Below are 57,376 nucleotides of genomic sequence, written 5' to 3'. Positions count from 1 at the left end.
GTGCAGCGCGCTGCCGTCGAGCGCCGCCGGGTCGGGGAACTGGCGGGCGGCGAATCCGCGGTAGGTCTCGAGCAGTTCGGCGCGTTCGGCGCGCAGCGCGGCGATCTGCTCGCACAGCGCCGCCCGGTCGCCGTAGGCGGCGCCGCGGACCTTGACCGCGACGTCGCGGGTGCGGTTGTCGGCGACCGCGCTGCCCCGGCCGACCAGGGGCGCGGCGATCCAGCGGGCCAGCTCCGCGCGGCCCGGCCCCGCCACCGAGTACACCTTCTTGTCCGGGCGGCCCTGCTGGGCGACGGTGGTGGCCTGCACCCAGCCGTCGTTCTCCATGGTCCGCAGCGTCCGGTAGATCTGCTGGTGGCTCGCGGTCCAGAAGTAGCCGATCGAGCGGTCGAAGCGGCGGGCCAACTCGTACCCGGAGCCGGCCTGTTCGCACAGCGACACCAGGATCGCGTGAGGCAACGCCACCGGGGCAGCGTATGCCGCCACCAACCGACTATGCAACTGGTTGCACAGCAACCGGGTGCATAGCGTCGGTTTTTGCCGGTTTCGTTATGGGGTCGGACCTGCAGCCCGACCACCGCCATCCGCTAGGGTGATCTGCTGCACTGAGTTGCCGGATGGAGGAGAACCTCGTGACCTACACGATCGCCGAGCCGTGTGTCGACGTCAAAGACAAGTCGTGTGTCGAGGAATGCCCGGTCGACTGCATCTACGAGGGCGCTCGGATGCTCTACATCCACCCCGACGAGTGCGTCGACTGCGGCGCGTGCGAACCCGTCTGCCCGGTCGAGGCCATCTACTACGAGGACGACGTCCCCGACGAGTGGGAGCACTACACCCAGCTCAACGCCGACTTCTTCGACGAGCTCGGCTCGCCGGGCGGCGCCGCCAAGGTCGGGGTGACCGACAACGACCCGCAGCAGATCAAGGATCTGCCGCCGCAGGGCGAAGACGACTGAACTTGCCCACCCGACGTCGACCGGTGTCGGCGCTGTTGCCGGTGTTTCCCTGGGACACGCTGGCCGAAACCGCCGCGCAGGCCCGGGCGCACCCGGGCGGCATCGTCGACCTGTCGGTGGGGACCCCGGTCGACGAGGTCGCCCCGCTGATCCGGGCGGCCCTGGCCGACGCCAGCGGCGCACCGGGCTACCCGACCACCGCCGGCACCGCCCAGCTGCGCACCGCCATGACCACCGCGCTGTATCGGCGCTACGGCATCGCCGGGCTGACCGAGAGCGCGGTGCTGCCGGTCGTCGGCAGCAAGGAACTCATCGCCTGGCTGCCCACCCTGCTCAGCCTGAGCGCCGACGACGTCGTCGTGGTCCCCGAGCTGGCCTACCCGACCTACGAGGTGGGCGCCCGGCTCGCCGGCACCCAGGTGGTGCGCGCCGACACCCCGAGCACGCCGGCTGCGCTGGTCTACCTCAACTCACCGAGCAACCCCACCGGGCGGGTGTGGAGCGCCGCGGAACTGCGCGCGGTGGTCGACTGGGCCCGCGAGCACGACACGCTGGTGGTCTCCGACGAGTGCTACCTGGGGCTGGGCTGGGACGCCGCCCCGGTGTCGGTGCTGCACCCGTCGGTGTGCGACGGCGACCACACCGGGCTGCTGGCGGTGCACTCGCTGTCGAAGACGTCCTCGCTGGCCGGCTACCGGGCCGGGTTCGTCGCCGGTGACCCGGCCCTGGTCGCCGAGTTGCTGGCGGTACGCCGGCACGCCGGGATGATGGTGCCCACCCCGGTGCAGGCCGCCATGGTCGCCGCCCTCGACGACGACACCCACGAGCGCGACCAGCGGGAGCGCTACGCCCGGCGCCGGGACGCGCTGCTGCCCGCGCTGCGCCGAGCCGGTTTCACCGTCGACCACTCCGAAGCCGGGCTGTACCTGTGGGCCACCCGCGGCCAGTCCTGCCGTGACACCGTCGGCTGGCTGGCCGAGCGCGGCATCCTCGCCGCACCGGGGGAGTTCTACGGCCCGGCCGGCGCCCGCCACGTGCGGATCGCGTTGACCGCCACCGACGAGCGGATCGCGGCCGCCGTGGCCCGGCTGTACGGCGAGGAGAAATCTGTGCATGGGGCACCTCCTGCGGGCGCGTAGTGTTCGCTGATGAGTTGACACAAGTGGCAGGGGAGTAACGGCGTGGCTGGGGTCGGTTCGGTGATCGCGGGCTACCGTGTGGAACGAGTGCTGGGCACCGGCGGGATGGGGTCGGTCTACCTGGTCGCCAACCCCGAACTGCCGCGCCGCGACGCACTGAAAGTGCTCTCCGCCGGGCTGTCCCGCGACCCGAAGTTCCGGTCCCGGTTCATCCGCGAAGCCGATGTCGCCTCGCAGCTGGACCACCCCAACATCGTGTCGATCTACCGGCGCGGCGCGACCGCCGACGGATTGCTGTGGATCGCCATGCAGTTCGTCGACGGCGTCAACGCCGACGAGGCGGCCCGCGCCGCCGGGCGGATGGAACCGCAGCGCGCGGTCCACATCGTCGGCGAGGTCGGCAAGGCCCTCGACTACGCCCACCGCCGCGGGGTCATCCACCGCGACGTCAAACCCGCCAACGTGTTGCTGTCCGGTCCGGTCGGGCCCGAGGAACGGGTGCTGCTGGGCGATTTCGGGATCGCGCGCGCCCTCGACGATGTCGGGCTGACCGGCACCGGCGGGGTGCTGGCCACGGTGTCGTATGCGGCGCCGGAGGTGATCGCCGGTAACCGGGTCGACGGCCGCGCCGACCTGTATTCGTTGGGCTGCACGCTGTTTCGTCTGCTCACCGGCCGCTCACCGTTCGAGGGCCCGCAGACCACGGTGATGATGGCCCACCTGAACTCCGCACCGCCGCGGGTCAGTGCCGTCGCGCCCTGGCTGCCCCCGGCGCTGGACGCGGTGCTGGCCAAAGCCCTGGCCAAAGACCCCGCCCAGCGGTTCGCCAGCGGCGCGGAGCTGGCCGGCGCCGCCGCGGCCGCGCTGCAGCAGTCGGCCGCCATCGGGCCACCCACGGCGGTGCAACCCTGGCAGCACCAGATGCAGCCGTTCACCGGAGCGATGAGCGCCCCGCCGCGGCGCAACCGCGCCGGGCTGATCGTGGCGGCGCTCGCCGCGGTGGTGCTGCTCGTCGTCGCCGGGACCGCGGCGGTCGTGCTGGGGAAGGACTCCGACTCCCCGGACTCGGCGAAGCCGACCTCGCCGAGCGCCACCACGCCGGCCTCGCCGTCCACCACACCCACATCGACGAGCGCCTCGGAATCGCCCACCCCGGCCGGCACCCAGATGCCGGTGGCGGCCACGGCGCTGACCGGCCTGTTGCTCGACCCGGGCGCGTTGAGCGACTTGCTGAGCAGCCCGCCGCTGAGCGTGGTCAACGAGGAGAACCGGATGTGGTCGGACACCATCGTCGACAAGGACTGCGACAGCGTCGTCATCGTCAACGCGCAGGCCGACTACGCCGGCAGCGGCTACACCGCCATCCACTGGCAGGCCTTGAAGGACAACCCCGACGATTGGAGTTGGGACGTCGGCCAGACCGTGGTGTCCTTCCCGCGCGCCGACGACGCCGCCGACTACGTCGCCCGCGCCACCGACATCTGGAAGAAGTGCGCCAACCGAACCATCAACGCACGCCCCAGCCAGGACACCGCCGGACCGGACTCGCTGTGGAAGATCGGTCCGGTCTCCGACGGCGGCGGCATCTTGTCCACCACCCGCATCCCCGACGCCGGCGGCACCATGATGTGCCAGGAGGCGCTGTCGGCGCGCAACAACATCGCCATCCGGGTGTGGCTGTGCCACGGTGACGCCGACATGTTGCTGGTGCGCAAACTCGTCGAGGCGATCGGCGCCAAGGTGGACGCGCAGTCCTGACCCGCCGCGCGGCTACTCGCAGGCGACGCCGTCGCCGTCGCGGTCCAACTCGGGCCGGTAGCCGGGCTGGCCCAGCAGCAGCGGAGCCGCGCCGGCGGCGCGGGCGGCCGCGCAGTTGGGGAAGAACACCGCGACCCCGGGCTCCGGGGGCGGCGCCACCAGCGGCGCCGGCGCCGGCGCCGGCTCGGGTACCTCGGCGGGCGGTGCGCCCGGCGGGCAGCCGCCGGTCAGGATCCCGGCGATCGCGTCGTGCTCGGCGGCGGTCACCCACAGCCCGTAGGCCGCTTTGACCTGCACGATGCGCGACACGTAGGTGCAGCGGTAGCCCTTGTTCGGCGGCAGCCAGGTGGCGGCGTCACCGTCGCCCTTCTTTTCGTTGATCGGGCCGGAGGTGGCCTGCAGGTTGGCCGGGTCGTTGGCGAAGTTGCGCCGGGTCGTCTCGTCCCACTGCTGGGCGCCCTTCTGCCAGGCGTCCGACAGCGCGACGACGTGGTCGATCTGCACCTCCCGGGAGGTGGTGCGGCCGCGCTGGAAGGCGATGTCGGTGCCGGTGTAGGGGTCCGCGAGCACGCCGGTGAGCACGACGCAGCCGCCGGTGCCGGGCTTGAGGTCCACCGCGGTCAGGTCGCGGCGCAGGATGTCGTTGCGGGTGTCGCAGCCGTTGTGCCCGCCGGGCACCGTGACGTCGTCGCTCCAGGCTTGGCCGAACAGTGCCCGGTCGTAGCCGGTTTTGGGGGCGCGGCCCTTGACCGGCAGGGAATCGAGCAGGGCCAGCACCGGGCCGACGGCGTCGGCCTCGGTGGTGATCACCGGGTCGGCGGGTGCGCCGACGGCGGGGGAGTCGCTCAGCGATCCCAGGGTCAGGATGCCGCCGCACAGCGTTGCCACGGCAGCCAGCGTCACGATCCCGCGCTTCACCACGACACCTTCGCTCACCTCGGTTGACTCGGTGCCGTCACCATAGGGGAGGCATCCGACACGGGCGCGCGGATCAGCGCGGCGAGACCGCCAGGTCCAGGCCGAGCACCTCGACGATCGCGGCGACCAGTTCGAGTTTGACCGAGCCGGCGCCGTATTCGATCGCCTGCACGCTCGAGCGCGACACGCCGGCCAACTCGGCCAGGGCCTGCTGGGTCAACTGCAAGTCGATGCGCCGCGCCGCGATCCGTTCGGCGAGTTCGGCGATCACCGGAATGGACTCGTCACGGCAGGGACTGGTTCGCCGCGGACCGGTCACCGCACCCCCTAGAACGTCGAAGGTCTCACTGTGTCAACGGACCTGCCGGAGCGCTAATGGCCCGCCCCGGCTCGATTTAAAGTACTACAATCCGCTAATAGGAGCGCTCGGCGGTGGTGCCCCCGGATGGGTACGCTGGTGACAACGGCGCACGGCAATCGACGCAACGGGGCGACGACATGACCTCATTCGCAACTCGGCCGAGCACCTCGCTGGAACCGGCACGGCCCTACCCGGCACGCACCGGACCGAAGGGTTCCCTGCTCTACAAGGCGATCACCACGACCGACCCGAAACTGATCGGGATCATGTATCTGGTCACCACGTTCGCCTTCTTCCTGGCCGGCGGGCTGCTGGCGCTGCTGATGCGCCTGGAGTTGGCCGCGCCGGGGATGCAGTTCCTCTCCAACGAACAGTTCAACCAGCTGTTCACCATGCACGGCACGATCATGCTGCTGCTGTATGCCACCCCGGTGGTGTTCGGGTTCGCCAACGTGGTGCTGCCGCTGCAGATCGGCGCACCCGACGTGGCCTTCCCGCGGCTGAACGCGTTCTCCTACTGGCTGTACCTGTTCGGGGCGCTGATCACCGTCGCCGGCTTCATCACCCCCGGCGGCGCCGCCGAATTCGGTTGGACCGGTTACACACCGCTCAGCGACGCCGTGCACTCCCCGGGCGCCGGCGCCGATCTGTGGATCACCGGGCTGGTCGTGGCCGGTCTGGGCACCATCCTGGGCGGGGTTAACATGATCACCACCGTGGTGTGCATGCGCGCGCCGGGCATGACGATGTTCCGGCTGCCGATCTTCACCTGGAACATCCTGATCACGATGATCATGGTGCTGATCGTCTTCCCGCTGCTGACCGCCGCGCTACTCGGCCTGTCCTACGACCGTCACCTCGGCGGGCACATCTACGACCCGGCCAACGGCGGGGTGATCCTCTGGCAACACCTGTTCTGGTTCTTCGGTCACCCCGAGGTCTACATCGTGGCGCTGCCGTTCTTCGGCATCGTCACCGAGATCTTCCCGGTGTTCAGCCGCAAACCGGTGTTCGGTTATACCGCAATGGTGTTCGCCACCATGTCGATCGCGGCGCTGTCCACCGCGGTGTGGGCGCACCACATGTTCGCCACCGGCGCGGTGCTGCTGCCGTTCTTCTCCTTGATGAGCTACATGATCGCGGTGCCCACCGGGATCAAGTTCTTCAACTGGATCGGCACGATGTGGAAGGGCCAGCTGACCTTCGAGGCGCCCATGCTGTTCGCGCTGGGCTTCGCGGTGACCTTCCTCGCGGGCGGGCTGTCGGGGGTGATGCTGGCCAGCCCGCCGCTGGACTTCCACGTCACCGACACCTACTTCCTGGTGGCGCACTTCCACTACGTGCTGTTCGGCACGATCGTGTTCGCCACCTTCGCCGGCATCTACTTCTGGTTCCCCAAGATGACCGGGCGGCTGCTCGACGAGCGGCTGGCCAAGGTGCACTTCTGGTTGACCTTCATCGGGTTCCACACCACGTTCCTGGTGCAGCACTGGCTGGGCAACGAGGGCATGCCGCGCCGCTACGCCGACTACCTGCCCTCCGACGGCTACCAACCGCTGAACATCGTGTCCACGATCGGCGCCTGCACGCTGGCGATCTCAATGCTGCCGTTCGTGTGGAACGTGTTCAAGAGCTGGCGCTACGGCGAGGTCGTCACCGTCGACGACCCGTGGGGCTACGGGTGCTCGCTGGAGTGGGCGACCAGCTGCCCGCCGCCGCGGCACAACTTCTTCGAACTGCCCCGGATCCGTTCGGAGCGTCCGGCGTTCGAGCTGCACTACCCGCACATGGTGGAACGGATGCGCGCCGAGGCCCACATCGGCCGCAAGCCGCCCTACCACGACCCGGTCGAACCCGAGCGCACCTGAGTCAGAGCCGTGCGGTGGCTACGACGGCGTCGAGCTCGGGATTGTTGCCGCCGGTCAGCCGCCGGTGCATCGCCCACGCGAAGCGGGCGGCCTCGGTTTTGGCGCGATGGGAGACCGGGCCGGCGAACATCTCGTCGATGGTGGACACCCAGGTGGTCAGCCATCGGGCGAAATGCCGGCCCGCCAACGGGGTTCGGCCGTGGACACTCAGATGCGCCGGCAGTGGACTGCCCCGATACAGACCGGCCCGGAACAGCACGGTCTCCCAGAAGTCGGCCATCACCGGGATGTGCTGGTCGAGTCCGCTGACCTCGCGCACCTCGGTGAACGGGACCGCGAGCACCTCGTCGACGAGGACCCGGCCGTAGAAGCAGCGCAGCAGTTCCTCCAGATCGGCGCGGTCGCCGATGTCGGTGTAGTCCCGCGTCGGCGTGGCCGTCGCGTCAGTCATCGGCGAAAATCCTTGCGGTGCACAGCTCCGGGGTGATGAACGGCTCCAGGTCGACCTGCGAGCTCGAACCGGTGCCTGCCGTCAGGCCCCGCAGCAGTCCCAGATGGATCCCGCAGCTCACCTCCGGATAGGTCAGCGCCAAATCCTTGACCGGGCAGCTGCGCAACTGGATCGTGCGCTCCGGGCCGTCGGCCGCGCCGAGGGTGGGCGCGAAACCCATCTGCTCGAACACCGCGGCGGCGAAACCGGCCTGCACGTCGAGGGCGTCGGCGTCCTCGGCGGGTTCCGAGGCGTCGGCCTGCTCGGCCAGGATCCGTGTCGCCCAACGCCGGCCCGCCCGCTCGGCGCGCTGCCGCCGCTCCTCGACGGTGTCGCCCAACTCCATCGCGAGGACCTCGACCACGCTGCGGTAGTCCATCCGGCCCTGCACCGCCAGGTAGCCGGTGCGGGGCCGGCCCACCCCGGCGCGGTTGATGCGGGTGCGGGCCACCTGCCCCTCGTTGCACAGCGCGTCGAGGTGGAACCGCACGGTGGTCACGTGCAACCCGGTGAGGCCGGCCAGTGTGGCGGCGTCGACCACGCCGCGCTGCTCGCGCACCAGACCCAAGATGCGTTCCCGTTGTTTGGTGCGGGGCCACCGCGCGGAGCGGTCCTGCCGCGGGTCGGCGGCGTGTTGCCTGGAGTTGCCGGAATCGCTCACCACGGGCGTAGTTCCTCCCACCGCTATTTAACGGAGAACAGTCATCGATTTTAGCATCGCCAGAAGGGGCCGACCGCGTGCCGATCGCTGCCCACCTTAGCGAAGAACGCCCGGTAACCTCGCTGCCGTGCTGCTGACCTCGCTGAATCCCGCTGCCGGCGCCGATATCCCCGACGCGGTCCGGATCGACGGCGCCGTGCTCAGCCGCGCCGACCTGATCGGCGCGGCCACCGCGGCCGCCGAACGGGTGGCCGGGGCGCGCCGCGTCGCGGTGCTGGCCACCCCGACCGTGCCGACCGTGCTGGCCGTCGCCGGCTGTCTGATCGCCGGTGTGCCCGCGGTGCCGGTGCCCGCCGATGTCGGTGCGGCCGAACGCCGCCACATCCTCACCGACTCCGGGGCGCAGGCGTGGCTGGGCGACGCGCCGGCCGACACCGGCGGGCTGCCGCACATCCCGGTGCGCCGCCACGCCCGGTCCTATCACCGCCATCCCGAGCCGCCGCCGGAGGCCACCGCGCTGATCATCTACACCTCCGGCACCACCGGACCGCCCAAGGGGGTGCCGCTGAGCCGCCGGGCGATCGCCGCCGACCTCGACGCGCTGGCCACCGCCTGGCAGTGGAGCCCCGACGACGTGCTGGTGCACGGCCTGCCGTTGTTCCACGTCCACGGTCTGGTGCTGGGCCTGCTCGGCTCGCTGCGGGTGGGCAACCGGTTCGTGCACACCGGGCGACCCGGGCCCGCCGCCTACGCCGAGGCCGACGGCACGCTGTACTTCGGCGTGCCGACGGTGTGGTCGCGCATCGTCGCCGAACCCGCCGCCGCACGCGCGCTCGCCTCGGCGCGGCTGCTGGTCAGCGGCAGTGCGCCGCTGCCGGTCCCGGTCTTCGACCGGCTCGCCGACCTCAGCGGCCATCGGGCGATCGAACGCTACGGCAGCACCGAATCGCTGATCACGCTGTCCACCCGCGTCGACGGCGAGCGGCGGCCCGGCTGGGTGGGGCTGCCGCTCGACGAGGTGCAAACCCGGCTGGTCGACGAGGACGACCGGCCCGTCGCCCACGACGGGGAAACGATCGGGCGCCTGCAGGTGCGCGGGCCGATGGTCTTCGACGGCTACCTCAACCGCCCCGAGGCCACCGCGGAGGCGCTCGACGCCGACGGCTGGTACCGCACCGGCGACGTCGCCGTCATCGACGCCGACGGCATGCACCGCATCGTGGGCCGCGAATCGGTGGACCTGATCAAAACCGGCGGATTCCGGGTGGGCGCCGGGGAGATCGAGACCGCCCTGCTCGGCCACCCCGGGGTGCGGGAGGTCGCCGTCGTCGGCCTGCCCGACCCGGATCTCGGGCAGCGGATCGTGGCGTTCGTCGTGGGCTCGGCGGAGTTGGACACCGCGCAGTTGAGCGACTTCGTGGCCGGTGAACTGTCGGTCCACAAGCGGCCCCGCGAGGTGCGGATGGTGACCGAACTGCCGCGCAACGCCATGGGCAAGGTGCTCAAGAAGGAACTGCTGGCCGAGGGATGATCCGGGCTATGCCCACCGGCGGGCCGCCGCGGCGGTTAGTCTGACAGTCCGGCACGCCCGGACCGGCTGCTGTAAGCAGAACAGCGCCAACCCGGCTACAGCAGAACTAGAAGGGATACCGCAGCATGAATCGTCTCAGCGCCACCGCCCTCGGGGTGTTCGTCTCGGCGATGTTCGTCCTGACCGGATGTTCGGCGGGCATCGTCAACAAGGGTGGCGACACCACCTGCAAGGAATACCAGGACCTCGACAACGACAAGCAGCGTTCGGCCGTGGAGAAGATGGTCAACGACCGCAAGGGCGAAGAGGGCGCCAACCTGGAGGTCTCCGTGGTCCAGGCCGCCGTCGAGGCCTACTGCAAGACCGTCGGCACCAGCAGCAGCAAGATCAGCGAAGCCGACCTGTCCTGACCGACGCTGACGTGGGTGACGTCGCCGGGTGACCCCGGGGCGTCACCCACGCTCAGTTGGCGTGCAGATCCTCGTTGAGGACGATGCCGTGCCCGTCCCGGGAGACCGCCTCGACGGCCCCGGACACCGAGTTGCGCCGGAACAGCAGATTGTTCGACCCGGACAGCTCGCGGGCCTTGACCGTCGCCCCGTCGGGCAGCACCACCTTGGTCCCGGCGGTGACGTACAGCCCCGCCTCCACGACGCAGTCGTCGCCCAGCGAGATCCCCAGCCCGGCGTTGGCCCCCAGCAGGCAGCGCTGCCCGATCGAGATGACCTGGGTGCCGCCACCGGAGAGCGTGCCCATGATCGAGGCGCCGCCGCCGACGTCGGAGCCGTCGCCGACCACCACACCGGCGGAGATGCGGCCCTCGACCATCGAGGCGCCCAGCGTGCCGGCGTTGAAGTTGACGAACCCCTCGTGCATGACCGTGGTGCCGGCGGCCAGGTGCGCGCCCAGCCGGACCCGGTCGGCGTCGGCGACGCGCACCCCGGCCGGGACCACGTAGTCGACCATGCGCGGGAACTTGTCGACGCCGTAGACGGTGACCGGGCCGCGGCGGCGGAGCCGGGCGCGCACCGTCTCGAATCCCTCGACCGCGCACGGCCCGTGGTTGGTCCACACCACGTTGGTCAGCACACCGAACAGGCCGTCGGCGTTGAGCCCGTGCGGCGCCACCAACCGGTGCGACAGCAGGTGCAGCCGCAGGTAGGCGTCGTGCGCATCGGTGGCCTTGTCGGTCAGCGCGCCGATCACCGTGCGCACCGCGACCGTCTGGGTGCCGCGGTCCTCGTCGCGGCCGGTCAGCCCGACCAGCTCCGCCGGCACGTCGGCTCCGGTGAGCCGGGTGGAGCCGGGCTGCTCCGCCCCGCCGAGTTGCGGTGCGGGAAACCAGGTGTCGAGGACCGACCCGTCGTCGGCCAGTGTCGCCAAACCGATACCCCAAGCTGCAGTCACGCCGGTCAGGCTACTGTCTGTGCGCCGCGCGGGCGCAGCAGACCCTCGCCGGCAGAGCTGGAGAGCCGATCGCGGCGTCAGCGTTCGCCGGTTTCGGCGGGGTCGTCGGCGCCCTCGGCCTGGTCGGGTTGCGGGCGCAGCCGGTCGGGCGGCTGCAGCATCTCCGGGTCCGCGTCCGGATCCTGCGCGGGGTCGTAGTCGGCCCGGTCGTCCTGCCGGTCGCCGGGCGGGCTGGGTGTCACCGCGATCCCTCCTGTTATCGCCGGGTCTGCTGGGGACGTACCCGCCGGCCGTGCCGCCAAACCGGGACACGGCCAAACCGGGACAATGGACAGATGGCTGCGCTTCCCTCCGTCCGGGTGGCGGCCGTACAGGCCGCCCCGATCTTCCTGGACCTCGCCGCGACCCTGGACAAGCTCGACGGGCTGGCCGGAGCGGCCGCGGACGGCGGGGCGGAACTGGTGGTGTTCGGCGAGAGCTTCGTGGCCGGCTTCCCGATCTGGAACGGCGTGCTGGCGCCGATCGACCAACACGACTTCCACGAACGGCTGGTCGACACCGCGATCACCGTGCCCGGGCCGGAGTGCGAGCGCCTCGGCGGCATCGCCCGCGCCCACCGGGTGGTGCTGTCGGTCGGGGTCAACGAGCGCAACCCGGACAGCCTCGGCCAGGTGTGGAACACCAACCTGGTCTTCGACCGGTCCGGCCGGCTGGTCAACCACCGCCGCAAGCTCGTCGCCACCTGGTACGAGCGCCTGACCTGGTCGCCCGGCGACGCCTACGACCTGCGTCCGGTCGACCTGGGCGGCTGGCAGATGGGTGCGCTGATCTGCGGGGAGAACACCAACACCCTGGCCCGCTTCGCGCTGCTCGCCCAGGGCGAACGCCTCCACCTGGCCACCTACCCGCCGGCGTGGCCGTTCGACGGCCGCACCGACACCTACGACTACGACCTGCCGGCGAACATCCAACTGCGGGCGGCCGCGCACGCCTTCGAGGGCAAGGTGTTCGTCGTGGTCGCCGCCACCACCCTCGACGACGACGCGCTGCAGCAGGTGGCCCGCGGCGACGCCCGCATCGAGCAGGCGCTGCGCGCGACGGCCCCGGCGTCGATGGTCCTGGGTCCCGACGGCCGGCTGGTGGCCGGGCCGCTGGCCGAGGACGGCATTCTGCACGCCGAACTCGATCTGCAGCGTGAGGTCGTCGCCAAACAGGCGCACGACATCGTCGGCACCTACAACCGCTCGGACATCTTCTCGCTCTCGGTCGACATGCGCCGCCGGTCCATCCTCGACCCGCACGACGACGCGCCGGTGCCGGAGACCGGCTCCGAAGACCCCCGGCGTTAGCCCGCGGCGGCCCGCAGTTCGCTGCGCCACCGCTCGAAGCGCTGCGCCAGCGCTGCGTCGAGGGACTGCAACCGCCGGATGTGATCGTCGAGGTAGTCGGTGTAGAGCGCGACGAAGCCGCGGCGCAGCAATTCTTCGGCGTCCGCGTCGGTGGGCGGCTCGCTGCGCCACCGAAACGCCGCGGCCACCAGGTCGGCGGCCGGGCCCCGGTGGCGGTCCGCGTAGTGGTCGACGGCGGCGTGGTTGGTGCCCTCCAGGCCGGTGTCGGCGGTGAACAGGAACCGGACCGGGAACAGCACCAGTTTGGTCATCGCCCGGACGCCACCGGCGCTCAGCCGGGCCGGGTCGGCGGCGCAGTCCACCACCTGCTCGGCCAGCAGGTCGAGGGCGAAGCGGGCGCCGGCCACCGTCAACTCGGCGCGGCCCGGGGGAGTCAGCTCCGCGCGGATGTCGCGGCCGTGCAGCAGCCGGCCGTGCTCGAACAGGCAGAGCCGGTCGAGCGGGGGAAACCGGCCCTCGGTGCTGCCCGACCGCAGCGACGCCGGAGACCCCCAGAAAATCGAGACCCGGGCGTGCAGGTCGGAGCCGAGCGCGCGGACCGCGTCACCCAGGCCGTGCACCGCCGCCGCATCGGCGGGGGTGAGCGGATCGGTGAGGATCACCGCGGTGTCGACATCGCTGACCAGCGGGCTGAACCCGCCGTGCGCCAGGCTGCCGAGCGCATACACCGCGAGCAGCCGCCCGTCGGCGAACGTATCCCGTGCGCTCGCCACCACATCGGCCAGCACGGCCTCGCCGTCGTCTGCCACCACCAGGTTCCTTCCGGTCCGGACCGACCCACCCACCCGCGGCATACCCACTTCGGGTCGGGTCCCACCCGTTAGGCTGCCAGGCGTGCTGGACTTAGGCGGTGATCCGGTCGCGTTGACCGCGGCGTTGGTCGACATTCCCAGCGAGTCGCGCCACGAGGCCCGCATCGCCGACGAGGTCGAAGCCGCGCTGCGCGCGCAGACCCGCGGGTTCGAGATCGTTCGCAACGGCAACGCGGTGCTGGCCCGCACCGCGTCGGGGTGGCCCAGCCGGGTGCTGCTCGCCGGCCACCTCGACACCGTCCCGGCGGCCGACAACCTGCCCAGCCGCCGGGTCGGCGACCAGCTCTACGGCTGCGGCACCGCGGACATGAAATCCGGGGTCGCGGTTTTCCTGCACCTGGCCGCCACCCTCACCGCCCCGGCCCACGACCTGACCCTGGTGTTCTACGACTGCGAGGAGATCGAGGCCGCGGCCAACGGTCTGGGCCGCATCGAACGCGAACTGCCCGAATGGCTCGACGCCGACCTGGCCGTGCTCGGCGAACCGACCGCCGGCTACATCGAGGCGGGTTGTCAGGGCACCCTGCGGGTGGTGATCAGCGCGGCCGGCACCCGTGCGCACTCGGCGCGATCCTGGCTGGGCGACAACGCCATCCACCGGCTGGGCGCGGTGCTGGGGCGGCTGGCCGACTACCGGGCGCGCAGTGTCGACATCGACGGCTGCCGCTACCGGGAGGGACTGTCGGCGGTGCGCATCGACGGCGGGGTGGCCGGCAACGTCATCCCCGACGCCGCCTCGGTGACCGTCAACTACCGCTTCGCCCCGGACCGGTCCCCGGCCGAAGCGCTCACCCACGTCGAGGAGGTCTTCGCCGGACTCGACGTCACCATCGAACAGACCGACGCGGCGGCCGGGGCGCTGCCCGGACTGCACCGCCCGGCGGCCCGGGCGCTGGTCGAGGCGGCCGGACAGGTCCGCGCCAAGTACGGCTGGACCGACGTGTCGCGGTTCGCCGCCCGCGGCGTCCCGGCGGTCAACTACGGACCCGGTGACCCGAACCTGGCGCACACCCGCGACGAGCATGTGCCGGTCGCGCAGATCACCGCCGCCACCGACCTGCTGCGCCGTTACCTGAGCGGCTGACCCGCCGCCAGCGCGCGGGCCTCGGCGAGTGCCTGCGCGCCGACGGCGCAGCCGACCCGCGCATCCAGTCGCGCCAACGGATCCGCGGCGTGCCGGTCGCCCAACCGGACCGCCTCCCGCCACGCCCGCAGTGCCACCGCCCGCTGCCCTGCGCGCTCGGCCATCCGGGCGGCGTCGCGGGCGGCGAGGACCGCGCCGTGCCGGTCGTTCATGGCCGCCCGCTGCCAGGCGCGTGCCACCCCCAGCTCCGGGGTGAACAGCGCCGACTTGGTGCCGTGCCGGGATTCGGCGCGGCTCAACGCTTTCGACGCCGCCGCCACGTCGCCGCCGCGGGCCAGCGCGGTGGCGAGCAGCATCAGCGACAGCGGACCCCACGAGTAGCCGGTGCGCTCCAGCGCGGCGGCGGCCGGCCCGAGCAGCGCCGCCGCGCGGTCGGCCTGCCCGCCGGCCAGCAGTACCTCGGCGAGCAGCACCTCGCCGATCGCCCGGCCGGGCTGCTGCAGTTCGGCGAAGTCGGTGAACTGCTGAGCCAGCTCCAGCGCCTCGTCCAGCCGGTCGGCCAGGATCAGCGTGGTCACCTCGGCGAGCCCGACGGTGAACCGCAGCAGACCGGGGTGCTCGGCGCCCAGCGCCCGCTGCACCATCGGGCCGACCTGCTCGAAGCGGCCCTGCCGTGCGGCGCACAGCGCGGCGGCGCTGCCAGCCCAGGCCACCGCGGTGTCCCCGGCCTCCGGCGCGGCCAGCACCCGCCCGGAGATCTCCACGGCACGGTCGAGATTGCCGGCGTTCATCGCGAAGGTGGCGGCCAGCGCATCCAGGGTGATCTGCTCGCAGGGGTCGTTCAGCCGCCTGCGGGTGGACTGCAGGAAGGCGGTCGCCCGCTCGGGCTCGCCGAGCCCGAAGAACTGGTTGGCGGCCCGCGGCAACGCCCAGGACAGCAGCTCCGCTTCGGACAACCCGGCCGGGTCGACGGCGGCGAGCACCGCGTCGGCGTCGCGCCCGCGGCCGCGGTAGCCCAGCGCGGTGGCCAGCACCAGCCGGGCCGGCAACCCGGCACCGCGCTCCAACGCCGACTCGGCCAGCTGTTCGGCCAGCCGCAGCGCCCCCAGGCGCAATGCCTCGCCGGCGGCCGCCACCACCTCGTCCACCGGCTGGGGCGCGGTGGAGCCGACGGCCAGCACCGCACGGCGCAGCCGGTCGCTGACCTGGTCGTCCGGCCCGGCCGGCAACTGCCCAAGCACCTCGGTGCGCCGTGCCCGCGCGCCGTCCGCGCCCAGCGCGGCCAGCGCCCGCTCGGTGAACAGCGGATGCGCGCTGTAGACCACCGGGTCGATGCCGCGGCCACCGCGCACCCGGGTCTCGGCGGCCCCGAACCGCTCGGCCAGCTCCACCGCGTCGGCGCCGGCCAGCGCGGCCAGCGCCGGCAGCAACAGCGGCTCGGCCACCGCCAGGTAGTCGACCACCGCGCGGGCCGGTGCCGGCAGCTCGGCGAGGAACTCGTCGACCTCGGCGGCGGTGGTGCCCGCCGGCGGGGTGAGGTCGATGCGCTCGAGCAGGGCGTCGGTCCACAGCGCGGTGAGCATGGCGACCGCCGCGTCGGGGCGGGCGCTGACCACCATCCGCGCCGCCCCGGCCAGCGCGAGTTGGTAGACCAGCGTTGCCGAGAGCAGGTCCAGCTCGTGGGCGTCGTCGACCACCAGCAGCAGGTCGGCCTCCTCGCCGGCCCCGACCAGTGAGGCCCGCGCGGCCCGCAGCAGCGCGGCGGGTTTGCCGATCTCAGCGACCTCGATCAGGTGGCTGAACGCCCCGAACGGCACCGCCCGCTCGGTCGGGGTGCCGGTCACCCAGCGCACCACGGTGCCCGGCGCGGCGGCGGCCCGCCGTTCGGCGGCCAGTCGGGCCAGCGTGGACTTGCCGACCCCGTCGGGCCCGAGCACCACCGCGCCGCGGGCGGCCCCCGACAGCGCGGCATCGAGTCGCTCCTGGGCGGCCGCGTGGCGGGGGACGTTCCACCGGATCGGCATCGGGGCGGAGTTTACGGTGCCCGACACCCCCCGGCTAGCCTTTCCGGTGTGCGGTGGCCGTCGGAGTGGGTGGTGTGCGTGTACTGCGCGTCCGGACCGATCCATCCGGAGCTGCTGGCGCTGGCCGGGCAGGTCGGGATGGCGATCGCCGAACGGGGCTGGACGCTGGTGTGGGGCGGGGGCAACGTCTCGGCGATGGGGGCGCTGGCCACCGGGGCCCGGGTCCGCGGCGGCCGCACGGTCGGGGTGATCCCGGCGGCGCTGGTCGGCCGCGAACTGGCCGACGTGGACGCCGACGAGCTGATCGTCACCGAGACGATGCGCCAGCGCAAACAGATCATGGAAGACCACGCCGACGTGTTCCTCACCCTGCCCGGCGGCATCGGCACCCTCGAGGAGATGTTCGAGGCGTGGACGGCCGGCCACCTCGGCATGCACGACAAGCCGGTGGTGGTGCTCGACCCCGACGGCCACTACGACGGGCTGTGGCGGTGGCTCGACGGGCTGGTCGACAGCGGTTACGTGCCGCCGGGCGCGATGGAGCGGCTGCAGGTGGTCAGTGACCTCGAGGCGGCGCTGATAGCCTGCGCGCCGGGCTGACCGCCCGATTAGGCTGGCGGCAGGCGGTCGCCCGGCCTGCGCGAACCCGGAGACGAGACAGGGGCGAGAGATGGCGAGGGATAACGTGTCCGATCACGGCTCAGCGGCGCTCACCTCGGTGGGCGTGCGCGACATCGCTGCCCGCCTGCCCGGGCTGCTGCCCGATCTGCCGGTGATCCTGCGCGGCGCGGTGACCGGGCTGCGGGCACGCCCCAACACCCGCACCTCGATCGGGCGGGTGTTCCAGGACCGCGCCGCCCGCTACGCCGACCGGGTGTTCGTGCGCTTCGCCGACACCACGATCACCTACGCCGAGGCCAACGCCACCGTCAACCGGTACGCGGCGGTGCTCGCGGCGCGCGGCGCCGCCCGCGGGGACGTGGTCGGCATCATGCTGCGCAACTCACCCAACGCGGTGCTGATGATGCTCGCGGCGGTCAAGTGCGGCGCGATCGCCGGGATGGTCAACTACAACCAGCAGGGCGAGGTCCTCGCCCACAGCCTCGGCCTCATCGACGCCAAGGTGCTGGTGACCGAGGCGGACCTGGTCAGCGTCATCGAGGACAGCGGCGCGACGACCTCCGGGCTGCTGTCGGTGGAGGAGTTGGAGCGCCTGGCCGCCGACCAGCCCACCCTCAACCCGCCGAGCGTGGACGAGGTGCGGGCCAAAGACGCCGCCTTCTACATCTTCACCTCCGGCACCACCGGCTTCCCCAAGGCCAGCATCATGAGCCACCGCCGCTGGCTGCGGGCGCTGACCGCGTTCGGCGGGCTCGGGCTGCGGCTGCACAGCGACGACACCCTCTACTGCGCGTTGCCGCTGTACCACAACAACGCGCTCACGGTGGCGCTGTCCTCGGTGCTCAACTCCGGGTCGACGCTGGCGCTGGACTCCTCGTTCTCGGCGTCGCGGTTCTGGGACCGGGTGATCGCCGCCGACGCCACCGCCTTCGTCTACATCGGTGAGATCTGCCGCTACCTGCTCAACCAGCCGCCCAAACCCACCGACCGCGCGCACCGGGTGCGGGTGATCTGCGGCAACGGTCTGCGCCCGGAGATCTGGGACGAGTTCGCCGAGCGGTTCGGCATCCCCCGGATCTGCGAGTTCTACGGCGCCAGCGAGGGCAACGCCGCGTTCATCAACATGCTGAACATGCCGCGCACCGCGGGGATGGCGCCGATGCCGCTGGCCTACGTCGAGTACGACCCGGAGACCGGCGAGCCGCTGCGCGGCCCCGACGGCCGGGTGCGCCGGGTCCCCACCGGGCAGCCGGGCCTGCTGATCAGCCCGGTCAACAAGCTCTCCCCGTTCGACGGCTACACCGACCCGGAGGCCACCGAGAAGAAGCTGATCCGCAACGCGTTCAAGGACGGCGACTGCTGGTTCAACACCGGGGACCTGATGACCTCCCAGGGGCTGGGCCACGGCGCGTTCGTCGACCGCCTCGGCGACACCTTCCGCTGGAAGGGCGAGAACGTCGCCACCACCGAGGTGGAGGCCGCGGTCAGCGCCTGCGACGAGGTCGAGGAATGCGCGGTCTTCGGCGTCGAGGTGCCCCGCACCGGCGGGCGGGCCGGGATGGCCGCGGTCAAACTGCGCGACGGCGCGGAGTTCGACGGACGCAGCCTGGCCGAGGCCGTCACCAAGCGGCTGCCCGGGTACGCGGTGCCGCTGTTCGTCCGGGTGGTCGACTCGATGGTGCACACCAGCACCTTCAAGAGCCGCAAGGTCGAGCTGCGCGAACAGGGCTACGGCGCCGAGGTCACCGACCCGCTGCATGTGCTGGCCGGGCCGCAGGAGGGATACGTGCCGTTCTACCCGGAGTATCCCGACGAGGTGGCGGCCGGGACCCGCCCGCAGGCCTGACCCGATCGCCCCGCCCCTGCCGAGCGGGCGGCGCCGACCAGGCACTATGGACAGCGTGCACGCAACCCTGTGCGGCCGCCCGGTCGCCGGCGATCGCCCGCTGATCATGGCGATCGTCAACCGCACCCCGGACTCCTTCTACGACCGCGGCGCCACCTTCGACGACCGGGCCGCCCAGGACGCGGTGCACCGCGTCATCGCCGAGGGAGCCGACGCCGTCGACGTCGGCGGGGTCAAGGCCGGGCCCGGCGAGCACGTCGACGCGGCCACCGAGATCGCCCGGGTGGTGCCGTTCATCGAATGGGTCCGCGGCCGCTACCCCGACCAGCTGATCAGCGTCGACACCTGGCGGGCGGAGGTGGCCAAACAGGCCTGCGCGGCCGGCGCCGACCTGATCAACGACACCTGGGCGGGCGCGGACCCGCAGCTGGCGGCGGTGGCCGCCGAATTCGGCGCCGGGCTGGTCTGCTCGCACACCGGCGGGGCGGCGCCGCGCACCCGGCCGTTCCGGGTGCACTACGGCACCACCACCCGCGGTGTGGTCGACGCGGTGATCGGCGAGGTCACCGCCGCCGCCGAACGTGCCGTGGCCGCCGGGGTGGCCCGCGACCGGGTGCTGGTCGACCCCACCCACGACTTCGGCAAGAACACCTTCCACGGGCTGGCGCTGTTGCGTCATCTGGAAGACCTTGTTAGAACCGGGTGGCCCGTACTGATGGCGCTGAGCAACAAGGACTTCATCGGTGAGACGCTGGGTGTGGGCTTGACGGAGCGGCTGGAGGGAACGTTGGCGGCGACGGCGCTGGCGGCCTCCGCCGGGGCCCGGATGTTCCGGGTGCACGAGGTCGGGCCCACCCGCCGGGTGCTGGAGATGGTGGCATCGATCCGCGGTGAGCGTGCCCCGGCGCGCACGGTGAGGGGACTGGCATGACGACATCGGATCTGGCCGCCACGGACGGCGCGATCGCGACCCGGCCCGGGGACACCTGGCTGGGCGGTCGCACCTGGAGCCGGCCGGCCTGGACGGTGGCGGAGCTGGAGGCGGCCAAAGCCGGCCGCACCATCTCGGTGGTGCTGCCCGCCCTCAACGAGCAGGACACCATCGAATCGGTCATCGACAGCATCGCGCCGGTGGTCGGCGGGCTGGTCGACGAACTGATCGTGCTGGACTCGGGGTCCACCGACGACACCGAGATCCGCGCGATCGCCGCCGGCGCCCGGGTGGTCACCCGCGAACAGGCGCTGCCGGAGGTGGCGCCGCTGCCCGGTAAGGGCGAGGCGCTGTGGCGCTCGCTGGCGGCCACCAGCGGCGACATCGTGGTGTTCGTCGACTCCGACCTGATCGACCCCGACCCGATGTTCGTGCCGCGGCTGGTCGCGCCGCTGCTCACCGAGGACGGCGTCCACCTGGTGAAGAGCTTCTACCGGCGGCCGCTGAAGGTCGGCGGCAGCGAGGACGCCAACGGCGGCGGTCGGGTGACCGAGCTGGTGGCGCGGCCGCTGCTGGCGGCGCTGCGCCCGGAGCTGAGCTGCGTGCTGCAACCGCTGGGCGGCGAGTACGCCGGCAGCCGCGAACTGCTGACCTCGGTGCCGTTCGCGCCGGGCTACGGGGTGGAGATCGGGCTGCTGGTCGACACCTACGACCGGCTGGGCCTGGACGCGATCGCGCAGGTCAACCTCGGGGTGCGGGCACACCGCAACCGGTCGCTGGCCGAGCTGGGCGCGATGAGCAGGCAGGTCATCGCCACCTTGTTGTCGCGCTGCGGCATCGGCGACTCCGGGGTGGAGCTGACCCAGTTCCACCCCGACCGGGACGGCTACCTGGCCCGGCCGGTGCCGGTCTCGCTGGAGGACCGGCCCCCGATGAACACGCTGCGTCCGCGCTGACCGTCCCGCCGTCCGGGCCATGAGGCAGGATCGGTTCTGTGACATTGGTGCTGCTGTATCTGCTGGTTCTGGTGATGATCGCCGCGGTCCTGTTCGGGCTGGCGAGCATGCTGTTCGGTCGCGGTGAGACGTTGCCGCCGCTGCCGCGCGGGACCACCGCCACCGTGCTGCCCGCCTCCGGCATCACCGGCGGCGACGTCGACGCGGTCAAGTTCACCCAGGTGCTGCGCGGCTACAAGACCAGCGAGGTCGACTGGGTGCTCGACCTGCTGGGCCGCGAACTCGACCAGCTGCGCGCCCAGCTGGCGGTCGCCGATTCGCGCGCGCAGCCCGACCCCCGCCCGGCCGGCCGCGCGGGCGAGGAGTGAGCGAACCGGCCGGCGACGGCCGGATCCGCTGCGGCTGGGCCGACAGCGGCCGCGGCGCCGACGCCGCCCTCTACCGCGACTACCACGACCGGGAGTGGGGCCGGCCGGTGCGCGACGGCACCGCGCTGTTCGAACGGTTGAGCCTGGAGGCGTTCCAAAGCGGGCTGTCGTGGCTGACCATCCTGCGCAAGCGGGAGAACTTCCGCCGCGCGTTCGGCGGTTTCGCGGTCGCGACCGTCGCCGGGTTCACCGACGCCGACGTGGCCCGGCTGCTGGCGGACCCGGGCATCGTGCGCAACCGCGCCAAGATCGAGGCGACGATCGCCAACGCCCGCGCCGCGGCGACACTGGGGTCACCGCAGGACCTGGCCGAGCTGCTGTGGTCGTTCGCCCCGCCGCCGCGCCCGCGGCCGGCCGACCTGGCCACCGTGCCCGCCACCAGCGCCGAATCGAGGGCGATGGCCGCCGAGCTCAAACGGCGCGGCTTCCGGTTCGTCGGGCCGACCACCGCCTATGCGCTGATGCAGGCGACCGGGATGGTCGACGACCACATTCAGCGCTGCTGGGTCGCCCCGGGCGGCGCTGACATCGGCTAAGGGCGGGGTCTTGCGCATGCCGGTGGCGGCGATAGGGAACAATGGAGGGCGAATTGTCGGTGAGGCGCCCGGCGCGCGACCGTGGGATGTTCCCGAAGTCGGCGTCGGTGACGTGAGACCGGATTGGATCTGGAGGGAGCACTCGATGGCGGCCATGAAGCCCCGGACCGGAGACGGCCCGTTGGAAGCGACCAAGGAGGGGCGCGGCATCGTGATGCGGGTACCGCTGGAGGGCGGTGGCCGGCTCGTGGTCGAGCTGACCCCCGACGAGGCGGCCGCCCTGGGTGAGGAACTGAAGAACGTCACCAGCTGACCCGATCCGGTGCGCTAGCCGCACAGCGCGCGATACACCTCGAAGGTCTCGGCGGCGCTGCGCGCCCAGGAGAACCGCTCCACACAGCGTTGCCGCCCTGCCATCCCGTACCGCCGGGCGGTTTCGGGGTCGGCGAGCAGGGCGGTGACCGCCTCGGCCAGCCGGTCCGCGTACCCCGCCGCGTCGTCGGGGTCGTAACCGACCAGGGTGCCGGTCACCCCGTCGGCGACCACCTCGGGGATGCCGCCGACGTCGGAGGCCACCACCGCGGTCTCGCAGGCCATGGCCTCCAGGTTGACGATGCCCAGCGGTTCGTACACCGAGGGGCAGACGAACACGGTTGCCGCCGACAGGATCTCCCGGATCCGCTCGGTGGGCAGCATGTCGGGAACCCAGAACACCCCGCCGCGCTCGGCGGCGAGTTCGTCGACGGCCAGCGACACCTCCGCGGCGATCTGCGGGGTGTCGGGCGCCCCGGCCACCAGCACCAGCTGCGCCTCGGCGGGAAAGCGGTGCGCGGCGGCGAGCAGGTGGGTGACCCCCTTCTGGCGGGTGATCCGCCCGACGAACGCGACGATCGGCCGGTTCGGGTCGACGCCGAGTTCGGCGAGCACCGGGGCGCTCGCCGGTTCGGCGGTGCGGAACCAGGTCTGGGTGTCGATTCCGTTGTGCACCACGTGGACCCGGTCGGGGTCGAGACCGGGGTAGACCCGCAGGACGTCGTCGCGCATGCTCGCACTGACCGCGATGACCGCGTCGGCGCCGTGCACCGCGGTGTGTTCCACCCACGACGACACCCGGTAGCCGCCGCCGAGTTGTTCGGCCTTCCAGGGCCGCAACGGCTCCAGCGAGTGCGCGGTGAGCACATGCGGGATGTCGTAGAGCCGGGCGGCCAGGTGCCCGGCCAGCCCGGTGTACCAGGTGTGCGAGTGCGCCAACGACGCCGACGCCGCCGCGTGGGCCATCGACAGATCCGCCGAAAGCGTCGCGAGCGCCGGATTGGCGTCGGCCAGCGCCGGGTCGGGCCGGTGGGCTTCGACGCCCGGGGCGCCCGGGCGGGCCGCGCCCATGCAGTGCACGTCGACCTCGCACAGATGGCGCAGCTGGGCGACGAGTTCGGTGACATGCACGCCGGCGCCGCCGTAGACCTCGGGCGGGTACTCACGGGTCATCATCGCCACACGCATACCCGAACGGTAGTGCTCGCGGCGGCCGGGCGGCTCGCCGACCACCGGTTGCTCTGGCAGGGCTGCCGGAGGGCCGATAGGTTGAGAACATGAGGGAAGCGCCACACGTGCTGGGCATCGTTCTGGCCGGCGGGGAGGGGAAGCGGCTCTATCCGCTCACCGCGGACCGGGCCAAACCGGCGGTCCCCTTCGGCGGCGCCTACCGGCTGATCGACTTCGTGCTGTCGAATCTGGTCAACGCGCGGCTGCTGCGGATCTGCGTGCTGACCCAGTACAAGTCGCACTCGCTGGACCGGCACATCTCGCAGAACTGGCGGTTGAGCGGGCTGGCGGGGGAGTACATCACCCCGGTCCCGGCCCAGCAGCGGCTCGGCCCGCGCTGGTACACCGGCTCGGCGGACGCGATCTACCAGTCGCTCAACCTGATCTTCGACGAGGACCCGGACTACATCGTGGTGTTCGGCGCCGACCACGTCTACCGGATGGATCCGCAGCAGATGGTGCAGTTCCACATCGACACCGGGGCCGGCGCCACGGTGGCCGGCATCCGGGTGCCGCGGGCGGAGGCGTCGGCGTTCGGCTGCATCGACGCCGACGAGTCGGGGCGCATCCGCAGCTTCATCGAGAAACCGTCGGACCCGCCGGGTGCCCCCGACGACCCCGAGGTCAGCTTCGTCTCGATGGGCAACTACGTGTTCACCACCAAGGTGCTGGTCGACGCGATCAGCGCCGACGCCGAGGACGACCACTCCGACCACGACATGGGCGGCGACATCGTCCCGCGGCTGGTCGCCGACGGGGTGGCGTCGGTCTACGACTTCTCCGACAACGAGGTGCCCGGGGCCACCGACCGGGACCGCGGCTACTGGCGCGACGTCGGAACCCTTGACGCGTTCTACGACGCGCACATGGACCTGGTCTCCGAGCGGCCGATCTTCAATCTGTACAACACCCGCTGGCCGATCCGCGGCGCGACCGAGAACCTCGCCCCGGCCAAGTTCGTCAACGGCGGCTCCGCGCAGGAGTCGGTGGTCGGTGCGGGCAGCATCATCTCGGCCGCCTCGGTGCGCAACTCGGTGCTATCGTCCAACGTGGTCATCGACGACGGCGCGATCGTGGAGGGCGCGGTGATCATGCCCGGCGCGCGGGTCGGTCGCGGGGCGGTGGTGCGCCACACGATCTTGGACAAGAACGTGGTGGTCGGCCCCGGCGAGATGGTCGGGGTGGATCTGGAGAAGGACCGGGAGCGGTTCGCGATCAGCGCCGGCGGGGTCGTCGCGGTGGGCAAGGGCGTCTGGATCTGACGACACCGCCGCACCCGCACCTACTTATTCATACGTGCGCATGTATGGTGGAGGGGATCCGGCGCGCGTAGCATCGTTCGTGCCGCCAGCGATGATGACGACGAGTCCGGTGGGAGTTTCTCGAACCGGTGTGGGAGGGGTCGTGGAGGTCGCCCTGGGAGTGTCGGTGACACCGACGGCGATCTACCTCGCGCTGACCGAAGGCGACCACGCCGACGGGGTGACCGTCGACGAGGACATGATCGCCGTCGACGCCGGCACCGCCCCCGCCGAAGCGGCCATCACCGCCATCCAGCAGGCCCGCGGGGCCGCCGACGCCGGCGGGTATCGGGTCGCCTCGATCGGGGTGACCTGCTCGGCGCAGGCCGACGCGATCGTCGTCGGCGACGCGCTCAGCGAACACCGGATCGGCGACGTCATGCTGGTGTCGGGGTTTCTGGCCGCCGCGGCGCTGACCCAGACCGTCGGCAAGGCGCTCGGCTACCCGTGCACCGCGCTGACCTACTTCGAGCCGGGCAGCATGACGCTCGCGGTCGTCGACTCGGCGACCGGGGCGATCGGCGCGGTGCACCGCCGACGGCTGCCCGACGACCCGTCCGGGGTGCTCGCCGAGGCGATGACCGAACTGGCCCTGCTGGAAACCCGCCCCGGCGGGGTCCACCTCGTCGGCGCCGGCGTCGACATCAGGGCGGTCAAAACCCAGCTGGAGGCGCTCACCCCGCTGCCGGTGACGGTGCCCGAAGAGCCGGCGACGGCGCTGGCCCAGGGGGCCGCGGTGGCCGCGGCCCACGCCCCGCTGTTCACCATGTCGACCCAGGCGCTGGCCTATTCGCGTGACCCCGGAACCGGGGCGATCGACCCCGACGGGCTGGCGCTGCGGCTGGCGAGCGGCGGAGACACCGAGGACACCGCGCTGGCCTACAGCGCGCTTCCCGACGGCGGGGGACACGACGACGCCGCCGGCCCCGACGGGATACGCAAGCGGTTGACCCGCACCCCGGTGCTGATCGGCAGCGCGACGGCCGCGATCGTGGTCATCGCCTCGGTGGCGCTGGTGGTCTCGCTAGTGCTGCAGATCCAGCCGGTGGCGCAGCTGCTGCCCAACGTCGGCAGCCCGGAGGACAACCCGCAGCGGCCGGCCACCCCGCAGACCATCCAGCAACCCGCACCGGTGGTCCAGCCGGTGCCGCCCCCGGAAGCCGCGCCCCCGGTCGCTCCGGCACCCGAGGTCCCGGCACCGCAAGCCCCGGCGCCCGAGCCTCTCGCGCCGCAGGCGCCCGCCCCGGCGCCGCAGGCGCCACCCGAACCACCCGCGCCGCGCGCGGTGGCCCCGCCGGCTCCGGCACTGCCGGCGGCGCCCCCGCCCGCCGAGGCGGCCGTGCCCGAGCCGCAGGCGCCCGCGGTCCCCGAAGCTCCGGCTCCGGCACCGGTGCCGCTGCCGATCCCGATCCCGGTCGTCGTGCCGCAGCTGCCGGTGCCCAAGCCCGAACCGCCGACCCGCAACCCGCCGAAGAAGACCCGGCCGAGCGAGCCGGCACTCGACCTGCCGCCGGTCTGGCAGCCCAAGGCGCCGGAGCGGCCGAAGACACCGAAACGCCCGGACCCGCCCAAGACGCCCAAGCAACCGGAATGGCAGCCCAGCCTGCCGGATTGGCAGCCGGAGTCACCCAAGGCACCCAAGGCACCCAAGGCACCCAAGCAACCGCAGTGGCAGCCACCCAAACTGCCCGACTGGCAACCCAAGTCGCCGGACCTGGGCCCCAAACTGCCGCACTGGCAACCGAAGGCACCCAGTCATCAGCCCAAGGGGCCGAGCCTGCGGCTCCCGGATCTCAAGCTGCCGTTCTGACCGTCACCACAGATACGGCACCAGCCGGTAGCGGACCCGACGGGTGTAGTCGCGGTAGCCGGGCAGTTCCGCGGTGAGCATGGCTTCCTCATCGAGGATCCGCGCCACCAGCACCGCGGTGCCGGGGAGCAGGAACACCAGCCCCCACAGCGAGCCCAACGCCGGCGGGATCCCGGCCATCAGCAGCAGGTTCCCGCTGTACATCGGATGGCGCACCCGCCCGTAGAGCCCGGTGCTGACCAGGTGTTGACCGGGTTCGACGCGGATGGTCGCGCCGGCGAACCGGTTCTGCGCGACCACCAGCATGCCCGCCCCCAACCCGACCGCGACCAGCCCGTCGCCGGCCACCGAGACCGCGGCGGGCACCGGCGACCAGCCGAAGCGGTGATCGAAGACACTGAACACCAGCATGGCCAGCAACACCAGGAAGGACAGGCTGATGATCACCTGCTGCGCCCGGCGGGTCTCGGCCCGCGGCCCGACGCGCAGGCGCCGCTCCAGGACCTCGGGGTGCTTGCGGGCGAAGTAGGAGCTGGGCCCCAGGCTCGCCGCCGCGAACACGGCCAGGAAAACCCAGCCCCGCCAGTAGTCGAGGGTGCCCGCCGGCAGGAATAGGGCCACGGCCAGCACCGCGGTCCCGACCAGCGACGCCGTGAATACCCGCAGCTGGAGGTTCATCGCGGCTCCGTCCGGTTTCAGTGCCGCAGATCGCGTCGAGCGAAGCCGACCGCACCCACCGCGATCAGCGCCACGTCGATCCCCAGCAACCACAGCAGCGGCACCGCGGTGAAATCCCCGCCGGTCACCCGCGGCACATGCCCGAACGGCTCGGCGTCGTTCACCCACTGGGGCGCCCCCGCCAACGCGCCCAGGAGATAGACCGCGACGAACGCGACGAGCACTCCCCAGATCGCCGGGGTGAACCGGGGCGCCAGCCCGAACAACGCCACCCCCAGCGCCGCAGGCAGCCACACGGCAGGCAGTTGCACGGCGGCGGCGCCGAGCGTGGCCCCCGCGTCGGCCGGGTCGCCGGTGGCCGCCGCATACGCCGTGCCCGCGGCGGCGCCGGCCACCAGCAGGGCCAGCGCCGAGGCGCCCAGCGCCATCACCAGATGGCTGCCCAGCCAGCGGCCACGCGGGACCGCGGCGGCCAGCACTTCTTCGGCGTGGCCGGCATCCTCCTCCTGATGCAGCCGCAGCACCAGTGCGACCGCGAACGCGGCCCCGATCAACCCCACCATCGTGAACGCCACCGCGATGAACGCGTCCGCCAGCGCCGTGGTGCCGCCCAGCCGGGTGACGACGTCGCGGGCATCGCCGCCCAACTGGCCGCCGATTCCGCGCACCGCGCTGCCGATCATCAGCCCGTATGCCGCCAACCCGACGGTCCAGACCGCCAGCGAGCCGCGGCCCAGCCGCCACGTCAACCCGAAGACCCCGCGCAGCCGCGACGACGCCCGCGCGGGACCGGGCCGCTCGGCGAACAGGCCCGCACCGACATCACGGCGAGCGCGCAGCCGGTAGGCCACCACGGTGAGCGCGGCGGCCGTCGTCAACGGCAGCAACAGCACCCACCACCGGTCCCCGGCGTAGGGGCGGACCTGCAACGCCCAACCCAGCGGGGAAAACCACGACAAGCCGCTATCGCCCGCGTCCCCGACCGCGCGCAGTGTGAACGCGACCGCCAGCGCCGCGAACGCCGCCGTGCGGGCGACGCGGGCGCTGGGGGAGAGTTGCGCGGTGACCGCGGCGACGGCGGTGAACACCAGGCCCGAACAGGCCAGTGCCGCACCGAATGCCAGCGACCCGCCGGCAGCGACGTCGGTGGTCAATAACCCGGCGGCACCGATGACGCCGGTGGCGATCGAGCCACCGGCGGCCAGCAGCAGCGCGGCGGTCAGCCCCGCGTAGCGGCCGACCGCGGTCGAGTCGACCAACTCCGCGCGGCCGCTCTCCTCGTCGGCGCGGGTGTGCCGGATCACGGTGAGGATCACCGCGATCGCGATCAGCGCATGGAACATCCCCGCCTTCCAGATGCCGACCGCGCCGAGGCTGTCGTTGTAGACCTGGCCGTAGAGGGCGCGTTGGGCGGGGCTGGCCATGATGGTGGCCGCGAGCCCGGCCCGGTCGGCGGCAGTCGGATAGATCGCGGCCACGCTGCCGATGTAGACACCGGCCAGCGGAACCGACAGCAACAGCACCCACAGCGGCAACACGATTCGGTCGCGGCGCAGGTACAGCCGCAGCAGGTGGGTGGTGCCGGTGAACGCCGAGCCGCCGCGATGCGCCGGCGGCGACGGCCGGGCGGGCGCGATGGTGCTCATCGCGGCACTCCGGACCGGGCGGCGGCGGGGGTGTCGACGTCGTAGTGGCGCAGGAACAGCTCCTCCAGGGTGGGGGGCTGGCTGACCAGGCTGCGCACCCCGGCGTCGCCGAGCACCCGCACCAACTCGCCGAGGCTGGTGTTGTCGACCTGCGCGCGGACCGTGCTGCCGGATCGGCTGAGGTGGTGCACGCCGGGCAGGCGGGTGAGGTCGCCGGGATCGCCGGTCAGTTCGGCGGTGATCGACGTGCGGCTCAGGTGCCGCATCGCCGCCAGCGACCCGCTCTCCACGGTGCGGCCGGCCCGGATGATCGTCACCCGCTCGCACAGCGCTTCGCACTCGGCCAGGATGTGGCTGGACAACAGGACGGTGGCGCCCCGGTCGCGGGCTTCGGTGACGGCTTCCTGGAACACCCGCTCCATCAACGGATCCAGGCCGCTGGTCGGCTCGTCGAGCAGCAGCAGCCGCGCCCGGGACGCCAGCGCCGACACCAGCGACACCTTCTGCCGGTTGCCCTTGGAGTAGGTGCGGGCCTTCTTGCGCGGGTCGAGGTCGAAGCGCTCGATCAGCTCGTCGCGGCGCCGCGGGTCCAGCCCGCCGCGCATGCGGCCCAGCAGATCGATGATCTCCCCGCCGGTGAGCGACGGCCACAGCGTGACGTCGCCGGGCACATAGGCGAGCTGCCGGTGCAGCGTCACCGCGTCGGCCCACGGGTCGAGTCCGAGGAGGCGTACCGTGCCGCCATCGGCGCGGATCAGCCCGAGCAGGACCCGCAGCGTCGTCGACTTCCCGGCGCCGTTGGGGCCGAGGAAACCGTGGATCTCGCCGGGGCGGACCACCAGGTCCAGCCCGTCGAGGGCCAGCACCCGCCCGAAACTCTTGCGCAGCGAGCCGATTTCGATCATCGGACCGCGTTCGTCACCGGTCATCGGTTCCTCCTTCGTCGCCGCTGATGTCGGGGTCGGTGGTAGCGGAACCGCTGGTGCCGGCGGCATCCGGGGCGGCGAGCATCGCTTCGTAGAGGCTCGCGTCGGTCAGCAGGCCCTGGGTGTAGAGCTCGAGCGCCGGCGGGACCATGTCGCGCACGTAGTCGCGCAGCACCGCCTCGAAATCGTCGCCGGTGTCGTGCAGCTGCAGATAGAGCAGCAGCCCGCCGGCGCCGATCATCGCCAGATACCGCGCGCGGGCCCGCGGATCGGCGCTGGGCTTGATGGTGCCCGCGCGCACGCCCTCGGCGAGGTAGTCCTCGGCGTTGTCGATCATCCGGCGCCACAGTGACTTGGCCAGGTCGCTGCCGGTGTGCAGGCTGCGCATCAGGTAGGCGGTCAGCGGTGCGTAAGACTCGATCTCGTTCAGCTGCGCCAGCCAGCTGGCCGGGTCCGGCGCGCGCAGCGCGGCCACCTTGTCCTGGCGGATCTGCTCGGCCACGTACTCGTCGCAGGCCTGCCGCAGGCCGTCCTTGGAACCGAAGTGGTGGATCACCAGACCGGGGCTGACCTCGGCGGCCGCGGCGATTGCCCGCACCCCGGCGTCGAAGCCGCGCTCGGCGAAGAGCGTGATCGCCGCATCCCGGATGCGGGCGGGCGTCGACCGATCGACTGAACGCATGTTCAATAGTTTAAACGCGCGTTTAGTGGGTGGGCAAGGATTTTTTCGGTGCGGGTGCCGAGCGCGTCGGCAGGGGGATCCGGTGGGGCGGGTCAGTCCCGCACGGCGGCCAGCAGGCCCTCGCCCAGCGGGAGCAGCGCGGGGCTGAGCCGCTCGTCCTCGGCGATGAGCCGGGCGGCCTCGCGGGCCGCGGACACCTCGGCGTCGTTGGCGGCGGGGTCCCCCACCCGGCCGCCGAGCGCGGCCCGGTTGAGCACGATCACCCCGCCGGAGCGCAGCAGGCGCACCCCTTCGGCGACGTAGGTGGGCAGGTCGATCGGGTCCGCGTCGACGAACACCAGGTCGTAGGAGTCGTCGGCGAGCCGGGTGAGCACCTCCTGGGCGCGGCCGGCGATCAGCCGGGTGCGCGAGGGCCCCGAGCCGGCCTCGGCGAAGGTCTGCTTGGCCACCCGCTGGTATTCCGGCTCCACGTCGATGGTGGTCAGTACGCCGTCCTCGACCATCCCGGACAGCAGCCACAGCCCGCTCACCCCGGCGCCGGTGCCCACCTCCACGACCGCCTTGCCGCCGCTGAGGCGGGCCAGCAGGCTCAGCAGGGCTCCGACGGCCGGGCTGACCGCGCCGGCCCCGATCTCGCCGGCCCGGTCCCGGGCGGCCACCAGCACCTCGTCTTCGGAGATGGACTCCTCGGCGTGGGCGTAGAGCGATTCCGCCCGGCTGCGCGGGGTGGTCTCGCCGGTGGGCTGGTCGGTGCTGGACATGACCGCAGCGTAGGACCAACCGCCGGGTCGCCGCAGCAGGCGCGCCCTGACCGCCGGGCGGACACGCCCGGCCCCGACCGCGCAAAACCGGGGCCGCGCCCACCGCGGGCGAGGCAACGCTGCAGGTCAGGGCGTTCGGGCCCGGGGTAGGCGGCAGCCGGATGTCAAGTCTTAGTCAACGTTCAGGGGCTTCACATGGCCGGCACAAAATGGTGGGTAACCGTAAGGGCAGCAAGCGCGTGGTTGCGCAGCTGGGGGAATACCGGCCACCGTCGCCGCGTTATCGACCGTGATGTCTGCTGACACCGTGGAGGGGATCACCATCACCACACCCATGAACCCGACGAGCATGTCGCATCCGGCCCCGCAGCCGGAGAGCGGCTGGGCCGAGCCGTCCGAAGAGTTGCAGGGCACCGCGGTGTTCGACGCAACCGGGGACAACGCCACCATGCCCTCGTGGGACGAGTTGGTGCGGCAGCACGCCGACCGGGTCTACCGGCTGGCCTACCGGCTCTCGGGCAACCAGCACGACGCCGAGGACCTGACCCAGGAGACCTTCATCCGGGTCTTCCGGTCCCTGCAGAACTACCGGCCCGGCACCTTCGAGGGCTGGCTGCACCGCATCACCACCAACCTGTTCCTGGACATGGTGCGCCGACGCGCGCGCATCCGGATGGAGGCCCTGCCGGAGGACTACGACCGGGTGCCCTCCGACGTGTCCACCCCCGAGCAGATCTACCACGACTCCCGCCTGGGCCCCGACCTGCAGGCCGCGCTGGCCTCGCTGCCGCCGGAGTTCCGCGCCGCGGTGGTGCTGTGTGACATCGAGGGCCTGTCCTACGAGGAGATCGGCGCCACGCTCGGGGTCAAACTGGGCACCGTGCGCAGCCGCATCCACCGCGGCCGGCAGGCGCTGCGCGACTATCTGGCCGCCCACCCCGAGCACGACGACGCGTTCGTCGCCGCATCCGGGCGCTGATCCGCGCCCACACCGTCCGCGCGGTGTGCACCCGTCCCCCGAGCCCGGCGCGCTACATTCGTGGTAACGCGGTAGCGGCCGAGGAGAGGAGCCGGTGATGGCCGACCCGGGACATGTGTTCCGCCGGGCGTTCTCCTGGCTGCCCGCGCAGTTCGCCTCCCAAAACGACGCACCGGTCGGCGCGCCGCGCCAGTTCAGCTCCACCGAGCACCTGTCCACCGAGGCCATCGCCGCCTTCGTCGACGGCGAATTGCGGATGAACGCCCACCTGCGCGCCGCCCACCACCTCTCGCTGTGTCCGCAGTGCGCCGCCGAGGTCGAGGGGCAGAGCCGGGCCCGTGCCGCCCTCCGCGAGTCCGGGCCGGTGCAGATCCCGCGGTCGCTGCTGGGGCTGCTGTCCCAGATCCCCGAAACGCCGAGCGAGGAGCCGCCGGGGCCGGGCCCCGACCCGTTCCCGGAACAAGAGGCACGGCGCCGCCGCAAGCGCCGGTAGGCTCAGTGCCGGTAATGACGTGATGGGTAGCCCGTGCGCGTAGCGGCAGCGCGTGTTCTCCGGGCAAGGCAGAAGAGGTTCAGGTGAGCTCCAACGAGGACAATCCGGACGGCCACCGGCTGGCACCGCGCCCGGTCTCGCGCCCACCCGTCGATCCCGCCGCACGCCGGACCTTCGGACGGCCCACCGGGGTCCGCGGCTCCTTCGTGGCGGAGAAACTGCGCCCCAGCCGCTTCCGCGACCAGCAGGACTACACCCCCCGGGAACGCTCCGCCGACCCGGTGCTGCGCGAGGCCTTCGGCCGCCCGTTCACCGGGGCGGCGTCGTTGCAGCGCCATCCCATCGACGCTGACGCCCTCGACCGCGAAAACGGCGCCGTCGAACCGCCCGACCCGTGGCGCGACCCCGACGCCGGCGCCGCGCTGGGCTCCCCGGCGGTCACCCCGCCCCCGCCGCGCGCCGGTGTGTCCGGCGAGGACCGGCTCGGGGTGCGCGACGTGCTGTTCGGCGGCCGGGTCTCCTATGTGGCGCTGGCCATCCTGGCCGCGCTCGCGCTGGTGATCGGGCTGATCGGCGGGGTGATCGGCCGCAAGACCGCCGAGGTGGTCGAGGCCTTCACCACCTCGCGGGTGACCCTGTCCACCTCCGACAACACCGAGGAGCCGGCCGGCCGGTTCGCCAAGGTCGCCGCCGCGGTGGCCGACTCGGTGGTGACCATCGAGGCGATGAGCAAGGACGAGGGCTCCCAGGGCTCGGGGGTGGTGATCAACGGCGACGGCTACATCGTCACCAACAACCACGTCATCTCCGACGCCGCGCGCAACCCGAACCGCTACGAGATCTCGGTCATCTTCAACGACGGCAAATCGGTGCCGGCCAACCTGGTCGGCCGCGACCCCAAGACCGACCTGGCGGTGCTCAAGGTCGACAACGTGCAGAACCTCACCGTGGCCCGCCTCGGCGACGCCGACAAGGTGCGGGTCGGCGACGAGGTGATCGCCGCCGGCGCCCCGCTCGGGCTGCGCAGCACGGTCACCCACGGCATCGTCAGCGCGCTGCACCGGCCGGTGCCGCTCTCCGGCGACGGCACCGACACCTCCGCGGTCATCGACGCCATCCAGACCGACGCCTCGATCAACCACGGCAACTCCGGCGGCCCGCTGATCGACATGGACTCCCAGGTCATCGGCATCAACACCGCGGGCAAGTCGCTGTCGGACAGCTCCAGCGGCCTGGGCTTCGCCATCCCGGTCAACGAGATGAAAAACGTCGCCGAGACCCTGATCCGGGACGGCAAGATCGCCCACCCGACGCTGGGGCTGACCGCCAAGTCGGTGAGCAACTCGGTGGCCTCGGGCGCCCAGGTGGCCAACGTGATGAAGGGCGGCCCGGCCGATCAGGGCGGGATCATCGAAAACGACGTGGTGGTCAAGGTCGGGGACCGCCCGGTGGCCGACGCCGACGAGTTCGTCGTGGCGGTGCGTCAACTCAAGATCGGGCAGGACGCCCCGATCGAGGTGCTGCGTGAGGGCCGGCCGGTGACCCTGACCGTGAAACCGGCCCCGGACAGCTAGATGTTCGCCAACGTCGGCTGGGGCGAGATCCTGGTCCTGATCGTCGTCGGGCTGGTGGTGCTCGGCCCGGAGCGGCTGCCGGGCGCGATCCGCTGGACCGCCGACGCGGCCCGGCAGGCCCGCGACTACCTCACCAACGCCAGCAGCCAGCTGCGCGAGGAGATGGGGCCGGAGTTCGACGACCTGCGGCAACCGCTGAGCGAACTGCAGAAACTGCGCGGCATGACCCCGCGGGCGGCGCTGACCAAGCACCTGCTCGACGGCGACGACTCGCTGTTCACCGGCATCTTCGACCGACCGCCGCTGCAGAGCCCGGCGGAGGGGCCGGCCGAGCCGCTACCGCCCGGCGACGCGACGACGCCCTACGACGACGACGCCACCTGAGGTTTTCGATCTAGCGGCCGGCCGGATCCAGGCCCAGCGACATGCCGGCCAGGCCGCGGCGGCGGGTGGACAGGGCGTCGGCGATGCTGCGCAACTCCTTGCCCGCCGCCGAGTCCGGGGCGCTGAGCACGATCGGCAGCCCCGAATCCCCGGCCGCCACCATCGCCGGATCCAGCGGAACCTGACCCAGCAGCGGCACGTCGGCCCCGGTGGAGCGGGACAGGCGTTCGGCGACCTGCTGGCCGCCGCCCTCGCCGAACAGTTTCATCTCGGTGCCGTCGGGCAGCTGCAGCGCGGACATGTTCTCCACCACGCCGGCGATGCGCTGACGGGTCTGCAGGGCGATGCTGCCCGCGCGTTCGGCCACCTCGGCAGCGGCCGCCTGCGGGGTGGTGACCACCAGGATCTCCGCGCCCGGGATCAGCTGGGCCACCGAGATGGCGATGTCGCCGGTGCCCGGCGGCAGGTCCAGCAACAGCACGTCCAGGTCACCCCAGTACACGTCGGCCAGGAACTGCTGCAGCGCCCGGTGCAGCATCGGGCCGCGCCACACCACGGCCTCGTTGCCCTTGGTGAACATGGCGATCGAGATCAGCCGCACCTCGTGCGCGATCGGCGGCAGGATCATCTTCTCGACCTGGGTGGGCCGATCGGCGCACCCCATCATCCGCGGCACCGAGTGGCCGTGGATGTCGGCGTCGAGCACCCCGACAGACAGCCCGCGGGCGGCCATCGCCGCGGCCAGGTTGACCGTGATGCTGGATTTGCCGACCCCGCCCTTGCCGGAGGCGACCGCATAGACGCGGGTCAGCGAGTCGGGTTGGGCGAACGGGATGACCGGTTCACGGGCGTCGCCGCGCAGCATCTTGCGCATCTCGGCGCGCTGTTCGTCGCTCATCACATCCAGCGACACCGTCACCGGGCCGGTGCCGGGGCTATCGGCCACCGCCTTGGTGACCATGTCGGTGATGTCGCCCTTCATCGGACAGCCCGCGATGGTCAGGTAGATCTCGACGTGCACGCTGCGGTCGGGTGCGACCTCGATGTTCTTGACCATGCCGAGCTCGGTGATCGGTCGACGGATCTCCGGGTCGAGCACCTTGGACAGCGACGCGCGGATCGCGGCGATCAGTTCGGTGGTGTCATCACGGTTTTCGGACACACCGCCAAGTGTAGGCGCTGGTACTCAGGCCGGCGGTCCGGGGACCGGGCCCGGCGGCGCGCCCGGCGCCTGCGGCGGGGCCGGTGCCTGCGGGCCCGCGGGCGGTGCCGGTGCAGGTGGCAGGGGCTGCGGGGGAGCGGGCGCCGGCGGCAGCGCCTGCGGTGAGAACGGTCGCGGCGGGACCGCCGGGGGTGGTGGCGGAGCCATCCAGGGCGGCGGCGCCGGGACCGGTGGGCGCTGCTCGCCGATGCAGATCACCGTGCAGTCCGGCTGCTGGGGCAACTGCCCCGGCTGCGGGGCGGTCCGGTGGTCGGCCCACGGCGCACCGAACCGGATCAGCGGCAGGTGCGAGACCGGCATCTCGGTGTTCGGGTCCACGGCGGGCAGGTCGGGCCCCAGGCCGTGCGGGGTGTCGAAGTGGGCGTCGGCCAGCGGCGGAACCGGCCCGATGATCGGCGGCAGGTCGGTCGGGAACACCCCGGTCGCGTAGGCGGCCGCCCAGCCCAGCACGTTCTGGGCGTAGGGCACCGAGTTGTTGTACCGCAGGATCGCGGCCATCACCTGCGAGCGGTCCCGCAGGTTCAGTCCGCCGCTGCACAGGTAGCGGGCCGCCGCCAGGGTGGCGTCGTAGAGGTTCTGCGGGTCGGCCTTGCCGTCGCCGTCGCCGTCGGCGGCGTAACGCGACCAGGTGCCGGGCAGGAACTGCATCGGGCCCATCGCGCGGGCGTAGGTGATGCGGCCGTTGCGGTTGCTCTGCACGATGATCTCGTTGCCCGGCAGCGTGCCGTCCAGTGCCGGACCGTAGATCGGCACGATCGCGGTGCCGCGTTCGTCGGTGGCGCCGCCGTTGGCGTGCAGCGACTCGATGCGCCCGATCCCGGCCAGCAGGTTCCAGCTGACCCCGCACTCCGGGGCGTGCTCGGCCATGATCCGCTCGGCGTTGCGGTAGGCGGTCAGCGCGACCCCCGGGATGCCCAGCTTGCCCGGGGTCAGGACGATCTTCGGCGGCGGCGGCGCCGAGGCGGCCGCCACCGCGATGTGGAAGTTGCTGGGCGGGCGTTTGAGCGCCACCACCGCCGGCCCGTCGGAGTCGGCCGGGTCCGGGCTCGGGGCGGGCACGACCGCCGCCAGCGGGGTGACGGCCGTGTCGTGCACCGGGGCGGGCTGGGCGGCGCGCGGCGGGGTCGCCCCGACCGTGCCGGCCAGCACCAGCGGCGTGAGCACCGCCAGCCCCAATGCCGGTGTCCGCGTGACCCGCTGGCGGACGGCGGCACGAACGCGTCGGGCACGATCGGCGAGGGTGGTTCGCTCCCTCGGATCTCCCCCAGTACGCACGGGACCGTCCTCAACGTCTTCGGGCGGTGCACAACCCCGCTCGGCCTTCGTGAACTAGGTCACCATACATAACGTACGGGGCTCCAGTGGCAGGATTGGCGGCGTTGCTGTGTCGGTCCGCCGACCCCCCGCACCGACCATCGCCGGCCGCGCCGCCGACACCGCCGTCGCCGGCCGCGGCCGAGAAGGGAAGAGTGTTTGCCGTGACGAGTGTCTTCCGGCCCCGCCGCACCTGCCTGTCGGTGCCCGGCAGCAGCGGCGCCATGATCGCCAAAGCCCGCGGCCTGCCCGCCGACCAGGTGTTCCTGGATCTGGAGGACGCCGTCGCCGCGGAAGCCAAGGACAGCGCGCGCGCCCGGGTGGCCGCGGCGCTGGCCGAACCGGGCTGGCAGGCGCCGACGCTGGGCGTGCGGGTCAACGACTGGACCACCCCGTGGACCCACGCCGACCTCATCGAGGTGGTCGCCGCGATCGGCGCCGCCGGCGCCCGCCTCGACGTGGTGGTGCTGCCCAAGGTCACCGACGCCACCCAGGTGCACGCCGCGGACCTGCTGCTGACCCAGTTGGAGACCCGGCACGGGCTGCCGCCCGGCGGGATCGGCATCGACGCCCAGATCGAGGACGCCCGCGGCCTGACGAACATCGCCGCCATCGCCGCCGCGCCGCGGGTGGAGGCGCTGGTGCTGGGCCCGGCCGACCTGATCGCCAGCCTCAACATGCGCACCCTGGTGGTCGGGGAGCAACCCGAGGGCTACTCCGAGGGCGACGCCTACCACCACGCGCTGATGACCATCCTGGTCGCGGCCCGCGCCCATGGGGTGGCCGCCATCGACGGCCCGTACCTCAAGGTCCGCGACGTCGAGGCGTTCCGGCGGGTCGCCCACCGCTCGGCCGCCCTCGGCTACGACGGGAAGTGGGTGCTGCACCCCGACCAGATCGACGCCGGCAACGAGATCTTCAGCCCCCGCCAGGAGGACTACGACCACGCCGAGCTGATCCTGGAGGCCTACGAGTGGTCGACCTCCACCGCCGGCGGCGCCCGCGGCGCGGTGATGCTGGGCGACGAGATGATCGACGAGGCCAGCCGCAAGATGGCGCTGGTGGTCGCCGCCAAGGGCCGCGCCGCCGGGATGCGACGGCAGGCCGCGCCGTTCACCCCGCCCGAGTGACCGCGCCGGCGGCTACGCGCGGGCGGTGGCCGCAGCCCAGCGCAGCCGAACCGGGTTGACTACCCTAGCGGGTGCGCGGCTGAGCAGGCGCAGCTGGCGAACCGGCAGTGACCGGCGGGCGAAACCCAGACCAGCAGCGAGGAGGAGAACCACCATGACCAGCCCCTTTCAGCCCGGTCAGCCGGCAGGCGCCGGCGGCCCGGCGGCCAACCGGCGTGGGCCGGTGCGACTGCCCACCCCACCCAAGGGCTGGCCGATCGGCTCCTACCCGACCTACGCCGAAGCGCAACGGGCGGTCGACTACCTTTCCGACCAGCAGTTCGCCGTCGAGCAGGTCACCATCGTCGGAGTCGATCTGATGCAGGTCGAGCGGGTCACCGGCCGGCTCAGCTGGCCGAAGGTCCTCGGCGGCGGCGTGCTCAGCGGCGCCTGGCTGGGGCTGTTCCTCGGGCTGCTGCTCGGCTTCTTCGGCAACGACCTGCAGGTCGCGCTGTTCATCGGCCTGGTCGCCGGGATCGTCTTCGGGCTGATCACCTCCGCGGTGCCCTACGCGATGGCGCGCGGCACCCGCGACTTCAGTTCGACGATGCAGCTGGTGGCCGGCCGCTACGACGTGCTGTGTGATCCGCAGAGCGCCGAACAGGCCCGGGACCTGCTGGCCCGGCTCGCGATCTGACCGCGGAGACGAGGGGCCGGTGCCGGCGGAGTTCGCGGTGAAGCCGAGGCGACGCGCCCGACGGTGGGCGGCCGCGCTGCTGGCCGCCGTGACCGCGGCGGCGCCGCTGACGGCCTGCGGCGCCGACGACGGCGGACTGCAGATCAGCGTCTACACCCCCGCCAACGAGGCCGCCACCTTCGCCGCGCTCGCCGCGCGCTGCACCGAGCGGTTCGGCGGTCGCTTCGCGGTCCGCCAGGTCAGCCTGCCGCGCAGCGCCGACGACCAGCGACTCCAGCTGGCCCGGCGGCTCACCGGCAACGACCGCTCCCTCGACGTCATGGCGCTCGACGTGGTGTGGACCCCGGAATTCGCCGACGCCGGCTGGGCGTTGCCGCTCGCCGCCGACCCGGCCGGGCGCGCCGAGGACGACGCCCGCACCGACACCCTGCCCGGCCCGCTGGAGACCGCCCGCTGGCGCGACCGGCTCTACGCGGCGCCGCTGACCACCAACACCCAGCTGCTGTGGTACCGCGCGGACCTGATGGACCGGCCGCCGGCCACCTGGGACGCCATGGTCACCGAGGCGGCCCGGCTGCACCGCGCGGGGCTGCCCAGCTGGATCGGGGTGCAGGCCAAGCGCTACGAGGGCCTGGTGGTGTGGTTCAACACGCTGCTGGTCAGCGCCGGCGGCCGGGTCCTGTCCGACGACGGCGCCACCGTCACCCTCACCGACACCCCCGAGCACCGGGCCGCCACCGTCGAGGCGCTGCGCACCATGAAGGCGGTGGCGACCGCGCCGGGCGCGGACCCGTCGGTCACCCAGAGCGACGAGGGTACCGCCCGGCTGGCCCTGGAGCAGGGCAACGCGGCGCTGGAGGTCAACTGGCCGTTCGTGCTGCCGTCGATGCTGGAGAACGCGATCAAGGGCGGGGTGGGCTTCCTGCCGCTGGACGCCGACCCCGCGCTGGCGGGCGCGGTCGACGCCACCGGGGCGTTCGCCCCCAGCGACGAGCAGTTCCAGGCCGCCTACCGCGCGGCCGGTGCGGTGTTCGGCGCCGCGCCGTATCCCGGGATGCGCCCCGGCCAGCCCGCCCGGGTGACCATCGGCGGGCTGAACCTGGCGGTGGCCGCCACCACCCGGCACCGGGCGGAGGCCTTCGAAACCATCCGGTGCCTGCGCGACCCGGAGAACCAGAGGTACGTCTCGGTGCGCGGCGGGCTGCCCGCGGTGCGGCCCTCGGTCTACGACGACCCGCAGTTCCAGGCCCGCTATCCGCAGCACGAGCTGATCCGCCGCCAACTCGTCGACGCGGCGGTGCGCCCCAAGACGCCGGTCTATCAGGTGCTGTCCACCCGGATGTCGGCGACGCTGGCCCCGATCAGCGCCATCGACCCGGAGGCCACCGCCGACGAACTGGCCGAGCAGGCGCAGAAAGCGCTCGACGGGAAGGGCCTGATCCCGTGACCGCGGTGCAGGCCGCGCCGGGCCGCTCCGAGCGGCGCCGGTCCGAACGGCGGCTGGCCTACCTGCTCATCGCCCCGGCGGTGCTGCTGATGCTGGCGGTCACCGCCTACCCGATCGGATACGCGGTGTGGCTGAGCCTGCAGCGGGCCAACCTCGCCACCCCCGACGACACCGCCTTCGTCGGGCTGGCCAACTACGCGACCGTGCTGAGCGACCGGTACTGGTGGAGCGCGTTTACCGTCACGGTCGTGATCACCGTGGTCTCGGTCGCCCTCGAACTGGTGTTGGGGCTGGCGCTGGCGCTGGTGATGCACCGCACCCTGGTGGCCAGGGGCCTGGTGCGCACCGCGGTGCTCATCCCGTACGGCATCGTCACCGTGGCCGCCGCCTACAGCTGGTACTACGCCTGGACGCCGGGCACCGGCTACCTGGCCAACCTGCTGCCGGCCGGCAGCGCCCCGCTGACCCAACAGCTCCCGTCGCTGGGTGTGGTCATCATCGCCGAGGTGTGGAAGACCACCCCGTTCATGGCGTTGCTGCTGCTGGCCGGATTGGCCCTGGTGCCCGACGAGTTGCTGAAGGCGGCCGCAGTCGACGGGGCCGGACCGTGGCGGCGGCTGATCACGGTGACGATCCCGATGATGAAGCCGGCGATCCTGGTCGCCCTGCTGTTCCGCACCCTGGACGCGTTCCGCATCTTCGACAACATCTACGTGCTGACCAACGGCGCCAACGACACCGGATCGGTGTCGATCCTCGGTTACGACAACCTGTTCAAAGGGTTCAATGTGGGCCTGGGATCGGCCATCTCGGTGCTGATCTTCCTGTGCGTGGTGGTCATCGCGTTCGTCTTCGTCAAACTGTTCGGCGCCGCCGCGCCGGGAGCGGACCCCGAGCATGGCTGACCGCGACACCGGCCGCCGCCGCGCCGCCTGGACGGCGATCAACCTGCTGGTGGTGGCCTACGCCTTGCTGCCGGTGCTGTGGATCCTGTCGCTGTCGCTCAAGCCGTCGGCAACGGTCAAGGACGGCAGGCTGATTCCGGACACGGTCACCTTCGACAACTACCGCGCCGTCTTCGCGGGCGACTTCTTCGGTGCGGCGCTGGTCAACTCGATCGGCATCGGGCTGATCACCACGGTGATCGCCGTGACGATCGGCGCGATGGCGGCCTACGCGGTGGCCCGGCTGGCCTTCCCCGGCAAGCAACTGCTCGTGGGTGCGGCGCTGCTGGTCGCGATGTTCCCGCAGATCTCGCTGGTCACACCGCTGTTCGACATCGAACGCCACATCGGCCTATTCGACACCTGGCCGGGGTTGATCATCCCCTACATCACCTTCGCGCTGCCCCTGGCCATCTACACCCTGTCGGCGTTCTTCCGTGAGATCCCTTGGGAATTGGAGAAGGCCGCCCAGATGGACGGGGCGACGCCGGGCCAGGCGTTCCGCAAGGTGATCGTCCCGCTGGCCGCACCCGGGGTGGTGACCGCCGCCATCCTGGTGTTCATCTTCGCCTGGAACGACCTGCTGCTCGCGCTGTCGCTGACCGCCACCAAGGCCGCCGTGACCGCGCCGGTCGCCATCGCCAACTTCACCGGCAGTTCCCAATTCGAAGAACCCACCGGGTCGATCGCCGCCGGGGCGATGGTCATCACCGTGCCGATCATCGTCTTTGTTCTAATCTTCCAACGACGGATTGTCGCCGGGTTGACCTCCGGCGCGGTGAAGGGATAACCCGATGGCCGAGATTGTGTTGGACCGGGTCACCAAGAGCTACCCCGACGGGGCCACCGCCGTCGACGAGTTCAGCATCACCATCGCCGACGGCGAATTCATCATCCTGGTCGGCCCGTCCGGATGCGGAAAGTCCACCACGCTGAACATGATTGCCGGACTGGAGGACATCTCCTCCGGTGAACTGCGCATCGGTGGCCGACGCATGAACGAGACGGCGCCGAAAGACCGCGACATCGCCATGGTGTTCCAGTCCTATGCGCTGTATCCGCACATGACGGTGCGGCAGAACATCGCGTTCCCGCTGACGCTGGCCAAGAAGAAGAAATCCGAGATCGCCGAGAAGGTGGCCGAAGTGGCGGCGACACTGGACCTCACCGCGCTGCTGGACCGCAAACCCGGCCAGCTCTCCGGCGGGCAGCGCCAGCGGGTGGCGATGGGACGCGCGATCGTGCGCCACCCGCAGGCGTTCCTGATGGACGAGCCGCTGTCGAACCTGGACGCCAAACTGCGGGTCGCGATGCGCAGCGAAATCGCCCGGCTCCAGCGGCGACTGGGCACCACCACCGTGTATGTGACCCACGACCAGACCGAGGCCATGACGCTGGGGGACCGGGTGGTGGTCATGAACTCCGGCGTCGTTCAACAGATCGGCAGCCCCGACGAGCTGTACACCCAACCGGCCAACCTGTTCGTGGCCGGCTTCATCGGCTCGCCGGCGATGAACTTCTTCCCCGCCACCCGCACCGCCGACGGGCTTCGGCTGCCGTTCGGGACGCTGGATCACACCGACGCGACCCGCGCGGCCGTCACCCGCGCCGGCGACCGCGACGACCTGGTCGTCGGGGTGCGCCCGGAACACCTGCTCGACGCGGCACTGCTGGAGGACCGGCAACGGTCGACGGCACTGACCTTCACCGTCACCGTCGATCTGGTGGAATCGCTCGGCTCGGAGAAATACCTGTACTTCACCAGCCCGCAGAGCGAGCCCGGCGCCGACTCCGCGGCGGGCGCCGGTGCCGGCGGGCCGGACTCGGCGCAGCTGGTGGCGCGGGTGCCCGCCGAATCCCGCGCCGTGGCCGGCCAACCGATCACCCTCGCGCTGGACACCACCCGCGTCGTCGTCTTCGACGCGCGCACCGGCGCCAACCTGACCACCGCGACCACTCCCGCGCCGGCATGACCGACATCGCCGACCGGGTGCGCCGTCACCTCGAGGAGCACTTCGCCGCGACCGGGGTCTCCGACGAGCCCGACGCCGCCAGCATCACCTTCCTGGGCAGCGAACCGATCGACGTGCTGCGCTTCCGACCCGACGCCGACGGCGTCGTCCACTACGTCTCGGTGGGCTGCGCCAAACACCCGATGGCCGACCCCGCGGAGATCATCGCCGACCCGGTGCGCGGACCACGCGCCGAAGTCGTCCTGGCGCTGCGCGACACCGGCCCGGCCCACGGTCTGGCCCGCAGCCTCGCGGTGGTGGCCGCCTCGCCCGGGGTCGACGGGGTCGTGCTGGCCGCCGACGCGCTGATCGACTTCGGCGAACCGCTATGGCAGGGACCGCGCGGGCCGGTGCCGTTCACCGCGGTGCTGCTGGGCGACAGCACGATCCCCGACCTGGAGTTGCCGGCCCCGGCCGAACCGGTGCGGTTCCTCACCGCCACACCGATCACCCCCACCGAGGGTGCCTGGGTGCGGATCAAGGGCCCGGAAGCGCTGCGGCAGGCCTGGGCCGACGACGGCGTGGACGTGTTGGACCCGAACCGCCGCGCCGCCGAACCGAGTTGAGCTACAGCCAGTCGTTGCGCCGGAAGGTGCGGTAGAGCAACGCACAGATCCCGAACATCACCAGGATCGTCACCGGGTAGCCCCACCGGGAATTCAGGGCCGGGATGTCGGTGAAGTTCATCCCGTAGATCCCGGCGATCAAGGTGGGCACCGCCAGCATCGCCGCCCAGGCCGAGATCTTGCGCATGTCGGTGTTCTGTTGCATCCCCACCCGGGCCAGCGCCGCATCGACCAGCGAACTGAGCATGTCGTCGTAGCTGGTGACCTGTTCGGCGGCGTGCGCCTGATGGTCGGCGACGTCGCGCAGGTAGCGCCGCACCTCGCGGGAGATGAGGTCCTTGTTGTCGTTCTGCATGCGCTGAAACGCCGTCGACAGGGGTGCGACGCAGCGCCGCAACTCGACCACCTCGCGTTTGAGCAGATAGATCGGTTCCACGTCGGTCTTGCGGCCCGGGGTGAACGCGGCCTCCTCGACGTCGTCGATGTCGGTCTCCATCAACGCGGTGACCTCCAGGTAGTGATCGACCACGTGGTCGGCGATGGCGTGCAGCACCGCGTACGGCCCGAGCCCCAACTGGGCCGGGTCGGCGTCCAGGCGGGCCCGCACGTCGCTGAGCCCGCTGTGATCGCCGTGCCGGACGGTCACCACGAAGTCCGCGCCGACGAAGATCATGATCTCGCCGGTCTCCACGATCTCCCGGGCGGACGCCGCATCGTGCGGCACGTAGTTGACGGTCTTGATCACGAAGAACAGCGAATCGTCATAGCGCTCCAGCTTGGGGCGCTGATGGGCGTGCACCGCGTCTTCGACGGCCAGCGGGTGCAACCCGAAGACCTCGGCGACCTCGACCATCTGGGCGGCGTCGGGCTGGTGCAGGCCCAGCCAGACGAACGCCTGCCCCCCGGCGGCGGTGACCTCGCGGACCGCGGCGCGGGCCTGCGCCGGCGTGAACCGGCCCGCCCGCCGCACCCCGTCGACGTACACCCCGCAGTCGACGACCACCCGTTCGACCGGCGGGGAGGGCGCGGGCTCGGCGGCGGGCGCGGGCGCGGGGTGGCCGGTGCGCCGCAGGGCGGGCAGTCCGCGAAACGTCGGCACCGCTGGTCCTCCCGTCACCGGAGTGTCGCGGGAAATGCTACGCGTCGCGGCTGCCTTGAAGCGGTCTGCCGCGGGTGCCGTCCCGGGTGAAGTACCCTGACGCCGTGGCAGAAGCGGCGGATCACTCTCATCTGGTCATCGGTGACGAAGAGATTTTCGCGGCTCACCTGGGCGGCAAGCTCGGCGTCGAGCTGAAGGCACCGCTGGACACCCAGCGGGCGCTCTCGATCGCCTACACGCCCGGCGTGGCGCAGGTGAGCCGCGCCATCGCCGCCGATGCGACCCTGGCGGCGCGCTACACCTGGGCGAAGCGGTTGGTCGCGGTGGTCAGCGACGGCAGCGCGGTGCTCGGGCTCGGTGACATCGGCGCCACGGCGTCCCTGCCGGTGATGGAAGGCAAATGCGCGCTGTTCAAGGCGTTCGCCGACCTCGACTCGATCCCGATCGTGCTGGACACCCACGACCCCGACGAGATCGTGGAGACCCTGATCCGGCTGCGGCCCACCTTCGGCGCGGTCAACCTCGAAGACATCTCCGCCCCCCGGTGTTTCGAGATCGAACGGCGCGTCGTCGAGGCGTTGGACTGCCCGGTGATGCACGACGACCAGCACGGCACGGCGATCGTGGTGCTCGCCGCGCTGCTGGGCGCCACCCGGCTGCTCGACCGCGACATGGCCGCCCTGCGGGTCGTGATCTCCGGGGCCGGGGCCGCGGGGGTGGCCTGCGCGAACATCCTGCTGGCCGCGGGGGTTCGGGACGTCACCGTGCTGGATTCGCACGGCATCGTGCACGCCGGCCGCGACAACCTGACCAGCGTCAAAGCCGAGCTCGCCGCCCGCACCAACCCGTTGCGGCGCACCGGCGGGGTGGCCGAGGCGCTCGAGGGCGCCGACGTGTTCCTCGGCGTCTCGACCGGCGTGGTTCCCGAACAGCTCATCGCCTCGATGGCGCCGGACTCGATCGTGTTCGCGCTGTCCAACCCCGACCCGGAGGTGCACCCGGACCTCGCCGCCAAGTACGCCGCGGTGGTGGCGACCGGACGCAGCGACTACCCCAACCAGATCAACAATGTGCTGGCCTTCCCCGGCGTCTTCCGCGGCGCCCTCGACGCCCACGCCCGACGCATCACCGAAAAGATGAAGGTCGCGGCGGCCGAGGCCATCTTCGGGGTGGCCGAAGAGCACCTGGCCGCCGACTACATCGTGCCCAGCCCGCTGGACCCGCGCGTCGAGCCGGCGGTCGCGGCGGCGGTCGCCGAAGCGGCGGAGTCCTAGCCGATACGGCGGGCAGCGGTGAACCGCACGACCGGTCTGCGCCTGCTGGCGCTGGGGCTGCTGGCCGCGCTGATCGCCGCCTGCACCGGGTCGGCGCCTGCGCCGGTGCTGCCCGTCGGCGCTGCCGGCGACGGGCAGTCGCAGGTGTTGGCGCACCTGTACGCCGCCGCGCTGCGCGGGGCGGGTACCCCCGCGGAGGCGACCGTGACGGACGACCCGATCGCCGGGCTGGACACCGGCGCGGTCGCCGTGGCTCCCGGACTCACCGGGCGGTTGCTGCGCACCTTCCAGCCGGACGCCACGACCCGCTCGGAGAAAGGGGTCTACCGCGCGATGGTGGCCGCCCTGCCCGAGGGTCTGGCGGCCGGTGATTACGCCATCGCGGCGCAGGACAAACCCGCGCTGGCAGTGACCGAGCAGACCGCGCGGGACTGGGGCGGCACCGATCTGCGGGTGTTGCCGCGGCACTGCCGGGCGCTGTCCGTCGGCGCGGTCACCGGCGCCGACGTGCCGACCAAGGTCGGCTCCTGCCGGCTGAAAAACCGTGAATTCCCCACCACCGCAGCTCTTTTCGACGCGCTGGAGCAGGGCCGCATCACCGCGGGCTGGACCAGCACCGCCGATCCCGACATCCCCGACACGGCGGCGCTGCTCATCGACAGCTCACCGGCGCTGGTGCAGGCCGAGAACGTGGTGCCGCTGTATCGGCGCGCGGAGTTGACCGAACGCCAGGTACTCGCCCTCAACGAGGTGGCCGGGGTGCTCGACACCGCCGGGCTGACCGCGATGCGCCGCCGCGTCGACGGCGGCGCCGACCCGCGGGTGGTGGTCGAGGCCTGGCTGGCCGAACATCCGCTGGGCCGCTAGAGCCCGTCAGCGCGAGGCGGGCATCGTTCGGCCCAGCAGCGTGGCGACCAGCCGCTGGTAACCGGAACCGGTGAGGCGCACCACCACGTCGAGGATCTTCGCGTCGGCGCCGACGAGGACGCGGGCGCGCTTCCTGCGCACCGCCTCCAAGATGATCGTCGCGGCCCGCTCGGGGGTGGTGCTGGCCAGCCGCTTGTCGAAGAACGCGGCGAGTTCGGTGGTGTCCAGCCCTTCGGCGGCGGTGGCGTTGCGCGCGATCGCCGTCTTGATCCCGCCGGGGTGCACGCAGGTGACGTGCACCGGATGTTTGGCCAGCAGCATCTCCTGGCGCAGCGCCTCGGTGAAGCCGCGGACCGCGAACTTCGCCGAGTTGTAGGCGGCCTGTCCGGGCACCGAAAGGAGCCCGAACAGGCTGGAGATGTTGACCACATGCCCGTCGCCGGAGGCGATCAGGTGCGGCAGGAACGCCTTGGTGCCGTTGACCACGCCCCAGAAGTCGACGTCCATCACCCGTTCGATGTCCTTGAACTGGCTGATCTCGACGTCGCCGGTGAAGGCGATCCCGGCGTTGTTGTAGATCTGGTTCACCTTGCCGAAGTGGTCGCGGACCGCGTCGGCGTAGGCCAGCACCGTCTCCCGCTCGACGACGTTGAGTCGATCGGCTTTGACCGGCGCGCCCATCGCGTTCAGCAGCTGCTCGGTCTGCGCCAGGCCCTCGGTGTCGATGTCGCTGATCGCCACCTTCGCCCCGGAGCGACCCAACTCCACCGCCAACGCGCGACCGATCCCCGATCCCGCACCGGTGACGACGGCGACCTTTCCGGCAAACCCCTGCATGCGAACCCTTCCGTTGCGGGTGTGCGCGCCCGTCGACACACCGGTTCGGATGTCACTGTAACCGCCGGGACCGGCCCCGGCGTCGGCTCAGCCGAACGCCTGGTCGATGATCTCCTGCTGCTCGACGGCGTGCACCTTGTGCGAACCCGACGACGGCGCCGACATGGCCCGCCGGGAGATGCGCCGGATCCCGGTGAGCAGGTCGGGCAGCACCGCGGGCAGGGTCAGGCCCATCGACGGCCACGCCCCCTGGTTGGCCGGCTCCTCCTGCACCCAGAAGTGCTCGGTCACGTTGGGGTAGCGCTCCAGGGTTTCGCGCAGCCGCCGGCGCGGCAGCGGGGCGAGCTGTTCCACCCGCACGATCGCCACGTCATCGCGTTCATCCTTGGCTTTGCGGGCGGCCAGCTCGTAGTAGAGCTTGCCGCTGGTCAGCAGGATCCGGGTGACCTTGCTGCGGTCGCCCTCGCCGACCTCGTAGTCGGGTTCCTCCAGCACCGAGCGGAACTTGATCTCGGTGAAGTCGCGGACATCGCTGACTGCGGCCTTGTTGCGCAGCATCGACTTGGGGGTGAACACGATCAGCGGCCGCTGGATACCGTCCAGGCCGTGCCGACGCAGCAGGTGGAAGTAGTTGGCCGGCGTCGACGGCATCGCGACCGTCATCGACCCTTCGGCCCACAGCTGCAGGAACCGTTCGATGCGGCCCGAGGTGTGGTCGGGGCCCTGACCCTCGTGGCCGTGCGGCAGCAGCAGCACGACGCTGGACAGCTGACCCCACTTCGCCTCCCCGGAGGCGATGAACTCGTCGATCACCGACTGCGCCCCGTTGACGAAGTCGCCGAACTGCGCCTCCCACAACACGAACGCGTCCGGGTTGCCGACGGTGTAGCCGTACTCGAAGCCCACCGCGGCCGCCTCCGACAGCGGCGAGTCGTACACCAGGAACTTGCCGCCCGACGGGGTGCCGTCGCCGTTGGTCGCCAGCAGCTGCAGCGGGGTGAACTCGGCGCCGGTCTCCCGGTCGATGAGCACCGAGTGCCGCTGGCTGAAGGTGCCGCGGCGGGTGTCCTGCCCGGACAGGCGCACCAGCTTGCCCTCCGAGACCAGCGACCCCAGCGCGAGCAGTTCGGCGAACGCCCAGTCGACCTTGCCCTCGTAGGCCATCTCCCGGCGCTTCTTGAGCACCGGCTCCACCCGCGGGTGCACCTTGAAGCCGTCCGGGAACTCCAGGTGCGCGTCGCCGATGCGGGCCAGCAGCGCCTTGTCCACCGCGGTGGACAGGCCCGCCGGGATCATCTGCAGCGACTCCACCGACTCGCTGGGCTCCACGGCGTGCTTCTCCAGTTCACGGACCTCGTTGAACACCCGCTCCAGCTGGCCCTGGTAGTCGCGCAGGGCGTCCTCGGCCTCTTTCATCGAGATGTCGCCACGACCGATCAGCGCTTCGGTGTAGCTCTTGCGGACCCCGCGGCGGGTGTCGATGACGTCGTACATCGCCGGGTTGGTCATCGACGGGTCGTCGCCCTCGTTGTGCCCGCGGCGCCGGTAGCAGAGCATGTCGATGACGACGTCTTTTTTGAACTTCTGCCGGAAGTCCACCGCCAGCCGCGCCACCCAGTCGCAGGCCTCCGGGTCGTCGCCGTTGACGTGGAAGATCGGCGCCCCGATCATCTTCGCCACGTCGGTGCAGTACTCGCTGGAGCGGGAGTGCTCCGGCGCGGTGGTGAACCCGATCTGGTTGTTGACGATGATGTGGATGGTGCCGCCGATCCGGTAGCCGGGCAGCTGCGCCATGTTGAGCACCTCGGCGACGATGCCCTGGCCGGCGAAGGCGGCGTCGCCGTGCAGCATCAGCGGCACCACCGAGTAGGCGCGCTGGTCGTCGGTGTCGTCGCGGCCGTGGTCGAGCAGGTCCTGCTTGGCGCGGACCTGCCCCTCCAGCACCGGGTCCACCAGCTCCAAGTGCGACGGGTTCGCGGTCAGCGACACCTGAATCTCGTTGTCGCCGAACATCTGCAGGTACACGCCGGTGGAGCCGAGGTGGTATTTGACGTCACCGGAGCCGTGCGCCTGGGCCGGGTCGAGGTTGCCCTCGAACTCGGTGAACAGCTGCGAGTAGGGCTTGCCGACGATGTTGGCCAGCACGTTCAACCGGCCGCGGTGCGGCATCCCGATGACCACCTCGTCGAGGTTGTGCTCGGCGCACTGGTCGATCACCGCGTCCATCATCGGGATGATGGTCTCGGCGCCCTCCAGCGAGAACCGTTTCTGCCCGACGTATTTGGTGTGCAGGAACGTCTCGAACGCCTCGGCGGCGTTGAGCTTGCTCAGAATGTACTTCTGCTGCGCGACGGTGTGCTTGATGTGCTTGGTCTCGATCCGCTGCTGCAGCCACTGCTGCTGCTCGGGTTCGAGGATGTGGGTGTATTCCACCCCGATGTGGCGGCAGTAGGCGTCGCGCAGCACCGAGAGCACGTCGCGCAGCTTCTTGTGCTCCTTGCCGGCGAAGCCGCTGACCTTGAACTCGCGGTCCAGGTCCCACAGCGTCAGGCCGTGGGTCAACACGTCGAGGTCGGGGTGGCTGCGGAACCGGGAGTTGTCCAGCCGCAACGGGTCGATGTCGGCCATCAGGTGGCCCCGGTTGCGATAAGCGGCGATCAACTCCATCACCCGGGCGTTCTTGTCCACGATGGAGTCGGGGTTGTCGATGCGCCACCGCACCGGCTCGTAGGGGATGTTCAGCTCGCGGAAGATCTCGTCGAAGAACTCGTCGGAGAGCAGCAGCTCGTGCACCGTGCGCAGGAAATCGCCGGATTCCGCGCCCTGGATGATCCGGTGGTCATAGGTCGAGGTGAGGGTGACCAGCTTGCCGACGCCCAGTTCGGCGATGCGTTCCTCGCTGGCGCCCTGGAACTCCGCCGGGTACTCCATGGCGCCGACACCGATGATCGCGCCCTGCCCGGCCATCAGCCGCGGCACCGAATGCACGGTGCCGATGGTGCCGGGGTTGGTCAGCGAGATCGTCACCCCGGCGAAGTCGTCGGCGGTGAGCTTGCCGTCGCGGGCGCGGCGGACGATGTCCTCGTAGGCGGCGACGAACTGGGCGAACCGCAGCGTCTCGCAGCGTTTGATGCCGGCGACCACCAGGGCGCGTTTGCCGTCCTTGCCCTGCAGGTCGATGGCCAGCCCGAGGTTGGTGTGCTCGGGGGTGACCGCGCTGGGTTTGCCGTCCACCTCGGCGAAGTGCCGGTTCATGTTCGGGAACTTCTTGACCGCCTGCACCATCGCGTACCCCAGCAGGTGGGTGAACGAGATCTTGCCGCCGCGGGTGCGCTTGAGGTGGTTGTTGATGACCGTGCGGTTGTCGATCATCAGCTTGGCCGGGATGGCGCGCACGCTGGTGGCGGTCGGCACCTCCAGCGACGTCGACATGTTCTTGACGACGGCGGCGGCGGCCCCCCGCAGGACCTGCACCTCACCGTTGGTGGAGCTGCCGGATTCGGCGGCCGGTTTCGCCTCGCCGCCCTTGGCGGTGTCGGGTTTGGCGGCCGCGGCCTTGCTGGAGGCCGGTTTGGTCGAGGCCTGCGCGGCGGCCTTGGTGGACTCCTTGCCCGCGGGCCGGTCGGCAGCGGTCTTCGAACCGGTGTCGCCCTTCGAGCGGGTGTCGGACTTCGAGTCCTTGCCGGCCTGCGAGCTCTTGCCGGTGGAGCGCTCCGGCGCCGCGGTCCGGGTCTTCTGCTGCGTGTCGCCGGTGGACGGCTTGTCACCGGACTGCGATGTCGAGGTGGACGCCGAGCCGCCGTCGGCGGGCTCGGGTCGGTAATCGACGAGGAACTCGTGCCAACTCGGGTCGACCGAGTCGGGGTCGTCGCGGAATTTGCGGTACATCTCCTCGACCAGCCATTCGTTCTGCCCGAATGGTGAACTTGTACTGCTCACAGCAGCTGCTCGCCTCGATTCCTTCGTCCCGCAGGCCGCCTCGACGACCGCCTGCCACTACTCTTCCCGCGCCGCGGCTCTCGGCGCAGCTTCCGCCCCCTAAAGGCTATCGCTTCCCGGACAATCCGCTAGGCAAGTTGGTTGCGCTGCCCCGCGTACCCACCGTCGACCCGGCCGGGAGGCCCGGATCCACGCCGACATCCGGTGACGCCATCAGGTGCAGCGGCGCCGGCCAGTTCGCCGGCGGAGCGCCGAACGCGGCGTGGGCGTTGGCCACGATCTTCTTGCCCATGATCCGGTTGCCGCCCCCGCCGATCACCGCGCCGACTCCCAGCGGCAACATCTTGCCGACGGTCAGCGCGCCCCGCCGCAGGGTGTAGCGGCGCACGAAGTAGCGCAGCAACCGGGTGTTGAGTTTGGTCACCGCGGGTAACGGCACGCCCGCCACCCCCTCGGTCAGCCAGGCCCCGTTGGTGCGCCCCGGCCCGAGCAGCGAGCGCACCGCGTGCTTGCCCTCGTCGCCGACCAGCACCGCCAGCACCAGGGCGCGGCGGCGCTCCCGATGTTCGGCGGGGATGTTGTGGACATCGGCGACCGCCAGCACGAACAACGTCGTCGCCTCCAGGAACAGCACCGTCTCGGCGGCGACGCTGCCCAGGGCGGTCAGGGTGCCCAGACCCGGAACGGTGGCGCTGGACCCGACCGCGGCCCCGCTGGCGGTCACCGCCCGCAGGTAGCGCTTCTCGAGCTTGCCGGTGATCTCGGCCGGGCCGGCGCCGGGATGGGCGTCCCGCAGGCGCTGCACGTAGGCGTGCACCGCCGGGCCCTGCATCCGGGAGCCGCGCTCGATGATCCGGGACAACGCCAGGGCCGCCGCGGTCGGTTCGGTGTCGACCGGTTCGGGCAGTCGATCCGTGGTTTTGCGTCCGAAACGCATCGGCCCTCCCTGGCGGGTGTGCGCGGGGTGAATGCCTGTCCAACGTAGCGCGGACGCCCCGGGTGCCCGCCGGTGACCGCGATCACCGCGGGGCGCCCGGCGCGGAGGCGGAGTTGTCCGGGCGAAGCGCGGACCGTAACGTCGCAACGGATCACCCACTCGAAACGGCCCCGAGGCCGCCACCTCGAAGATGCCGCGACGCCGCCGCGTTCTTCGAGGTCGACGGCCCGGCCGGAGGCACGGAGATGATTACGTGACCACCACCACGACCAGCGCGCGCCCGCGCCGGGCCGGCGCCGGTGTCGCCAACCCGTGGCCCGCGCTGTGGGCGATGGTGGTCGGGTTCTTCATGATCCTGGTCGACTCGACCATCGTCGCGGTCGCCAACCCCAGCATCATGACCGACCTGAACATCGGCTACGACACCGTCATCTGGGTGACCAGCGGCTATCTGCTGGCCTATGCGGTGCCGTTGCTGGTCGCCGGCCGGCTGGGGGACCGGTTCGGCCCGCGCAACCTGTACCTGATCGGGTTGGCGGTCTTCACCGTCGCGTCGCTGTGGTGCGGGCTGTCCGGCAGCATCGAAATGTTGATCGCGGCCCGCGTCGTCCAGGGCTTGGGGGCGGCTCTGCTGACCCCGCAGACCCTGTCGACCATCACCCGCATCTTCCCGGCCGACCGGCGCGGGGTGGCGATGAGCGTCTGGGGCGCTACCGCGGGGGTGGCCACCCTCATCGGCCCGCTGGCCGGGGGTGTGCTGGTCGACGCGCTGGGCTGGGAGTGGATCTTCTTCATCAACGTGCCGATCGGGATCATCGGGTTGGGTCTGGCGGCCTGGTTGATCCCGGAGCTGCCCACCCAGAACCACCGGTTCGACCTGATCGGGGTGACGTTGTCGAGCCTCGGGGTGTTCCTGCTGGTCTTCGCGTTGCAGGAGGGGCAGTCGCACCACTGGCAGCCGTGGATCTGGGCGGTGATCGTCGCCGGGATCGGCCTGATGACGGCATTCGTCTACTGGCAGTCGATGAACCGCGGCGAGCCGCTCATCCCGCTGCACATCTTCACCGACCGCAACTTCAGCGTCGCCAACCTGGCGGTCGCGGTGATCGGGTTCGTCTCGGTGGCCATGATGTTCCCGGTCATGTTCTACGCCCAGGGGGTCTGCGGACTCTCGCCGACCCGCTCGGCGCTGCTGACCGCGCCGACGGCCATCGCGAGCGGGCTGCTCGCGCCGCTGGTGGGCAAGATCGTCGACCGCGTCCACCCGCGCCCGGTGGTCGGCTTCGGGTTCTCGGTGCTGGCCGTCGGGGTCACCTGGCTCGCGCTGGACATGACCCCCACCACCCCGATCTGGCGGCTGGTGGTCATCTTCGCCGTGATCGGGGTGGGGATGGCCTTCATCTGGTCGCCGCTGGCGGCCACCGCCACCCGCAACCTGCCGCCGGAGCTGGCCGGGGCGGGCTCGGGGGTGTTCAACGCCACCCGGCAGTTCGGCACGGTGCTCGGCAGCGCCGGGATGGCGGCGTTCATGACCTGGCGGCTGACCGCCGAGATGCCGGCGATGCCCGACGGCGGGCACGGTCAGGACGTCGAGGGGGCGGTCCTGCGGTTGCCCGACTTCCTGCATGACCCGTTCTCCGCCGCGATGTCGCAGGCCACCCTGTTGCCGGCGTTCATCGCCTTGTTCGGGGTGGTCGCGGCGCTGTTCATGGTCGGGTTCGGTGCCACGGTGGCGATCGCCACGGTCCGCGGACGCCCCGGAGCGGCCGGCACCGGCCTGCGGTTCCGCACCGGTGGCAGCGCCGATCGCGAGGACGATCTCGAGGACTTCTTCGAGGACATTCGCGGTGCGGACTCCCGCGCGGGCTTCGGCGAGGACTTCAGCGAGGACTTCAGCGCGGGCTTCGGCGCGGACTTCCGCGGTGCCTCCCTGGATGACCAAGCCGAGACCGACGAGATCCTGGCGGGCCGGTGGGCCGACGACCACGTCGCGGGCCCGGGCGCCGGAGTGCCGCCCGAAACGTTCTGGCCCGACCCGCTGGAGCCGGCCGGCGGCGCCCAGCTGCCCGCCCCGGAGACCGAGGAACTAGTTGCCCTGGTCCACGACGAGACCGACACCGACCGGCTGCGTCGGCTCGAAGCCGGGCCCGACCAGGCCCGCATGACCGGGCACAACGGAGCGCGGCTGAGCACGCCGGCCGAGGTGGGCGCCGAACCCGGACACCGGGTGCAACCGCGCCGCACCGATGTCGACACCGACGAGCTGTTCCGGGTGGATCGGATGTTCAACGCGCTCGGCCAGCCGCTGCACGAGCCGCTGGACGACCCGGGCAGCTACGGCAGGCATGCCCGGCGCGACCGCGACTAGCGGCCTCGGTCCGCGGTGAACAACACCGCGGGGTTGAGGTAGCCGGTCGGGTCGAAGGCGGTCTTGACGGTGCGCATCGCCGCGATGTCGGCGGGCTCCCGCGACATCCCCAGGTAGCCGCGTTTGAGGCTGCCCACCCCGTGCTCGGAGCTGACGTTGCCGTCGTGCTCGGCGATCAGCTCCATCATCGCGGTGTACAGGCGGCGTTCCCCGTCGCCGTCGAGGTCGCAGCGCAGCACGTTGAGGTGCAGGTTGCCTTCCCCGAGATGACCGAACAGCACCGGGATCGCTTCGGGCGCATGAGAACTGATCACCCCCGCCGCCGCGCGGGCGAACCCGGCGATCCGGGCGTGCGGCAGCGACACATCGAATTTCAGCGGCGGGCCGAACACGCCCAGGACCTCCGCGATCGACTCGCGCACCTGCCACAGCCGCTGCTGCGCGACCGCGTCGACCCCGACGGCGGGCTCGTCGTCGTAGGAGACCGCGGCCAGCGCGTCGGCCAGGTAGTCGGTCGGGTCGCGGTCGGCGACCAGTTCGACCAGCAGCAGCCAGGTGCCCGCCACCGGGGCGCCGACCCCGCAGTGCTCGTCGGTGAGCACCGTGGCGGCGCCGTCGATGAGCTCGAGCGCGGCGATGCCGTCCAGATCGCGGAAGCGGCGCGCCGCCTCGATCAGCTCGGTGAGCTCGCCGAACCCGCAGATCGCGGTGATCCGGTGCGCCGGCGGGGGATGTAACCGCACCTCCAGTTCGGTGATCACCCCGAGCGTGCCCTCCGCACCGACGAACAGCGCCGGCAGGTCGTAGCCGGTGTTGTCGCGCCGGACCCGGCTGCGTCGGTTCCACACCGTCCCGTCGGGCAGCACCACGGAAAGTCCGAGCACCTGCTCGCCCATGTTCCCGTAGCGCACGGTGCGCAGGCCGCCGGCGTTGGTCGCGGCCATGCCGCCGACGGTGGCGGTGTCACGGGCGCTCAGGTCGACCCCGAACACCAGCCCGGCCTGCCCGGCGGTGCGCTGCAGGTCGCTCAGCGTCACCCCGGCGCCGACGGTGACCCGCCCCTCGGTGGTGTCGACCGCGCCGATCCCGGTCAGCCGGGCGGTGGAAAGCAACACGTCGTCGTGCTCGGGAACCGTGCCGGCGACCAGCGAGGTCCGCCCGCCCTGGATGGTGACGTGCGCCCCGGCGGCCCGGCAGATGTCGAGCACCTCGGCCACCTCACCGGTGGAGCCGGGCCGCACCAGGGCGCCGGCGTGTCCGCGGTAGCGGCCGGTGTGGTCGACGCTGTGGGCGGCCAGCACGTCGGGGTCGGTGCTCAGATGCCCGGAGCCGACCACCGCACGCAGCCGGTCGGTCAGGGAGGCAGCCACCCTGCCGGTCTAGCACACCGGCCGGCGCCCGGGTGGTCAACCGGTGGAGTTGGAGATCAAATCCACGGTGGTGCCGTTCCAGCGGAACTTCACCACGCTGGCCAGCCCCTGGATGCCGGTGGCGTAGGTCAGCGCGACGGTGTCCTCGGTGCACTGGGCGAGGTCGATCCCGTTGAAACCGAAGGTGTCCGGCACCCCCTCGGCGAGGAACTCGCCGCGGTGGAACATCACCGCGCGGGTGTTGGGGTTCGCCGCATTGGTGTTGGCGGCCACGATCACCGCGGACAGCTGCGCGCAGGTGTTGTAGTTGCCCGCCAGTGGTTCGGGATTCCACGGCTGGTGGCTGCGCGGGTCCTTGGGCAGTCCCGAGACCGCCTCGGCGATGGCCGGGGCGGCCAAATCCACCGCGCACGGATCCGGCGGGGCCGCGCTGGTGGGTTCGGGCTGGTCGGCGAAGGTCGGGTCGGCGTCGTCCGGGGAGCTCATAGCGAGTAGCAGTCTACGGGCAACCCGGTCGCCGACCACGCCGAGCGCAGCGCCGGATCGACGCACGTCGCCGCGCCCGCCGGGCGGTGCGCGCCGGGCTGTGGCGGGCGCCACTGCCGGCGTCGGCCCGGCCTACCGGCGTCGCCCGCCGCCGGCCGGTACGGTGCCCGATGTGTTGTGGACGGGCAGGCGTGAACATCGTGTTTCCGCGGTGGCGGTGGCGGTGCTGGCCGCTGCCGCGGTCGCCGGGTGCGGCTCGGGAGACTCCACCGTCGCCAAGACACCGCCGCCCCCCGCCGTGCAACTCCCTCCCCCGGCTGCCGAACCGCGCCCGCGGAAACACGATGTTCACGCCTGCCCCTCCACAACACAT

The 57,376-nt window shown here is 71.7% G+C and carries 52 protein-coding genes and 2 pseudogenes (1 of these 54 cut by a window edge); 31 read left to right on the top strand and 23 right to left on the bottom strand.

Going from position 1 to position 57,376, the window contains the following annotated elements:
- On the bottom strand, positions 1-465 hold the 5' portion of the coding sequence (locus A5643_RS14950; protein WP_066857184.1) for a PadR family transcriptional regulator. Its footprint begins 93 nt before the window's first position; 465 of the gene's 558 nt are visible here — the first part of the coding sequence; it begins with the start codon at positions 463-465; the stop codon falls past the left edge of the window.
- A 167-nt stretch (positions 466-632) separates the two neighbouring features.
- Here A5643_RS14950 and fdxA point away from each other — a divergent pair, with 167 nt between their 5' ends.
- Genes fdxA through A5643_RS18490 form a run of 3 tightly spaced genes read left to right on the top strand, consistent with a single transcriptional unit; the run spans position 633 to position 3,856 of the window.
- On the top strand, positions 633-959 hold the full coding sequence (gene fdxA / locus A5643_RS14945; protein ID WP_066857991.1) for a ferredoxin: 327 nt from the start codon (positions 633-635) through the stop codon (positions 957-959).
- A 23-nt stretch (positions 960-982) separates the two neighbouring features.
- Positions 983-2,098 (top strand): succinyldiaminopimelate transaminase, encoded by a 1,116-nt coding sequence (gene dapC / locus A5643_RS14940; protein WP_197497760.1) that lies wholly within the window; start codon positions 983-985, stop codon positions 2,096-2,098.
- Positions 2,099-2,140: 42 nt separating this feature from the next.
- Positions 2,141-3,856, top strand: a complete 1,716-nt coding sequence (locus A5643_RS18490; protein ID WP_197497744.1) for a serine/threonine-protein kinase PknH/PknJ — start codon at positions 2,141-2,143, stop codon at positions 3,854-3,856.
- A gap of 12 nt (positions 3,857-3,868) precedes the next feature.
- On the opposite strand, the gene A5643_RS14930 is transcribed toward A5643_RS18490, so the two are convergent.
- On the bottom strand, positions 3,869-4,774 hold the full coding sequence (locus A5643_RS14930) for a GmrSD restriction endonuclease domain-containing protein (RefSeq protein ID WP_231995599.1): 906 nt from the start codon (positions 4,772-4,774) through the stop codon (positions 3,869-3,871).
- A 73-nt stretch (positions 4,775-4,847) separates the two neighbouring features.
- Positions 4,848-5,045, bottom strand: a complete 198-nt coding sequence (locus A5643_RS14925; RefSeq protein WP_231995597.1) for a helix-turn-helix transcriptional regulator — start codon at positions 5,043-5,045, stop codon at positions 4,848-4,850.
- A 227-nt stretch (positions 5,046-5,272) separates the two neighbouring features.
- Between A5643_RS14925 and ctaD the strand changes: the two genes are divergently transcribed.
- Positions 5,273-7,003, top strand: a complete 1,731-nt coding sequence (gene ctaD / locus A5643_RS14920; protein WP_066857174.1) for an aa3-type cytochrome oxidase subunit I — start codon at positions 5,273-5,275, stop codon at positions 7,001-7,003.
- A gap of 1 nt (position 7,004) precedes the next feature.
- On the opposite strand, the gene A5643_RS14915 is transcribed toward ctaD, so the two are convergent.
- Together A5643_RS14915 and A5643_RS14910 are read right to left on the bottom strand one after the other, a co-directional pair.
- Positions 7,005-7,454, bottom strand: coding sequence for a group III truncated hemoglobin (locus A5643_RS14915; protein ID WP_066857172.1), 450 nt, complete (start codon positions 7,452-7,454; stop codon positions 7,005-7,007).
- Entirely contained in the window at positions 7,447-8,157 is a 711-nt protein-coding gene (locus A5643_RS14910; RefSeq protein WP_231995595.1) for a helix-turn-helix transcriptional regulator, read from the bottom strand. Before A5643_RS14910 ends, A5643_RS14915 begins: the two co-directional genes overlap by 8 nt.
- A gap of 124 nt (positions 8,158-8,281) precedes the next feature.
- On the opposite strand from A5643_RS14910, the gene A5643_RS14905 reads away from it, so the two are divergent.
- Together A5643_RS14905 and A5643_RS14900 are read left to right on the top strand one after the other, a co-directional pair.
- A complete protein-coding gene (locus tag A5643_RS14905; protein ID WP_066857169.1) occupies positions 8,282-9,685 on the top strand; it encodes an acyl-CoA synthetase in 1,404 nt (467 codons plus the stop codon).
- A gap of 125 nt (positions 9,686-9,810) precedes the next feature.
- On the top strand, positions 9,811-10,095 hold the full coding sequence (locus A5643_RS14900; RefSeq protein ID WP_066857166.1) for a hypothetical protein: 285 nt from the start codon (positions 9,811-9,813) through the stop codon (positions 10,093-10,095).
- 52 nt (positions 10,096-10,147) lie between these two features.
- Here A5643_RS14900 and dapD read toward each other — a convergent pair whose 3' ends face one another.
- Both dapD and A5643_RS18485 read right to left on the bottom strand, forming a co-directional pair.
- Positions 10,148-11,101: a 2,3,4,5-tetrahydropyridine-2,6-dicarboxylate N-succinyltransferase gene (gene dapD / locus A5643_RS14895; protein ID WP_156628856.1), complete on the bottom strand. Its 954-nt coding sequence runs from the start codon at positions 11,099-11,101 to the stop codon at positions 10,148-10,150.
- A gap of 68 nt (positions 11,102-11,169) precedes the next feature.
- The gene (locus tag A5643_RS18485) at positions 11,170-11,334 is read right to left on the bottom strand and encodes a hypothetical protein (protein ID WP_197497759.1); all 165 of its coding nucleotides are present in this window, start codon (positions 11,332-11,334) and stop codon (positions 11,170-11,172) included.
- A 93-nt stretch (positions 11,335-11,427) separates the two neighbouring features.
- Here A5643_RS18485 and A5643_RS14890 point away from each other — a divergent pair, with 93 nt between their 5' ends.
- On the top strand, positions 11,428-12,441 hold the full coding sequence (locus A5643_RS14890; protein WP_066857160.1) for a carbon-nitrogen hydrolase family protein: 1,014 nt from the start codon (positions 11,428-11,430) through the stop codon (positions 12,439-12,441).
- Here the strand turns inward: A5643_RS14890 and A5643_RS14885 are convergent.
- Positions 12,438-13,250, bottom strand: coding sequence for a hypothetical protein (locus A5643_RS14885; protein WP_156628829.1), 813 nt, complete (start codon positions 13,248-13,250; stop codon positions 12,438-12,440). The genes A5643_RS14890 and A5643_RS14885 overlap by 4 nt on opposite strands.
- An 85-nt stretch (positions 13,251-13,335) precedes the next feature.
- Here A5643_RS14885 and dapE point away from each other — a divergent pair, with 85 nt between their 5' ends.
- A complete protein-coding gene (gene dapE, locus A5643_RS14880) occupies positions 13,336-14,397 on the top strand; it encodes a succinyl-diaminopimelate desuccinylase (RefSeq protein ID WP_066857155.1) in 1,062 nt (353 codons plus the stop codon).
- Here the strand turns inward: dapE and A5643_RS14875 are convergent.
- Positions 14,382-16,421, bottom strand: coding sequence for an AAA family ATPase (locus tag A5643_RS14875; RefSeq protein ID WP_066857153.1), 2,040 nt, complete (start codon positions 16,419-16,421; stop codon positions 14,382-14,384). The genes dapE and A5643_RS14875 overlap by 16 nt on opposite strands.
- Before the next feature lie 48 nt (positions 16,422-16,469).
- On the opposite strand from A5643_RS14875, the gene log reads away from it, so the two are divergent.
- From log to A5643_RS14840, 7 genes and pseudogenes are all read left to right on the top strand, one after another.
- Positions 16,470-17,021 (top strand): cytokinin riboside 5'-monophosphate phosphoribohydrolase, encoded by a 552-nt coding sequence (log, locus tag A5643_RS14870; RefSeq protein WP_066857150.1) that lies wholly within the window; start codon positions 16,470-16,472, stop codon positions 17,019-17,021.
- Between the two features lie 85 nt (positions 17,022-17,106).
- Entirely contained in the window at positions 17,107-18,888 is a 1,782-nt protein-coding gene (fadD6, locus tag A5643_RS14865) for a long-chain-acyl-CoA synthetase FadD6 (RefSeq protein WP_066857147.1), read from the top strand.
- Positions 18,825-19,819, top strand: a pseudogene (folP, locus tag A5643_RS14860) (dihydropteroate synthase). Before fadD6 ends, folP begins: the two are co-directional and overlap by 64 nt.
- Positions 19,816-20,775 carry a glucosyl-3-phosphoglycerate synthase gene (locus A5643_RS14855; RefSeq protein ID WP_066857145.1) on the top strand — a complete coding sequence of 320 codons (960 nt, stop codon included), beginning with the start codon at positions 19,816-19,818 and terminating at the stop codon, positions 20,773-20,775. Before folP ends, A5643_RS14855 begins: the two are co-directional and overlap by 4 nt.
- Positions 20,776-20,813: 38 nt before the next feature.
- Positions 20,814-21,143 carry a DivIVA domain-containing protein gene (locus A5643_RS14850; protein WP_066857142.1) on the top strand — a complete coding sequence of 110 codons (330 nt, stop codon included), beginning with the start codon at positions 20,814-20,816 and terminating at the stop codon, positions 21,141-21,143.
- Positions 21,140-21,739 carry a DNA-3-methyladenine glycosylase I gene (locus A5643_RS14845; protein WP_066857139.1) on the top strand — a complete coding sequence of 200 codons (600 nt, stop codon included), beginning with the start codon at positions 21,140-21,142 and terminating at the stop codon, positions 21,737-21,739. Before A5643_RS14850 ends, A5643_RS14845 begins: the two co-directional genes overlap by 4 nt.
- A 145-nt stretch (positions 21,740-21,884) precedes the next feature.
- Positions 21,885-22,052, top strand: a complete 168-nt coding sequence (locus A5643_RS14840; protein ID WP_066857137.1) for a DUF3117 domain-containing protein — start codon at positions 21,885-21,887, stop codon at positions 22,050-22,052.
- A gap of 14 nt (positions 22,053-22,066) precedes the next feature.
- Here the strand turns inward: A5643_RS14840 and glgA are convergent, their stop codons facing one another.
- Positions 22,067-23,239, bottom strand: a complete 1,173-nt coding sequence (glgA, locus tag A5643_RS14835; RefSeq protein WP_066857974.1) for a glycogen synthase — start codon at positions 23,237-23,239, stop codon at positions 22,067-22,069.
- An 89-nt stretch (positions 23,240-23,328) separates the two neighbouring features.
- Between glgA and glgC the strand changes: the two genes are divergently transcribed.
- Entirely contained in the window at positions 23,329-24,543 is a 1,215-nt protein-coding gene (gene glgC / locus A5643_RS14830; protein WP_066857134.1) for a glucose-1-phosphate adenylyltransferase, read from the top strand.
- Positions 24,544-24,685: 142 nt separating this feature from the next.
- Positions 24,686-26,392 carry a DUF7159 family protein gene (locus A5643_RS14825; protein WP_066857131.1) on the top strand — a complete coding sequence of 569 codons (1,707 nt, stop codon included), beginning with the start codon at positions 24,686-24,688 and terminating at the stop codon, positions 26,390-26,392.
- 3 nt (positions 26,393-26,395) lie between these two features.
- Here A5643_RS14825 and A5643_RS14820 read toward each other — a convergent pair whose 3' ends face one another.
- From A5643_RS14820 to A5643_RS14800, 5 genes are all read right to left on the bottom strand, one after another.
- On the bottom strand, positions 26,396-27,070 hold the full coding sequence (locus tag A5643_RS14820) for a methyltransferase family protein (protein ID WP_066857128.1): 675 nt from the start codon (positions 27,068-27,070) through the stop codon (positions 26,396-26,398).
- Positions 27,071-27,087: 17 nt separating this feature from the next.
- Positions 27,088-28,716 (bottom strand): ABC transporter permease, encoded by a 1,629-nt coding sequence (locus A5643_RS14815; RefSeq protein ID WP_156628827.1) that lies wholly within the window; start codon positions 28,714-28,716, stop codon positions 27,088-27,090.
- Entirely contained in the window at positions 28,713-29,645 is a 933-nt protein-coding gene (locus tag A5643_RS14810; RefSeq protein ID WP_066857126.1) for an ABC transporter ATP-binding protein, read from the bottom strand. The genes A5643_RS14815 and A5643_RS14810 overlap by 4 nt, the downstream gene beginning before the upstream one ends.
- Entirely contained in the window at positions 29,635-30,324 is a 690-nt protein-coding gene (locus A5643_RS14805) for a TetR/AcrR family transcriptional regulator (protein WP_066857123.1), read from the bottom strand. The genes A5643_RS14810 and A5643_RS14805 overlap by 11 nt, the downstream gene beginning before the upstream one ends.
- Before the next feature lie 92 nt (positions 30,325-30,416).
- The gene (locus A5643_RS14800; RefSeq protein ID WP_066857118.1) at positions 30,417-31,085 is read right to left on the bottom strand and encodes an O-methyltransferase; all 669 of its coding nucleotides are present in this window, start codon (positions 31,083-31,085) and stop codon (positions 30,417-30,419) included.
- 292 nt (positions 31,086-31,377) lie between these two features.
- On the opposite strand from A5643_RS14800, the gene sigE reads away from it, so the two are divergent.
- From sigE to tatB, 4 genes are all read left to right on the top strand, one after another.
- On the top strand, positions 31,378-32,064 hold the full coding sequence (sigE, locus tag A5643_RS14795; RefSeq protein ID WP_156628826.1) for an RNA polymerase sigma factor SigE: 687 nt from the start codon (positions 31,378-31,380) through the stop codon (positions 32,062-32,064).
- A 97-nt stretch (positions 32,065-32,161) separates the two neighbouring features.
- Positions 32,162-32,557, top strand: a complete 396-nt coding sequence (rseA, locus tag A5643_RS14790; protein ID WP_066857113.1) for an anti-sigma E factor RseA — start codon at positions 32,162-32,164, stop codon at positions 32,555-32,557.
- 83 nt (positions 32,558-32,640) lie between these two features.
- Positions 32,641-34,131 carry a serine protease HtrA gene (htrA, locus tag A5643_RS14785; protein ID WP_066857111.1) on the top strand — a complete coding sequence of 497 codons (1,491 nt, stop codon included), beginning with the start codon at positions 32,641-32,643 and terminating at the stop codon, positions 34,129-34,131.
- Entirely contained in the window at positions 34,132-34,515 is a 384-nt protein-coding gene (gene tatB, locus A5643_RS14780) for a Sec-independent protein translocase protein TatB (protein WP_066857109.1), read from the top strand.
- A gap of 10 nt (positions 34,516-34,525) precedes the next feature.
- On the opposite strand, the gene A5643_RS14775 is transcribed toward tatB, so the two are convergent.
- A complete protein-coding gene (locus tag A5643_RS14775) occupies positions 34,526-35,677 on the bottom strand; it encodes an Mrp/NBP35 family ATP-binding protein (RefSeq protein ID WP_066857107.1) in 1,152 nt (383 codons plus the stop codon).
- Positions 35,678-35,701: 24 nt separating this feature from the next.
- On the bottom strand, positions 35,702-36,907 hold the full coding sequence (locus A5643_RS14770; protein WP_502686246.1) for a lytic transglycosylase domain-containing protein: 1,206 nt from the start codon (positions 36,905-36,907) through the stop codon (positions 35,702-35,704).
- Between the two features lie 308 nt (positions 36,908-37,215).
- On the opposite strand from A5643_RS14770, the gene A5643_RS14765 reads away from it, so the two are divergent.
- The 7 genes from A5643_RS14765 to A5643_RS14735 all read left to right on the top strand — a co-directional run bounded on the left by A5643_RS14765 (position 37,216) and on the right by A5643_RS14735 (position 43,826).
- Complete coding sequence (locus tag A5643_RS14765; protein WP_066857965.1) at positions 37,216-38,181, top strand: HpcH/HpaI aldolase/citrate lyase family protein; 966 nt, start codon at positions 37,216-37,218, stop codon at positions 38,179-38,181.
- A gap of 154 nt (positions 38,182-38,335) precedes the next feature.
- On the top strand, positions 38,336-38,857 hold the full coding sequence (locus A5643_RS14760) for a YflT domain-containing protein (RefSeq protein WP_066857105.1): 522 nt from the start codon (positions 38,336-38,338) through the stop codon (positions 38,855-38,857).
- A gap of 37 nt (positions 38,858-38,894) precedes the next feature.
- The gene (locus tag A5643_RS14755; protein ID WP_066857962.1) at positions 38,895-40,304 is read left to right on the top strand and encodes an extracellular solute-binding protein; all 1,410 of its coding nucleotides are present in this window, start codon (positions 38,895-38,897) and stop codon (positions 40,302-40,304) included.
- Complete coding sequence (locus tag A5643_RS14750; RefSeq protein ID WP_066857102.1) at positions 40,301-41,209, top strand: carbohydrate ABC transporter permease; 909 nt, start codon at positions 40,301-40,303, stop codon at positions 41,207-41,209. Before A5643_RS14755 ends, A5643_RS14750 begins: the two co-directional genes overlap by 4 nt.
- Positions 41,202-42,038: a carbohydrate ABC transporter permease gene (locus A5643_RS14745; protein WP_066857096.1), complete on the top strand. Its 837-nt coding sequence runs from the start codon at positions 41,202-41,204 to the stop codon at positions 42,036-42,038. The genes A5643_RS14750 and A5643_RS14745 overlap by 8 nt, the downstream gene beginning before the upstream one ends.
- Positions 42,039-42,042: 4 nt before the next feature.
- The gene (locus tag A5643_RS14740; protein ID WP_066857091.1) at positions 42,043-43,221 is read left to right on the top strand and encodes an ABC transporter ATP-binding protein; all 1,179 of its coding nucleotides are present in this window, start codon (positions 42,043-42,045) and stop codon (positions 43,219-43,221) included.
- Positions 43,218-43,826 carry a suppressor of fused domain protein gene (locus A5643_RS14735; RefSeq protein ID WP_066857089.1) on the top strand — a complete coding sequence of 203 codons (609 nt, stop codon included), beginning with the start codon at positions 43,218-43,220 and terminating at the stop codon, positions 43,824-43,826. The genes A5643_RS14740 and A5643_RS14735 overlap by 4 nt, the downstream gene beginning before the upstream one ends.
- Position 43,827: 1 nt before the next feature.
- Here the strand turns inward: A5643_RS14735 and corA are convergent, their stop codons facing one another.
- Complete coding sequence (corA, locus tag A5643_RS14730; RefSeq protein WP_082948977.1) at positions 43,828-44,925, bottom strand: magnesium/cobalt transporter CorA; 1,098 nt, start codon at positions 44,923-44,925, stop codon at positions 43,828-43,830.
- Between the two features lie 104 nt (positions 44,926-45,029).
- On the opposite strand from corA, the gene A5643_RS14725 reads away from it, so the two are divergent.
- Positions 45,030-46,199, top strand: coding sequence for an NAD(P)-dependent malic enzyme (locus A5643_RS14725; RefSeq protein ID WP_066857956.1), 1,170 nt, complete (start codon positions 45,030-45,032; stop codon positions 46,197-46,199).
- Positions 46,200-46,217: 18 nt separating this feature from the next.
- Positions 46,218-47,066, top strand: coding sequence for a glycine betaine ABC transporter substrate-binding protein (locus tag A5643_RS14720; RefSeq protein ID WP_066857087.1), 849 nt, complete (start codon positions 46,218-46,220; stop codon positions 47,064-47,066).
- A 6-nt stretch (positions 47,067-47,072) separates the two neighbouring features.
- Here A5643_RS14720 and A5643_RS14715 read toward each other — a convergent pair whose 3' ends face one another.
- From A5643_RS14715 to A5643_RS14705, 3 genes are all read right to left on the bottom strand, one after another.
- On the bottom strand, positions 47,073-47,903 hold the full coding sequence (locus A5643_RS14715; protein WP_066857085.1) for an SDR family NAD(P)-dependent oxidoreductase: 831 nt from the start codon (positions 47,901-47,903) through the stop codon (positions 47,073-47,075).
- An 87-nt stretch (positions 47,904-47,990) separates the two neighbouring features.
- Complete coding sequence (locus A5643_RS14710; protein ID WP_066857082.1) at positions 47,991-51,842, bottom strand: multifunctional oxoglutarate decarboxylase/oxoglutarate dehydrogenase thiamine pyrophosphate-binding subunit/dihydrolipoyllysine-residue succinyltransferase subunit; 3,852 nt, start codon at positions 51,840-51,842, stop codon at positions 47,991-47,993.
- Positions 51,843-51,948: 106 nt separating this feature from the next.
- Positions 51,949-52,779, bottom strand: coding sequence for a hypothetical protein (locus tag A5643_RS14705; RefSeq protein WP_066857077.1), 831 nt, complete (start codon positions 52,777-52,779; stop codon positions 51,949-51,951).
- 190 nt (positions 52,780-52,969) lie between these two features.
- On the opposite strand from A5643_RS14705, the gene A5643_RS18480 reads away from it, so the two are divergent.
- Positions 52,970-55,147, top strand: coding sequence for an MFS transporter (locus A5643_RS18480; RefSeq protein ID WP_197497742.1), 2,178 nt, complete (start codon positions 52,970-52,972; stop codon positions 55,145-55,147).
- On the opposite strand, the gene A5643_RS14695 is transcribed toward A5643_RS18480, so the two are convergent.
- Positions 55,144-56,517 (bottom strand): FAD-binding oxidoreductase, encoded by a 1,374-nt coding sequence (locus tag A5643_RS14695; RefSeq protein WP_066857074.1) that lies wholly within the window; start codon positions 56,515-56,517, stop codon positions 55,144-55,146. The genes A5643_RS18480 and A5643_RS14695 overlap by 4 nt on opposite strands.
- 36 nt (positions 56,518-56,553) lie before the next feature.
- Positions 56,554-56,979, bottom strand: a pseudogene (locus A5643_RS14690) (LppP/LprE family lipoprotein); the annotation flags it as partial.
- Positions 56,980-57,376 lie beyond the last annotated feature (397 nt).

Source organism: Mycobacterium sp. 1274756.6 (genome assembly GCF_001668625.1).
Taxonomy (GTDB): Bacteria; Actinomycetota; Actinomycetes; order Mycobacteriales; family Mycobacteriaceae; genus Mycobacterium.
Note: the sequence above shows the minus strand (reverse complement) of the source record. Positions and strands in the feature narration are given on the sequence as shown.

Bases quoted from the DNA above. Each gene is read 5' to 3' on its own strand.
- ctaD (WP_066857174.1), top strand. From the start codon at position 5,273: ATGACCTCATTCGCAACTCGGCCGAGCACCTCGCTGGAACCGGCACGG.
- A5643_RS14915 (WP_066857172.1), bottom strand. From the start codon at position 7,454: ATGACTGACGCGACGGCCACGCCGACGCGGGACTACACCGACATCGGC.
- A5643_RS14900 (WP_066857166.1), top strand. From the start codon at position 9,811: ATGAATCGTCTCAGCGCCACCGCCCTCGGGGTGTTCGTCTCGGCGATG.
- A5643_RS14890 (WP_066857160.1), top strand. From the start codon at position 11,428: ATGGCTGCGCTTCCCTCCGTCCGGGTGGCGGCCGTACAGGCCGCCCCG.
- A5643_RS14875 (WP_066857153.1), bottom strand. From the start codon at position 16,421: ATGCCGATCCGGTGGAACGTCCCCCGCCACGCGGCCGCCCAGGAGCGA.
- A5643_RS14855 (WP_066857145.1), top strand. From the start codon at position 19,816: ATGACGACATCGGATCTGGCCGCCACGGACGGCGCGATCGCGACCCGG.
- A5643_RS14840 (WP_066857137.1), top strand. From the start codon at position 21,885: ATGGCGGCCATGAAGCCCCGGACCGGAGACGGCCCGTTGGAAGCGACC.
- glgA (WP_066857974.1), bottom strand. From the start codon at position 23,239: ATGCGTGTGGCGATGATGACCCGTGAGTACCCGCCCGAGGTCTACGGC.
- glgC (WP_066857134.1), top strand. From the start codon at position 23,329: ATGAGGGAAGCGCCACACGTGCTGGGCATCGTTCTGGCCGGCGGGGAG.
- A5643_RS14820 (WP_066857128.1), bottom strand. From the start codon at position 27,070: ATGAACCTCCAGCTGCGGGTATTCACGGCGTCGCTGGTCGGGACCGCG.
- A5643_RS14815 (WP_156628827.1), bottom strand. From the start codon at position 28,716: ATGAGCACCATCGCGCCCGCCCGGCCGTCGCCGCCGGCGCATCGCGGC.
- A5643_RS14810 (WP_066857126.1), bottom strand. From the start codon at position 29,645: ATGACCGGTGACGAACGCGGTCCGATGATCGAAATCGGCTCGCTGCGC.
- A5643_RS14805 (WP_066857123.1), bottom strand. From the start codon at position 30,324: ATGCGTTCAGTCGATCGGTCGACGCCCGCCCGCATCCGGGATGCGGCG.
- A5643_RS14800 (WP_066857118.1), bottom strand. From the start codon at position 31,085: ATGTCCAGCACCGACCAGCCCACCGGCGAGACCACCCCGCGCAGCCGG.
- sigE (WP_156628826.1), top strand. From the start codon at position 31,378: ATGTCTGCTGACACCGTGGAGGGGATCACCATCACCACACCCATGAAC.
- rseA (WP_066857113.1), top strand. From the start codon at position 32,162: ATGGCCGACCCGGGACATGTGTTCCGCCGGGCGTTCTCCTGGCTGCCC.
- tatB (WP_066857109.1), top strand. From the start codon at position 34,132: ATGTTCGCCAACGTCGGCTGGGGCGAGATCCTGGTCCTGATCGTCGTC.
- A5643_RS14760 (WP_066857105.1), top strand. From the start codon at position 38,336: ATGACCAGCCCCTTTCAGCCCGGTCAGCCGGCAGGCGCCGGCGGCCCG.
- A5643_RS14745 (WP_066857096.1), top strand. From the start codon at position 41,202: ATGGCTGACCGCGACACCGGCCGCCGCCGCGCCGCCTGGACGGCGATC.
- A5643_RS14740 (WP_066857091.1), top strand. From the start codon at position 42,043: ATGGCCGAGATTGTGTTGGACCGGGTCACCAAGAGCTACCCCGACGGG.
- A5643_RS14735 (WP_066857089.1), top strand. From the start codon at position 43,218: ATGACCGACATCGCCGACCGGGTGCGCCGTCACCTCGAGGAGCACTTC.
- A5643_RS14715 (WP_066857085.1), bottom strand. From the start codon at position 47,903: ATGCAGGGGTTTGCCGGAAAGGTCGCCGTCGTCACCGGTGCGGGATCG.
- A5643_RS14705 (WP_066857077.1), bottom strand. From the start codon at position 52,779: ATGCGTTTCGGACGCAAAACCACGGATCGACTGCCCGAACCGGTCGAC.
- A5643_RS18480 (WP_197497742.1), top strand. From the start codon at position 52,970: ATGCCGCGACGCCGCCGCGTTCTTCGAGGTCGACGGCCCGGCCGGAGG.